The organism is Pseudomonas sp. SORGH_AS_0199 (genome assembly GCF_031453735.1).
Taxonomy (GTDB): domain Bacteria; phylum Pseudomonadota; class Gammaproteobacteria; order Pseudomonadales; family Pseudomonadaceae; genus Chryseomonas; species Chryseomonas aestiva.
Genome location: NZ_JAVJAE010000001.1, coordinates 3,399,674 through 3,457,057 on the forward strand (window position 1 = coordinate 3,399,674; position 57,384 = coordinate 3,457,057).

The 57,384-nt window shown below is 66.7% G+C and carries 50 protein-coding genes and 1 pseudogene (2 of these 51 only partly in view); 15 read left to right on the plus strand and 36 right to left on the minus strand.

The window, feature by feature from the left end:
* The 11 genes from folC to leuC form a co-directional block, all read right to left on the minus strand.
* Positions 1–479: the 5' end (the start) of a bifunctional tetrahydrofolate synthase/dihydrofolate synthase gene (folC, locus tag QE444_RS15990; protein ID WP_273862136.1), read on the minus strand. Its footprint begins 814 nt before the window's first position; 479 of the gene's 1,293 nt are visible here — the first part of the coding sequence; its start codon is at positions 477–479; the stop codon falls past the left edge of the window.
* The gene (gene accD / locus QE444_RS15995) at positions 479–1,348 is read right to left on the minus strand and encodes an acetyl-CoA carboxylase, carboxyltransferase subunit beta (protein ID WP_133860856.1); all 870 of its coding nucleotides are present in this window, start codon (positions 1,346–1,348) and stop codon (positions 479–481) included. The genes folC and accD overlap by 1 nt, the downstream gene beginning before the upstream one ends.
* Before the next feature lie 211 nt (positions 1,349–1,559).
* Positions 1,560–2,189, minus strand: a complete 630-nt coding sequence (locus QE444_RS16000; protein WP_187979518.1) for a phosphoribosylanthranilate isomerase — start codon at positions 2,187–2,189, stop codon at positions 1,560–1,562.
* 54 nt (positions 2,190–2,243) lie between these two features.
* The gene (truA, locus tag QE444_RS16005; protein WP_187979519.1) at positions 2,244–3,095 is read right to left on the minus strand and encodes a tRNA pseudouridine(38-40) synthase TruA; all 852 of its coding nucleotides are present in this window, start codon (positions 3,093–3,095) and stop codon (positions 2,244–2,246) included.
* Between the two features lie 71 nt (positions 3,096–3,166).
* Positions 3,167–5,842, minus strand: coding sequence for a FimV/HubP family polar landmark protein (locus QE444_RS16010; RefSeq protein ID WP_309739804.1), 2,676 nt, complete (start codon positions 5,840–5,842; stop codon positions 3,167–3,169).
* 123 nt (positions 5,843–5,965) lie between these two features.
* Positions 5,966–6,961, minus strand: coding sequence for an aspartate-semialdehyde dehydrogenase (locus QE444_RS16015; RefSeq protein ID WP_273862138.1), 996 nt, complete (start codon positions 6,959–6,961; stop codon positions 5,966–5,968).
* A gap of 77 nt (positions 6,962–7,038) precedes the next feature.
* Positions 7,039–8,151: an aspartate-semialdehyde dehydrogenase gene (gene asd, locus QE444_RS16020; RefSeq protein WP_133860861.1), complete on the minus strand. Its 1,113-nt coding sequence runs from the start codon at positions 8,149–8,151 to the stop codon at positions 7,039–7,041.
* A gap of 56 nt (positions 8,152–8,207) precedes the next feature.
* Positions 8,208–9,290 (minus strand): 3-isopropylmalate dehydrogenase, encoded by a 1,083-nt coding sequence (leuB, locus tag QE444_RS16025; protein ID WP_273862140.1) that lies wholly within the window; start codon positions 9,288–9,290, stop codon positions 8,208–8,210.
* A 19-nt stretch (positions 9,291–9,309) separates the two neighbouring features.
* Positions 9,310–10,074, minus strand: coding sequence for a class I SAM-dependent methyltransferase (locus tag QE444_RS16030; RefSeq protein ID WP_187979523.1), 765 nt, complete (start codon positions 10,072–10,074; stop codon positions 9,310–9,312).
* Positions 10,075–10,119: 45 nt separating this feature from the next.
* The gene (leuD, locus tag QE444_RS16035) at positions 10,120–10,764 is read right to left on the minus strand and encodes a 3-isopropylmalate dehydratase small subunit (RefSeq protein ID WP_187979524.1); all 645 of its coding nucleotides are present in this window, start codon (positions 10,762–10,764) and stop codon (positions 10,120–10,122) included.
* An 11-nt stretch (positions 10,765–10,775) separates the two neighbouring features.
* Complete coding sequence (gene leuC, locus QE444_RS16040; protein WP_133860865.1) at positions 10,776–12,200, minus strand: 3-isopropylmalate dehydratase large subunit; 1,425 nt, start codon at positions 12,198–12,200, stop codon at positions 10,776–10,778.
* Between the two features lie 141 nt (positions 12,201–12,341).
* Between leuC and QE444_RS16045 the strand changes: the two genes are divergently transcribed.
* Entirely contained in the window at positions 12,342–13,217 is an 876-nt protein-coding gene (locus QE444_RS16045; protein WP_133860866.1) for a LysR family transcriptional regulator, read from the plus strand.
* 260 nt (positions 13,218–13,477) lie between these two features.
* Here the strand turns inward: QE444_RS16045 and QE444_RS16050 are convergent, their stop codons facing one another.
* From QE444_RS16050 to edd, 12 genes are all read right to left on the minus strand, one after another.
* On the minus strand, positions 13,478–13,651 hold the full coding sequence (locus tag QE444_RS16050; RefSeq protein ID WP_082900493.1) for a DUF1289 domain-containing protein: 174 nt from the start codon (positions 13,649–13,651) through the stop codon (positions 13,478–13,480).
* A 92-nt stretch (positions 13,652–13,743) separates the two neighbouring features.
* Entirely contained in the window at positions 13,744–15,144 is a 1,401-nt protein-coding gene (locus QE444_RS16055; RefSeq protein ID WP_133860867.1) for a carbohydrate porin, read from the minus strand.
* Positions 15,145–15,349: 205 nt separating this feature from the next.
* Positions 15,350–16,561, minus strand: coding sequence for an AGE family epimerase/isomerase (locus tag QE444_RS16060; protein ID WP_309739822.1), 1,212 nt, complete (start codon positions 16,559–16,561; stop codon positions 15,350–15,352).
* A 40-nt stretch (positions 16,562–16,601) separates the two neighbouring features.
* Positions 16,602–17,507, minus strand: coding sequence for a carbohydrate kinase (locus QE444_RS16065; RefSeq protein ID WP_309739824.1), 906 nt, complete (start codon positions 17,505–17,507; stop codon positions 16,602–16,604).
* Between the two features lie 128 nt (positions 17,508–17,635).
* The gene (locus tag QE444_RS16070; protein ID WP_187979528.1) at positions 17,636–18,736 is read right to left on the minus strand and encodes an ABC transporter ATP-binding protein; all 1,101 of its coding nucleotides are present in this window, start codon (positions 18,734–18,736) and stop codon (positions 17,636–17,638) included.
* A gap of 11 nt (positions 18,737–18,747) precedes the next feature.
* Positions 18,748–19,578 (minus strand): carbohydrate ABC transporter permease, encoded by an 831-nt coding sequence (locus QE444_RS16075; protein ID WP_309739827.1) that lies wholly within the window; start codon positions 19,576–19,578, stop codon positions 18,748–18,750.
* The gene (locus tag QE444_RS16080; protein WP_058792075.1) at positions 19,571–20,488 is read right to left on the minus strand and encodes a carbohydrate ABC transporter permease; all 918 of its coding nucleotides are present in this window, start codon (positions 20,486–20,488) and stop codon (positions 19,571–19,573) included. The genes QE444_RS16075 and QE444_RS16080 overlap by 8 nt, the downstream gene beginning before the upstream one ends.
* A 133-nt stretch (positions 20,489–20,621) precedes the next feature.
* The gene (locus QE444_RS16085) at positions 20,622–21,884 is read right to left on the minus strand and encodes an ABC transporter substrate-binding protein (protein ID WP_208691501.1); all 1,263 of its coding nucleotides are present in this window, start codon (positions 21,882–21,884) and stop codon (positions 20,622–20,624) included.
* Positions 21,885–22,008: 124 nt separating this feature from the next.
* Positions 22,009–23,457: an ATP-binding protein gene (locus tag QE444_RS16090; protein WP_285389776.1), complete on the minus strand. Its 1,449-nt coding sequence runs from the start codon at positions 23,455–23,457 to the stop codon at positions 22,009–22,011.
* Positions 23,447–24,187, minus strand: coding sequence for a response regulator (locus QE444_RS16095; RefSeq protein WP_007158678.1), 741 nt, complete (start codon positions 24,185–24,187; stop codon positions 23,447–23,449). The genes QE444_RS16090 and QE444_RS16095 overlap by 11 nt, the downstream gene beginning before the upstream one ends.
* 102 nt (positions 24,188–24,289) lie before the next feature.
* A complete protein-coding gene (locus tag QE444_RS16100) occupies positions 24,290–25,267 on the minus strand; it encodes a glucokinase (protein ID WP_133860875.1) in 978 nt (325 codons plus the stop codon).
* The gene (gene edd / locus QE444_RS16105) at positions 25,264–27,093 is read right to left on the minus strand and encodes a phosphogluconate dehydratase (protein ID WP_309739843.1); all 1,830 of its coding nucleotides are present in this window, start codon (positions 27,091–27,093) and stop codon (positions 25,264–25,266) included. The genes QE444_RS16100 and edd overlap by 4 nt, the downstream gene beginning before the upstream one ends.
* A 136-nt stretch (positions 27,094–27,229) precedes the next feature.
* On the opposite strand from edd, the gene gap reads away from it, so the two are divergent.
* Positions 27,230–28,234 (plus strand): type I glyceraldehyde-3-phosphate dehydrogenase, encoded by a 1,005-nt coding sequence (gene gap, locus QE444_RS16110; RefSeq protein WP_017641313.1) that lies wholly within the window; start codon positions 27,230–27,232, stop codon positions 28,232–28,234.
* Positions 28,235–29,289: 1,055 nt separating this feature from the next.
* Here gap and scpB read toward each other — a convergent pair.
* On the minus strand, positions 29,290–30,033 hold the full coding sequence (gene scpB / locus QE444_RS16115) for an SMC-Scp complex subunit ScpB (RefSeq protein WP_309739848.1): 744 nt from the start codon (positions 30,031–30,033) through the stop codon (positions 29,290–29,292).
* 137 nt (positions 30,034–30,170) lie between these two features.
* Between scpB and QE444_RS16120 the strand changes: the two genes are divergently transcribed.
* Complete coding sequence (locus QE444_RS16120) at positions 30,171–31,157, plus strand: DJ-1/PfpI family protein (RefSeq protein ID WP_309739851.1); 987 nt, start codon at positions 30,171–30,173, stop codon at positions 31,155–31,157.
* Positions 31,158–31,182: 25 nt separating this feature from the next.
* The gene (locus QE444_RS16125; RefSeq protein ID WP_280306772.1) at positions 31,183–31,368 is read left to right on the plus strand and encodes a DUF1272 domain-containing protein; all 186 of its coding nucleotides are present in this window, start codon (positions 31,183–31,185) and stop codon (positions 31,366–31,368) included.
* A 436-nt stretch (positions 31,369–31,804) separates the two neighbouring features.
* Here the strand turns inward: QE444_RS16125 and QE444_RS16130 are convergent, their stop codons facing one another.
* The 4 genes and pseudogenes from QE444_RS16130 to QE444_RS16145 all read right to left on the minus strand — a co-directional run.
* Positions 31,805–32,716: a bestrophin family protein gene (locus QE444_RS16130; RefSeq protein WP_309739854.1), complete on the minus strand. Its 912-nt coding sequence runs from the start codon at positions 32,714–32,716 to the stop codon at positions 31,805–31,807.
* Positions 32,717–32,788: 72 nt separating this feature from the next.
* Entirely contained in the window at positions 32,789–33,313 is a 525-nt protein-coding gene (locus tag QE444_RS16135; RefSeq protein ID WP_309739857.1) for a chromate transporter, read from the minus strand.
* Positions 33,310–33,861 (minus strand): chromate transporter, encoded by a 552-nt coding sequence (locus QE444_RS16140; protein WP_133860883.1) that lies wholly within the window; start codon positions 33,859–33,861, stop codon positions 33,310–33,312. Before QE444_RS16140 ends, QE444_RS16135 begins: the two co-directional genes overlap by 4 nt.
* A gap of 127 nt (positions 33,862–33,988) precedes the next feature.
* Positions 33,989–34,312 (minus strand): annotated as a pseudogene (locus tag QE444_RS16145) (gluconate transporter); the annotation flags it as partial.
* Positions 34,313–34,522: 210 nt separating this feature from the next.
* On the opposite strand from QE444_RS16145, the gene QE444_RS16150 reads away from it, so the two are divergent.
* Both QE444_RS16150 and QE444_RS16155 read left to right on the plus strand, forming a co-directional pair.
* A complete protein-coding gene (locus QE444_RS16150) occupies positions 34,523–35,155 on the plus strand; it encodes a cyclodeaminase/cyclohydrolase family protein (protein WP_133860885.1) in 633 nt (210 codons plus the stop codon).
* A 6-nt stretch (positions 35,156–35,161) separates the two neighbouring features.
* Positions 35,162–36,415 carry a DUF2254 domain-containing protein gene (locus tag QE444_RS16155; protein ID WP_133860886.1) on the plus strand — a complete coding sequence of 418 codons (1,254 nt, stop codon included), beginning with the start codon at positions 35,162–35,164 and terminating at the stop codon, positions 36,413–36,415.
* A 10-nt stretch (positions 36,416–36,425) separates the two neighbouring features.
* On the opposite strand, the gene QE444_RS16160 is transcribed toward QE444_RS16155, so the two are convergent.
* Positions 36,426–37,364 (minus strand): cation diffusion facilitator family transporter, encoded by a 939-nt coding sequence (locus QE444_RS16160; protein WP_133860887.1) that lies wholly within the window; start codon positions 37,362–37,364, stop codon positions 36,426–36,428.
* 228 nt (positions 37,365–37,592) lie between these two features.
* On the opposite strand from QE444_RS16160, the gene QE444_RS16165 reads away from it, so the two are divergent.
* On the plus strand, positions 37,593–39,299 hold the full coding sequence (locus tag QE444_RS16165) for an amidase (RefSeq protein ID WP_309739868.1): 1,707 nt from the start codon (positions 37,593–37,595) through the stop codon (positions 39,297–39,299).
* Between the two features lie 205 nt (positions 39,300–39,504).
* Here the strand turns inward: QE444_RS16165 and QE444_RS16170 are convergent, their stop codons facing one another.
* Positions 39,505–40,134 carry a TetR/AcrR family transcriptional regulator gene (locus tag QE444_RS16170; protein WP_309742011.1) on the minus strand — a complete coding sequence of 210 codons (630 nt, stop codon included), beginning with the start codon at positions 40,132–40,134 and terminating at the stop codon, positions 39,505–39,507.
* A 173-nt stretch (positions 40,135–40,307) separates the two neighbouring features.
* Here QE444_RS16170 and QE444_RS16175 point away from each other — a divergent pair, with 173 nt between their 5' ends.
* Entirely contained in the window at positions 40,308–41,453 is a 1,146-nt protein-coding gene (locus QE444_RS16175) for an MFS transporter (RefSeq protein ID WP_309742013.1), read from the plus strand.
* A 29-nt stretch (positions 41,454–41,482) separates the two neighbouring features.
* Here QE444_RS16175 and QE444_RS16180 read toward each other — a convergent pair whose 3' ends face one another.
* From QE444_RS16180 to QE444_RS16200, 5 genes are read right to left on the minus strand one after another with little or no spacing between them, the layout of a single operon-like run.
* Entirely contained in the window at positions 41,483–43,024 is a 1,542-nt protein-coding gene (locus QE444_RS16180; RefSeq protein ID WP_309739870.1) for an APC family permease, read from the minus strand.
* A 58-nt stretch (positions 43,025–43,082) separates the two neighbouring features.
* Positions 43,083–43,829, minus strand: a complete 747-nt coding sequence (locus QE444_RS16185; RefSeq protein ID WP_133860892.1) for a gamma-glutamyl-gamma-aminobutyrate hydrolase family protein — start codon at positions 43,827–43,829, stop codon at positions 43,083–43,085.
* A gap of 45 nt (positions 43,830–43,874) precedes the next feature.
* Positions 43,875–45,152: an FAD-binding oxidoreductase gene (locus tag QE444_RS16190; protein WP_187979536.1), complete on the minus strand. Its 1,278-nt coding sequence runs from the start codon at positions 45,150–45,152 to the stop codon at positions 43,875–43,877.
* A 55-nt stretch (positions 45,153–45,207) separates the two neighbouring features.
* Positions 45,208–46,701 carry an aldehyde dehydrogenase gene (locus tag QE444_RS16195; protein ID WP_309739875.1) on the minus strand — a complete coding sequence of 498 codons (1,494 nt, stop codon included), beginning with the start codon at positions 46,699–46,701 and terminating at the stop codon, positions 45,208–45,210.
* Positions 46,702–46,712: 11 nt separating this feature from the next.
* Positions 46,713–48,095: a glutamine synthetase family protein gene (locus QE444_RS16200; RefSeq protein ID WP_273862153.1), complete on the minus strand. Its 1,383-nt coding sequence runs from the start codon at positions 48,093–48,095 to the stop codon at positions 46,713–46,715.
* Positions 48,096–48,298: 203 nt separating this feature from the next.
* Here QE444_RS16200 and QE444_RS16205 point away from each other — a divergent pair, with 203 nt between their 5' ends.
* Together QE444_RS16205 and QE444_RS16210 are read left to right on the plus strand one after the other, a co-directional pair.
* Entirely contained in the window at positions 48,299–49,186 is an 888-nt protein-coding gene (locus tag QE444_RS16205) for a LysR family transcriptional regulator (protein ID WP_133860896.1), read from the plus strand.
* Positions 49,187–49,469: 283 nt separating this feature from the next.
* Positions 49,470–49,682: a hypothetical protein gene (locus tag QE444_RS16210; RefSeq protein WP_133860897.1), complete on the plus strand. Its 213-nt coding sequence runs from the start codon at positions 49,470–49,472 to the stop codon at positions 49,680–49,682.
* 93 nt (positions 49,683–49,775) lie between these two features.
* Here the strand turns inward: QE444_RS16210 and QE444_RS16215 are convergent, their stop codons facing one another.
* A complete protein-coding gene (locus tag QE444_RS16215; protein WP_309739881.1) occupies positions 49,776–50,771 on the minus strand; it encodes a LacI family DNA-binding transcriptional regulator in 996 nt (331 codons plus the stop codon).
* A gap of 162 nt (positions 50,772–50,933) precedes the next feature.
* Between QE444_RS16215 and QE444_RS16220 the strand changes: the two genes are divergently transcribed.
* The 5 genes from QE444_RS16220 to QE444_RS16240 all read left to right on the plus strand — a co-directional run.
* Positions 50,934–52,106, plus strand: a complete 1,173-nt coding sequence (locus QE444_RS16220; protein WP_309739882.1) for a Gfo/Idh/MocA family oxidoreductase — start codon at positions 50,934–50,936, stop codon at positions 52,104–52,106.
* Between the two features lie 2 nt (positions 52,107–52,108).
* Positions 52,109–53,179: a sugar phosphate isomerase/epimerase family protein gene (locus QE444_RS16225; protein ID WP_309739885.1), complete on the plus strand. Its 1,071-nt coding sequence runs from the start codon at positions 52,109–52,111 to the stop codon at positions 53,177–53,179.
* Positions 53,180–53,226: 47 nt separating this feature from the next.
* Positions 53,227–54,462, plus strand: a complete 1,236-nt coding sequence (locus QE444_RS16230) for an MFS transporter (RefSeq protein WP_309739887.1) — start codon at positions 53,227–53,229, stop codon at positions 54,460–54,462.
* 351 nt (positions 54,463–54,813) lie between these two features.
* Positions 54,814–56,364: an ATP-binding cassette domain-containing protein gene (locus QE444_RS16235; RefSeq protein WP_309739890.1), complete on the plus strand. Its 1,551-nt coding sequence runs from the start codon at positions 54,814–54,816 to the stop codon at positions 56,362–56,364.
* A 36-nt stretch (positions 56,365–56,400) separates the two neighbouring features.
* Positions 56,401–57,384 carry the 5' portion of an ABC transporter permease gene (locus tag QE444_RS16240; protein ID WP_027602020.1) on the plus strand. The gene runs 3 nt beyond the window's last position, so only the first 984 of its 987 coding nucleotides appear in the window; the start codon lies at positions 56,401–56,403; its stop codon lies beyond the right edge, outside the window.

A 57,384-nucleotide genomic window follows, 5' to 3' on the forward strand; every position in this document is an offset into this window, starting at 1 on the left:
GTGACCAGCGCCAGATCGGCATCGATCAGGTTGACCGCATCCAGGCGTCCGCCCAGACCGACCTCGAGGACGGCGACATCCAGCCGGGCACGCTCGAACAGCCAGAAGGCGGCCAGGGTACCCACTTCGAAATAGGTCAGGCTGATCTCGCCGCGGGCGGCTTCCACCGCGGCGAAGGCGGTGCAGAGATCGCTATCGCTGGCGAGGGTACCGTCCACGTCGACGCGCTCGTTGTAGCGCACCAGGTGCGGCGAGGCATAGACGCCCACCCGTTGCCCGCTGGCACGCAGCAGGCTGGCGAGAAAGGCGCAGGTGGAGCCCTTGCCGTTGGTACCGGTCACGGTCACCACCCGCGGCGCCGGCCGGGTCAGGCCCAGCCGCTGCGCGACCTCGCGCACCCGGTCCAGGCCCATGTCGATCGCCGACGGATGCAGCTGCTCGAGATAGGCCAGCCATTGCGCGAGGCTGCGCGAAGCCATCAGGCCGCCGGGACCGGCTGGTGCTGGAAGGTCGCCAGCAGGCGCGCCAGGCGATCACGCAATTCCTTGCGCGAGACGATGAGGTCGACGGCGCCGTGATCCAGCAGGAACTCGCTGCGCTGGAAGCCTTCCGGCAGCTTTTCACGCACGGTCTGCTCGATCACGCGCGGACCGGCGAAGCCGATCAGCGCCTTGGGCTCGGCGACGATGACGTCGCCCAGCATCGCCAGACTGGCGGAGACGCCACCATAGACGGGATCGGTCAGCACCGAGATGAAGGGAATGCCCTCTTCGCGCAGACGCGCCAGCACTGCGGAGGTCTTGGCCATCTGCATCAGGGAGATCAGGGCTTCCTGCATCCGCGCACCGCCCGAGGCGGAGAAGCAGATCAACGGGCAGCGCTCTTCCAGGGCCACGTTGGCCGCGCGGACGAAACGCTCGCCGACCACGGCACCCATGGAGCCGCCCATGAAGGAAAATTCGAAGGCGCAGACCGCCACCGGCATCCCCTTGAGGGTGCCGCGCATGGAAATCAGCGCGTCTTTTTCGCCGGTTTCCTTTTGCGCCGCGGTGAAACGGTCCTTGTACTTCTTGCTGTCGCGGAATTTCAGGCGATCCACCGGCTCCAGCTCGGTACCCAGCTCTTCACGACCCTCGGCGTCGAGGAAGATGTCCAGGCGGCGTCGCGCGTTGATGCGCATGTGGTGACCGCACTTGAGGCACACGTCCAGATTCTTTTCCAGCTCCGGACGGTAGAGGACCGCTTCGCAGGCCGGACACTTGTGCCAAAGACCTTCCGGCACCGAACTGCGCTTCACCTCGGACCGCATGATGGAAGGAATCAGTTTGTCGACCAGCCAATTGCTCATGCATCTCTCTCCACTTGCATGGGCTCCCAGCGTGGCCTGGGCCACGCCTTCCTTGAGCATCTGTAATAGGTTCGGCAGCGCCCGCTGTATCCCGGGCCGCTACCCTCTTGTCGCATGCCGGCTCCCGGGGAGCCGGACGTCAGACCCACCCGGGGCGGGTCTGCTTGAATATGTCGCAGGTGTGGACGGCAACCACCCGACGAGGGTCACATCAGGCGGTGGGCGCACCCCGCACGGCCGCCACGAATCGGGCGATCTCGGCGGCATCCTTGATGCCCTTGGCCTGCTCCACGCCGCCACTCACGTCCACCCCAAAGGGCCGGGACGCGGCGATGGCCGTGGCGACGTTATCCGCGTCCAGCCCACCCGCCACGATCAGTGGCAGCGACAGGTCCTGCGGCACCCGGGCCCAGTCGAAGGCCTGACCGGTGCCCCCGGGCACGCCGGCGACATAGGTGTCGAGCAACAGCCCGCGGGCGCCGGCATAGTCGCGCGCGACGGCGGCGAGGTCGATGTCCTCGCGCATGCGCAGGGCCTTGATGTAGGGACGGCGATACCGGGCGCACTGCGCCGGCGACTCGTCGCCATGGAATTGCAGGAGGTCCAGGGGCACGGCGTCGAGCGTCTCCTCGATCTCGCAGGGCGAGGCATCGACGAACAGCCCGACACTGGTCACGAAGGGTGGCAGCGCCGCCACGATCTGGCGGGCCTGGGCAGCGCTGACCGCCCGCGGGCTGCGCGCATAGAACACCAGGCCGATGGCATCGGCGCCGGCAGCCGCCGCGGCCCGTGCATCCTCGACCCGGGTGATCCCGCAGATCTTCACTCGAACGTTAGCCAAACCGGAATGACCTCGTTCCAAATCGGTGGATGTTAGCAGACCACCCGCGAAGCGTCAGCCTTGGGGGTCATCCAGCTCGGGGATATGCCCCAGGAACAGCGGACCCAGCGGCCGCTTCGGCACGGGCGTGCTCTCGGGATACTCGGCGTCCACCAGGTAGAGGCCATAGGGATGGGCGGTGACGCCACCCAGCCGCCGCTCGCGCGCGGCCAGGACCTCGCTCACCCACGCCACCGGCCGCTCGCCACAGCCCACCGCCATCAGCACCCCGGCGATGTTGCGCACCATGTGGTGCAGGAAGGCATTGGCGCGGATGTCGAGGACGATCAGCCGTCCGCTCTGCCAGAGACGCAGGTGGTGGATGGTCTTGATCGCCGACTTGGCCTGGCAGGCCTTGGCCCGGAAGGAAGTGAAATCATGGGTGCCGAGCAGTACCTGGGCCGCCTCGCGCATCGGTTCGATCCGCAGCGGACGGTGATTCCAGGTGACCTCCTCCGCCAGGTGCGCAGGTCGGATGGGATCGTTGTAGATCACATAGCGATAGCGCCGGGCCATGGCACTGAAGCGGGCATGGAATTCGTTGCTGACCGGCTTGACCCAGGTCACGCTGATATCCGACGGCAGATTGGCATTGGTGCCCATCACCCAGGCCTTGAGCGGCCGGGCGACGGGTGATTCGAAATGCACCACCTGGCCGGTGGCATGCACCCCGCAATCGGTACGCCCGGCGCAGTGCAGCGCGATGGGCGCCGCAGCGACCTCGGAAAGGGCGTCTTCCAGGGTCTCCTGCACGGAGCGCACACCCGGCTGCTGGCGCTGCCAGCCGCGATAGCGGGCGCCCTTGTATTCGACGCCCAGGGCGATGCGCTGCGGCGGAACGATGATCGTGGGGTCTAGAAAATCCAAGACGACGGCCAGGCAAAAAAAAGGGGAGGCAGCTTATAGCGCCTCCCCTCCTCTGCCAAGTCCGGCCAGCCTTAGCTGAGCTGGGCGATGATCTCCCGGGCTTCCTGCTGCTGCCCGGCATTCCCCTCAGCAATCACCTCGTCGAGGATGTCCCGGGCACCTTCCGGATCGCCCATGTCGATGTAGGCGCGCGCCAGATCCAGCTTGGTGGCGGTTTCGTCTTCGCCGGACAGGAAGTCGAAGTCGTCCAGACCGTCGCTACCCGCCGTGCCACTGGTGGTCTCCGCATCGAACTGGCGCGAGGCCTCCTGCAGGCGGGCGGCGAATTCCTCGTCGCTTTCGCGCTTGGGCGCCGGTTGCTCGTCGTCGAAGTCGGAGAGGTCGAAACTTGCGGGCAGCTCGGCGTCGGCCGCCGGCGGCGTGGGCGCATCCAGTGGCTCGTCGAAGGCCGAAGCCGCACTGGAACCCGCGGTCGGCTCGTCATGCGCCAGGTCGCCCTGCCGCTCGAATTCGCTGAAGTCCAGGGCGAAGTCATCGTCCTTGGCAGCTGGAGTCGCCGCAGGTGTGGCAGCGGGTTCGGCATCGAAATTGAGATCGAAGTCAAAATCGTCGCGCGGGTCGGCCGCCTTGGCCTGGGCATCGGCGAAGGCTTCGCCGAACAGGGGTTCCTCCGCCGGACCGGCAGGCTGATGACCCTGGATATCCTCGCTGCCGAAGTCATCCAGGGACAGATCGAAGTCCTGGCTGTCCTCGGTGGCCGTGAAGCCCTGGTTGCGCGATTGCTCCTCGCTCAGTTCGTGGGCGGCGGCCAGCGCGGCGGCCCCGACCGCAGCCGAGGCGACCGCGACGGTGGCCATGGCCGGATAGCGCGACTTCAGGTGCTCCACCGCCGGCTGGGCGCCGCCGATCTCCTTGAGTTCGCGCTCTTCGCGCTGGAAGCCGTCCTTGTCGCCCATCTCGGCATAGACTTCCATGAGCTTGAGGCGCAGATCGGCGCGATGAGGTTCCTGGTCGCTGGCCTTCTTGAGCACCTCGGCCGCCTGGCTGAAGCGGCCATAGGCCATGTAGATGTCGGCCTGACCCAGGGCATCGTCCTGGGCGTCGGCGTCACGCGCCGCGTCCTGGCTGCCCTGGTTCAGCTCCAGCCCGGCGAGGGCATGGTGATCGCCCAATTCGGGATCGGCGTCGAACACGGTGTCGGTGCGCGCAGCTTCGGCGTCACGCTCGCGCTCGGCCTCCTTCACCGCGTTGCGGCGCGAGTTGATCATCAGCAGGACCAGCAGGGCCAGCAAGGCGCTGCCGCCGATGATGCCGAGCCAGAGCGGATTGCTGAGGATCTCGTCGAGGAAACTGTTGGTGGCCTCGGTCGGCTCGGTCGCCGGGGTGCTGGGCGTGACCGGGATGACCTTGGGCTCGCTGGCCGCAGGCGGCGCCGCGCCGGTACCCGCCTCGCTGGCCGGCGGCGAGGTGGTGGGTGCAGAGGCGTCGACCGGAGCGACCGGCGCGGCGGCGGTCGCTTCCTGGGGCGTGGGTGCGGGGGTGTTCTCGGCCGGCGCAGGCGTCACCGGAGCCGCCGCTTCGGGCGTCGCCGGCGGCTGGGCCGGCTGACCCGCGGCCTGGGGATTGGCCATGTTGGCCTGCATCCGCGCCAGCTGGGCGTCCTTGAGCTGCATGATCTTCTGCAGCTTGTCGAGCTGCGACTGCAGATCGCCCAGACGACTCTTGAGTTCTTCGTTCTCGCGGCGGGTGGTGTCCAGGCTTTCCTGGGTCACCGCCAGGCGATCGGCCAGGGACTGATCACCACCCTTGCCACCGGCGGATTCGCCCGCGCGGCCGGCAGGCTGACCGGAGAGTAGCTTGAGATTGTCCTTGGGGGCGGCAGGCGTCGAGGCCTCGTTGCCACTCGGCTGGGCGGAAGCATCCACCTGCCGGCGCGGCGTCCCGGCAGGCGCGCCGTCGCCGCCCTGCTTCCAGGCACGGGTCTGGCGGGCGATCTCGGCCACCGCCTCGCGCTGGGGACGCGTTCCGGCCTGGGCCTGATCGGGCAGGCGCAGCACCTGGCCGCTCTTCATCAGGTTGATGTTGCGATCAATGAAGGCGTCGGGATTCAGATCCTGGATCGCCAGCATGGTCTGGTCGACGGTGACGCTGGCGGCCGGGCGATTGCGCGCCGCCACTTCCCAGAGGGTATCGCGCCGCTCGGTGGTATAGGTGCCCGGTGTCTGGGTCGCGCTCGGTGCTGGCGCGGCAGGCGGCGTGGCCGGACGCGGTGCGCTCGGCGTGTTGGCGCGCGCTCGCGGCGTGGCCGGCACCTGGGGCGCGAACGGCGCTGCCGCAGCCTGGGGGGTATAGAGCGGCGGATCCAGCAGCACGGTGTACTCGCGCAGGATCCGGCCACTCGGCCAGTTCACTTCCAGCAGGAAGTTGAGATAGGGCTCGCGCACCGGACGCGCCGAGGTTACGCGGATGACGGTGCGCCCGTTGCGCACCTCCGGGGTGAACTTGAGATCGTTGAGAAAGAAGGCACGGTCGACACCGGCCTTGCCGAAATCCTCGACGGACGCCAGATTGGGGCGCAACTCGGCGGTACCGAGGTCACGCAGGTCCGACAGATCGATGGTGGCATCGAAGGGCTGATTGAGGGCCGAATTGAGGTGGATCTCCCCCAGGCTGAGGGCCTGGGCCGCGCCAGACATCAAGGCGCTCGCCGCTGCAATTGCCCGCACCAGTTTCTGAACTCGAACCATGACCGTCCCTTTTTAGAAGCTGTCGATCGCGCCACCGTGCGGGCGCCTGTGTCCATCGCTGCGTGCCACGTCCACTGCCCTTTTGCTCAAGCCAAAAGAGCGAAGCATTTCACGAAGTATCTTTTAGGCCGACTGTTTAAGCAACAATTCGGCCAGCTGAACGGCCGTCAGTGCCGATAATCTGACATTGTCCGCCACCAGCCAGCATTCCAGCCGCCGGGCATCCCGCGGATGCAGCCTCACCCGTCCCACCAGCACCTCTTCCCGGCCCAGGGCATCGCCCACGGCAGACGGGCAATCGAGTTCTTCGTCGAGCGCCAGGCCCGGCTCGTCACCCAGGGCCTCCAGCACCTGCTCCAGCTGCCAGGGCGCCTGGGCCCTCAAGCTGAGCGCCAGGCTGTCGCCAAAGAACACCGGCGCCTGCACGGCAGTGACGTCCAGCACCGGCAAGCGCGCTCCCAGCACCTGCTGACATTCGTCCAGCAAACGATGTTCCTGGGCAGTATAGCCATCCGCTGTCGCTGCGCCGGTGCGACCGAGCAGATTGAAGGCCAGCTGTCCTTCGAACAGCCGCGCCTCGACCGGTCGACCGTTGAGCAATTCAGTGGCCTGCCGCGCCAATTCCTCGACGCCACCACGGCCGGCGCCGGAGGCGGCCAGGCACGCCGTCAGGGAAGCATCATGGAGTGTATTCAAGCGAGCGAGCACGGCTGCCACGCTGGCGGCCGCCTGGGCGGCTGCCAGGGGAACACCGAGCCAGGCGGCGGCCGGGAGCTGGTCGAGGCGGTCGCCATTGATGCGTGGCAGCACGGACAGCGCGGCCGAGGCGCCGCTGAGATCAAGCACGGCGCAACCGGCAGCGACCAGTTGCGGCCGCAGGGTTTCGACCACGGCGGCCGGCGCGGCCAGGATCACGATGCCGACCTGGGCGAAATCGAAGCCGTCGAGGCCGGTGACGCGCAGATTGCTGCCTCGGAAGGGCAGATTCTGCCCCGCCGACTCACCGCTGGCGAGCAGGTGCAGGCGCCCGAGGGGCACGTCGCGTTCGTCGAGGAGTTCGCGAATGGCTTCGCCGTAGGCACTGGTGGCACCGACGAGGGCGATATCTCTGGCAGTCATGATGGGACGGTCCGCAACGAAAGAGGGCCGCACTTTACTGGCGGCCCTCCTCTATAAGCAAACGTTTAGCCGTCGGCTCACTGCTCCAGCAGGATGCGCAGCATCCGCCGCAGCGGCTCCGCGGCGCCCCACAGCAGCTGGTCGCCCACGGTGAAGGCGCCCAGGTACTGGGAACCCATGTTCAGCTTGCGCAGCCGGCCGACCGGTACGCTCAGGGTGCCGGTGACGGCTGCTGGCGTGAGGTCGCGCATGCTGACCTCGCGGTTGTTCGGCACCAGCTTGACCCAGGGATTGTGCTGACTGATCAGACCGTGGATGTCGGACAGCGGCACATCCTTGTTCAGCTTGATGGTCAGCGCCTGGCTGTGGCAGCGCATGGCGCCGATGCGCACGCAGATACCGTCCACCGGGATGGGATTCTTGAAGCGACCGAGGATCTTGTTGGTCTCGGCCTGGGCCTTCCATTCCTCGCGGCTCTGGCCGTTGGGCAGTTCCTTGTCGATCCAGGGGATCAGGCTGCCGGCCAGGGGGACGCCGAATTGCTCGGTGGGGAAGGCTTCGCTGCGCAGGGTCTCGGCGACCTGGCGGTCGATATCGAGGATGGCGCTGGCGGGATCGGCCAGGCTGTCGGCCACGGCGGCGTGGGTCGCGCCCATCTGGCGGATCAGCTCGCGCATGTTCTGCGCACCGGCGCCAGAGGCGGCCTGGTAGGTCATGGCGCTCATCCAGTCCACCAGACCGGCTTCGAACAGCCCGCCCAGGGCCATCAGCATCAGGCTGACGGTGCAGTTGCCGCCGATGAAGTCCTTGCGGCCATCGGCCAGGGCCTGGTCGATGACGCGGCGATTGACCGGGTCCAGCACGATGACGGCGTCATCCTGCATGCGCAGGCTGGAGGCCGCGTCGATCCAGTAGCCTTTCCAGCCGGCCTGGCGCAGCTTGGGGAACACCTCGCTGGTGTAGTCGCCGCCCTGGCAGGTGAGGATGACGTCGAGGGTCTTGAGCTCGTCGATGCTGTAGGCATCCTTGAGCGGCGCCACGCCCTTGCCAATGGCCGGGCCTTCGCCGCCAACGTTGGAGGTGGTGAAGAACACGGGCTCGATCAAGTCGAAATCCCGTTCTTCGAGCATGCGCTGCATGAGCACGGAGCCCACCATGCCACGCCAACCGATCAGACCTACACGTTTCATCGCTACTGCACCTTTATTGTCTTGAGGACGGCCGCCTCCCCCGGCGGCCGATCAGATTAACGCCTTGCGAGGGCGGCGACCACTGCTTCGCCCATCTCGCGGGTACCGACCCGCTGCTTGCCTTCCGACCAGATGTCACCGGTCCGCAGCCCCTGGTCCAGCACCTGGCCCACCGCCGCCTCGATGGCCTCGGCCGCCGCGGCGGCGCCAAAGGTGTACCTGAGCATCATGGCCACCGAGAGGATGGTCGCGAGGGGGTTGGCCACGCCCTGGCCGGCAATGTCGGGTGCCGAGCCGTGGCAGGGTTCGTACATGCCCTTGTTGTGGGCATCCAGGGACGCCGAGGGCAGCATGCCGATGGAACCGGTCAGCATCGAGGCTTCGTCGGAGAGGATGTCGCCGAACATGTTGTCGGTAACGATGACATCGAACTGCTTGGGTGCGCGGACCAGCTGCATGGCGGCGTTGTCGACGTACATGTGGCTGAGTTCGATGTCCGGATAGTCCTTGGCCACCTCCTCCACCACTTCGCGCCACAGGCGGCTGGACTCGAGGACATTGGCCTTGTCCACCGAACACAGCTTGCCGCCACGCAGACGGGCCATGTCGAAGCCGACGCGAGCGATGCGACGGATCTCGCCTTCGCTGTACGGCAGGGTATCGAAGGCCAGGCGCTCGCCGTTCTCCAGCACCCGGGTCTCGCGCGGCGAGCCGAAGTAGATGCCGCCGGTCAGCTCGCGGACGATGAGGATGTCCAGACCGGAGACCACTTCCGGCTTGAGGGTCGAGGCCTCGGCCAGTTGCGGATATAGGATGGCCGGGCGCAGGTTGCCGAACAGGCCCAGCGCGGAACGGATCTTCAGCAGACCACGCTCGGGACGGATATCGCGTTCGAGCTTGTCCCACTTGGGACCGCCCACGGCGCCCAGCAGCACGGCATCGGCGGCGCGCGCGCGCGCCAGGGTCTCATCGGCCAGGGGCACGCCGTACCGGTCGATGGCGGCGCCGCCCAGGTCGTCATGGACCAGTACGAAGCCGAGGTCATGGTCGCGGTTGACCACTTCCAGCACCTTGACCGCCTCGGCCATGATTTCCGGACCGATGCCGTCGCCCGGCAGGATGAGGATCTGCTTGCTCATTGTCTTTTCCTGTCTCACATCAGATGGGCTGAGCCCAGAGAACCATGACGTCGACGGTGAAGGAGCCGTCGCGGTCGATTTCGAAATACTGGCGCACTTCCTGGCCGATCTTGCTTTGCAGGCTGCGAATGGCCTGGCACTGCGGCTCGGGGGTACGCATGCGCGCGGTCCAGCTGGCGAAGTCCAGGCGCAGGCGCTGGCGACGGCAGCGGGTCACGCCCAGCCGGGCCATATCCAGCAGGCGGTGCCACTCGGCGAAGGAATAGTTACGCACGTGGCTGATGTCGCGCAGGATTTCCACCGTCTGCAGATAGGTATCCAGGCGCGGATTGGCCGGCGAGATCACGTCGATGATGGCCATCTCGCCACCATGGCGCAGCACCCGGCGCACTTCGCGCAGGGCCGCGCCGATGTCGCGCCAGTGGTGCGCCGAATAGCGGCTGAAGACGAAGTCGAAGCTGGCATCACCGAAAGGCAGGTGCTCGGCCATGCCGGGCTGGACGCTGATGTTGTCCAGGCCCTGCTCGGCCGCGCTGCGCTTGACCACCGAGAGCATTTCCTCGGCCAGATCCAGGGCGATCACCTGCCCGGCCACCGGCGCCACGTTGTAGCTGACGTGACCGCCACCGCACCCGAGATCCAGCACCTTGGCGCCTTCCCGCTGAGCCACGGCGTCGCGCAGCTCGAGGAGCTCGGCGCCCTGGGCATGGACGGCACTGGTCAGATAGGCCTCGGCGGTGGCGCCGAATTGCTGCTGTACGTGTTGCTCGTGGTCACCGCTCATGGAGCCTCCGGAAAGAGCGCCGGCCGCGCGGGCCGGCGACTGGGTTCAGGCGCTGGGGAACATCCAGGGACTGCTCTGGCGATAGCGGGCTTCGAAACTCCCGATGGCGTCGGCATCCTGCAGGGTCAGGCCGATGTCGTCCAGGCCATTGAGCAGGCAGTGCTTGCGGAAGGCGTCGATCTCGAAGGACAGCGCCACGCCATCGGGACGGCGCACGGTCTGGCTTTCGAGATCGACCACCAGCTGGTAGCCCTCGTTGGCTTCGACCTGGCGGAACAGCTCGTCGACGTCCGCATCGCTGAGGATGATCGGCAACAGACCGTTCTTGAAGCTGTTGTTGAAGAAGATGTCGGCGAAGCTCGGCGCGATCACCGAACGGAAGCCGTAGCCATCCAGGGCCCAGGGCGCGTGTTCGCGGCTGGAACCGCAGCCGAAGTTCTCACGGGCCAGCAGGATGCTGGCGCCCTGGTAGCGCGGCTGGTTGAGCACGAATTCGGGATTCAGCGGCCGCCTGCTGTGGTCCTGGCCGGGCTGGCCGACGTCCAGGTAGCGCCACTCGTCGAACAGGTTGGGGCCGAAGCCGGTGCGCTTGATCGACTTGAGAAATTGCTTGGGAATGATCTGGTCGGTGTCGACGTTGGCGCGATCCAGGGGTGCGACCAAACCGGTGTGCTGGGTAAAGGCTTGCATGGTCAGGCTCCTCAGGCGTTGGCGAAGTCGCGGACGTCGACGAAACGACCGGCGATGGCGGCAGCGGCGGCCATCGCCGGGCTCACCAGGTGGGTACGGCCACCGGCGCCCTGGCGGCCCTCGAAGTTGCGATTGGAGGTGGAGGCGCAATGCTCGCCACTCTCCAGGCGGTCGGCGTTCATCGCCAGGCACATGGAGCAGCCCGGCTCACGCCATTCGAAACCGGCTTCGATGAACACCTTGTCCAGGCCTTCGCGCTCGGCTTGCGCCTTGACCAGGCCGGAGCCGGGTACCACCAGCGCCTGCTTGAGGGTGGCGGCCACCTTGCGGCCCTTGGCCACGGCGGCGGCGGCGCGCAGGTCCTCGATGCGAGAATTGGTGCAGGAGCCGATGAAGACGCGATCCAGCACGATGTCGGTGATCGGCTGGTTGGCCTTGAGGCCCATGTACTTCAGGGCGCGCTCGATGGAGCCGCGCTTGACCGGATCGGCTTCGCGAGCCGGGTCCGGCACCTGCTGGTCGACGGCCAGAACCATCTCCGGCGAGGTGCCCCAGCTGACCTGCGGCTTGAGCTGAGTGGCGTCGAGTTCGACCACGGTGTCGAAGTGGGCGTCGGCATCGGACACCAGGCCACGCCACTGGGCAACGGCGGCCTCCCAGACGGCACCGGTGGGCGCGAAGGGACGGCCCTCGACGTAGTCGATGGTGGTCTGGTCCACCGCCACCATGCCGACCCGGGCACCGGCCTCGATGGACATGTTGCAGATGGTCATGCGGCCTTCCATGGACAGGGCGCGGATGGCGCTGCCGGCGAATTCGATGGCATGGCCGTTACCGCCGGCGGTGCCGATCTTGCCGATGACCGCGAGGACGATGTCCTTGGCGGTGACGCCAAAGGGCAACTCACCCTCCACCTTCACCAACATGTTCTTCATCTTCTTGGCCACCAGGCACTGGGTGGCGAGCACGTGCTCGACCTCGGAGGTGCCGATGCCATGGGCCAGGGCTCCGAAGGCGCCGTTGGTGGAGGTGTGGGAGTCACCGCAGACCACGGTCATGCCGGGCAGCACGGCGCCCTGCTCCGGGCCGATCACATGGACGATGCCCTGGCGGACGTCGTTCATCTTGAACTGGGTGACGCCGAAGTCGTCGCAGTTCTCGTCAAGGGTGCGGACCTGAATGCGCGAGATCTCGTCCTTGATGGAATCGAGGCCTTCCTTGCGATCGGGGGTGGTCGGCACGTTGTGATCGGGGGTCGCCAGGTTGGCGTCCAGACGCCAGGGCTTGCGGCCGGCCAGACGCAGGCCTTCGAAGGCCTGGGGCGAGGTCACTTCGTGGATGATGTGGCGGTCGATGTAGAGCAGCGCGGAACCGTCGTCGCGCTGCTTGACCAAGTGCATATCCCAGAGTTTGTCGTAGAGCGTCTTGCCAGCCATGGGTGGATTCCTCATCGGGCGTGGAACGGCACGGGCCTTTGCATGCCCTTGGTGCTTGTGGGGTCAAAGATACCGCGTTAGGCTCGCATGAAACAAATTCATCTTTTTCATGAAGCGCATAACCAATAGGAATTCGACGTCTTGGACCTCGCCAATCTGAACGCCTTTGTCGCGGTGGCCGAAACCGGCGGTTTCTCCGACGCTGGCGAGCGCCTGCACCTGACCCAGCCGGCGGTGAGCAAGCGCATCGCGGCCCTGGAGCTGCAGCTGGGGCTGCGACTGTTCGATCGCATCGGCCGCGAGGTCAGCCTGACCGAGGCCGGACGCGCCCTGCTCCCCCGCGCCTATCAGATTCTAGACGTGATCGATGACACCCGGCGGGCGCTGACCAATCTCAATGGTGCCATTGGTGGCCGGCTGACGCTGGCGACCAGTCACCACATCGGCCTGCACCGGTTGCCGCCGATCCTCAGGCGCTTCACCCGGGACTATCCCGACGTCGCCCTGGATATCCGCTTTCTCGATTCGGAAGCCGCCTACGACGAAATCCTGCATGGGCGGGTGGAGCTGGCGATCATCACCCTGGCGCCTCAGACCGCGGCGCCGATCAAGGCGGTGCCGGTATGGAGCGATCCGCTGGATTTCGTGGCAGCGCCCGAACATCCGCTGGCGAACCAGGCGGAGGTCACCCTGGCCGATGTGGCGCGGCATCCGGCGGTGTTTCCCGGCGGCAATACCTTTACCCGGCTGATCGTGCATGGATTGTTCGATGCCCAGGGGCTGATACCCAATATCGCCATGAGCACCAACTACCTGGAGACCATCAAGATGCTGGTGTCCATCGGCCTGGCCTGGAGCGTGCTGCCGCGGACCCTGCTGGACGATCAGGTACGCCGGCTGCCGCTGCCGGGGATTCAGTTGGAGCGGCGCCTGGGGTACATCCTGCATACCGAGCGCACCCATTCGAATGCGGCGCAGGCGTTCATGGGATTGTTGGATGAGGTGGAGCGAGCATAGTGAGCCGCGTTTGATGGCCCGGTTAACCGTAGCGTGGAAAACGGCGCAGCCTTTTCCACCCGGGTGTTCGTTGGCGAAAAGCGCCCTCACCCCAACCCTCTCCCGCAGGGAGAGGGGGCTGGCCGAGCGGGCGCTCGACTCCATCAGGCGCAGGTTGGGCTGAGGAGGCTTTATCCTCGAGGTCCAACAGTGGGGGGGTTGGCTTGGCCTTGTTGGGCTTCGCTTCGCTCAACCCAACCTAGGGTGCCGACAGGAACGTATCAGCCCTTCTTGAGCTTTTTCAGGCGCTTCTTCGACTTGTCGATGACTTCCTTGCGCTCGCGGTCCTTCAACTCCTTCCAGCCCTTGATCTCTGAGCGTTTGCGGCCACATCCCTGGCAGACGTCGTCTTTGATCTTGCACTGGCTGATGCAGGGACTTTCGACCTTACCCACGGCAACCTCGGAAATGAAAAAGGCCCTGCAGTATAACCACCGCAGGACCCTGTCCAGCGCCATCCGGCAGGATGGCGGGCTATGGGGGCGATTTAGAAAACCGCTTGAACCTTCAGGCCGCCCACCACGGCATTGTCGACTTCACGCACGCCACCCGGGCTCTTGATGTACTGGAGGTTGGGGCGCACGGTCAGCCAGTTGGTCACGTGCACGCCGTAGTAGATCTCGGCGTCGTACTCGTTGTGCTGCAGGGGCGTGTAGGCCGGATCATCGTAGTCGGTGGCACCGGCGGCCTGGTTGAGGGCGCGCTGGTTGTCGCGGAAGTCGCTGTTGGTGCTGATGCGCGCGACGCCGAAGCCGATGTCATCCTTGGGACGACCGTCGAAGGGGCCCTTGTACACCAGACCGGCCTGGACGTAGTTGCTGACCTTGTTGACGTCCTTGGCATGGGCGGTGAAGTTGGCGAACACCGACAGGCCGCGGCTCGGATCATCGTTGTGCGCGGTGATCTGCTGACGCGCCACGACCCAGTAGCCGTGCTTGCTGGAGTGCTCCTTGTAATCCAGCCCGGTAAGGGCCGCGGAGTTGCCGTTGACGTCTTCGTAGACGTCGTTGGCATCGGCGGTGCTGTAGTAGTAGCCGACGCGGTATTCGCCCGGCAGGCCGTTGACCTTGGGCGACCAGACCATTTCCACCGGCAGGACCGCACCCTTGGTGCCGCTGCCGTTGAGCTTGAAGCCGTTGCCGGTTTCCAGCAGCGACGGATTCTGCTCGTAGGCACCGACCTGGACGAACAGCTCGGGGGTCAGGCTGTACTTGACGCGCAGGGCCCACTGGCTGACCGGCCAGTTGTACCAGACGCCTTCCCAGTTGCCGACCTGGGAACCGCAGAACGCCAGGTTCTGGAAGTCGCACTCGAAGGAGTTGAAGTCCTCGCCTTCGCCGAAGCGACCGGCCTTGATGTCCAGACGGCCATCGAAGAAGCCCTTGGACAGCCACAGCTGGGTCAGACGCCAGGTCTGGCCACGGCCATAGACTTCCTGCACCGAGGAGTAGCCGCCCACGCGCGGATCGGTGATGCGGTCATCGGTCAGGTTGCGGCCGTCACGGGAGGTGATGGCCAGCTTGAACACCGAGTTTTCCCAACCCGCGATCTTGTTCATGTCGCCCCAGAGGCCGAACATGTACTGGGAGCTCCAGCGCCCGGTGCGATCGTCGTCGTAGCCGCCACGCAGGTTGGTCGCGCCCTCGCCGACGTATTCGAGCTTGATGTCCCAGCCCTTGTCGCGCAGGTCCTTGCGCACGCCACCCCAGTCACCGGTCATGGTGTTGCCCAGCGGCTCGAAGGCGGCCTCGGTGTTGTTGACGCCACTGAAGTTGCCACCCGGATTGGCCTGGGGCGCCGCCTGGGCACCCGCGGCGACCGCCAGGGCCAGCAGCGACACCAGGGGCAGTGCGCGCCCCGGACGATTCTTGTGGTTTTGCTTGTTCATTACTGAGATCCCTTTTTATTGAAGTGATGACACCTTGGGCCCGAAACCCGCGTCTCTAATACTTAGAAGCTGTAAACGATCTGCTGTGCGTCGGCCAAACGGCGTTGAAAAGGCCTTCGAAATGCTCATTTAGCATTCGTAAACTGCGCTTTCTCAGGCCTTTTCGCCTGGTTTGGCTCTAGCTCGCGAGATCGTGTACAGCTTCTTACGGCAGGACGTTGAGGACTTCGTAACAGGCACCCATGGTGTGGTAGTCGACCTTGCCGGCCGGACTCTTGTCGTCGGAGTACTTGTGGTTCCGACGGTCGAGCAGGCGCCACCACGCACCGTGCTCGTGATCGATGAAATGCGTCCAGCTATAGCGCCAGAGCGCCTCATAGTGTTCCCAGTAGCGGGCCTCGCCACTGCGCTCGGCGAGCAACGCGGCGGCGGCCAGGGCCTCGGCCTGCACCCAGAAGTACTTGTCCGGATCGCAGGGTGAGCCATCCGGGGCGAAGCCGTAGTAGAGACCGCCGTGCTCGCCATCCCAGCTCAGGCGCCAGGAGATATCGAACAGCGCCTGGGCCCGTGGCAACAGCCAGGGCTGGGGGCGATGGCGTTCGAGGATCAGCAGCAGCTTGGCCCATTCGATCTGGTGCCCCGGCTGGAAACCCCAGGGCCGGAACAGGTTGGCCGGATCGTCGCGGTTGTAGTCCCAGTCGATGGACCAGTCGCTGTGGTAGTGCTCCCAGACCAGGCCACCGGGGACCTCGTCGGCCACCCCGCCCTGGCCCAAGGTCAGCGCGGCCTGGCGCTGGGTCATGTTGCGCGCCAGGGTCTCGGCGCGATCCAGGTAGCGCACCTCGCCGCTGGCTTCGAAGGCGGCCAGCAGGGCTTCGCAGGCGTGCATGTTGGCGTTCTGGCCGCGATACGGCGCCACGGTCTGCCAGTCGGCGCTGATCTCGTCGACATAGAGGCCATCGGCTTCACGCCAGAAGTGGGTCTCCAGGGATTCCCAGGCTTCGCTCAGCCAGTTGCGCGCTTCCTGGATGCCCGCCTGCAGGCCGTGGGCGTAGGCCAGCACCACGAAGGCCAGGCCATAGCAGTGATTGGTGCCATCCACCACGGTGTCGCCGTCGAGCAGCCAGGCATAGCCGCCGTTGGCCTGGCGATGCCGCTCGCGCAGGTATCTCAGGCCGTGGCGGGTCGCGTCCAGAAAGGCCGGATCGCCATAGTGCCGGTAGGCCATGGCGAAATCGAAGACGAAGCGGGTGCTGGAGACCAGGTGGCGGGTCTGGCGATCGTAGACCGTGCCGTCGTCCTTGAAGAAGTGATAGAAGCCGCCCTGCGGATCGACACAGCGGGGATGGTAGAACGCCAGGGTGTGGCGGACGTGCTCCAGCAGGGTGTCGCGACGACGAAAATCGGGGAAGTCCATCGGGTTTCCTTGGCGGCTATTGTTGTTGTGGAAAAACGGTCTAGTGAGGGCTCACCTGCAGCAGGGCTTCGACATCGGCACGGGTCGGCGCATAGGCGCCGGCATGGCGGCAGGACACCGAGGCACTGGCCGCGGCGAATCTCAGGCGCTGCTGCAGGTCGGTCAGGCCCAGCAGGCCGGAGGCCAGCCAGCCGGCCATGCAGGCATCCCCGGCACCCACGGTGTCGGCCACGTCCACGGCGATGGCGGCCTGTTGCCACTCGCCTTCCGGCGTATAGAGCACCAGGCCGTGCTCGCCGCGGGTGAAGAGGATGCGCGCATGGGGATTGAGGGCGCGCAATTCGTCCAGCGCGGCGCGCTCGTCCAGGCCCGGATAGATCTGGCGGATGTCTTCGTCGGATAGCTTGATGTCGTCGGCCAGGCGCACCAGCTCGGGGAAGGTCTGCTGGCGATAGCGATCGTCCATCAGGTTGCGCCAGTTGGGATCGTAGCTCAGGCGCTTGCCGGCAGCCTTGGCCTGGCGGGCCAGGTCCAGCAGAGTATCGGCCAGCGGATAGCGGGCCAGGCTGATGCAGCTGAAATGGCAGACCTCGGCGGCCTCCAGCCAGCCTTCGGGCAGCAGCGCCGGGTCGAACTGGAGATCGGCTTCGCCGGCGAAGAAATAGCGCGGCGGACGGCTCGACGGCACGATGGCCACCAGCGGATCGGCGGCGACGCGCTGCAGGAAGCGGGTATCGAGGCCGGCGGTTTCCGACTGCCAGGCGATCTCGTCACCCAGACCGTCCTGGCTGATGGCGCCACCGAAGGCGCTTGCCACGCCCAGCCGGGCCAGGTCACGCGCCACGTTCCAGGGGGCACCGCCCGGATAACCCCGCCATTCGCCAGGATTACCCTGGACGATGTCGGTGAGGGCTTCGCCAAAGACCACGACGCGGGGTAGTGCCATTGTTGTTCTCCTGTCTGTCACGGCGGCCGGAGGTGCACTCCTGGCCTCTGGTAGGGCCGCAACCCGACGTCAGGCGCGGCGGCGGGCGGACCTTACCATTGCTGTAACGTTTCAGCCATGAGCTACGTTCAAGAAAGTCGGCGACCGCTCGCAGGATCGAACAGCACCGCCCGTCGCGAATCGATCCGCCAGAGCACCTGGTCGCCGGCCCGCGGCGCTTCGCCCGGAGCGACCCGGCAGCAGACCTTGGTGCCGTTCCATTCGGCATACAGCAGGGTGTCGGGACCGGTCGGCTCGACCACCTGGATCCGCGTCAGGATGCCTGGCACCGCGTTGTCCGCCGGATGCGCCGACTGGATCTGCTCCGGACGCACCCCAAGGATAGCCTCTCGGCCCGCGAGCGCCGGATCCAGATCGGGCAAATCCACCTGGCTGTCGCCGGTATCGCCGGTGACGCGGGCGACCACCCTGCCCTCGCGCGCTTCCAGGCGCACCGGCACGAAGTTCATCGGCGGCGAGCCGATGAAGCTGGCGACGAAGAGATTGGCCGGATCGTTGTAGATCTCCTCCGGAGTACCGAACTGCTGCACCTCGCCATCCTTCATCACCGCGACCCGATCGCCCAGGGTCATGGCTTCGATCTGGTCGTGGGTGACGTAGACGGTGGTGGTCTGCAGGCGCTGGTGCATCAGCTTGATCTCGGTGCGCATCTCCACCCGCAGCTTGGCGTCGAGGTTGGACAACGGCTCGTCGAACAGATAGAGCTTGGGCCGGCGCGCCAGGGCGCGACCCATGGCCACCCGCTGCTGCTGGCCACCGGAGAGCTGCGCCGGCTTGCGCTCGAGCAGGTGCTCGATCTGCAGCAGCTTGCTGACCCGCGCCACCTCGGCGTCGATCTGCTCCCTGGGGGTCTTGCGGATCTTCAGGCCGAAGGCGATGTTCTCGCGCACGGTCATGGTCGGATACAGGGCGTAGGACTGGAACACCATGGCGATGTCCCTGTCCTTGGGCTCGACCTGGGTGACGTCCTCGCCGTCCAGGCAGATGGCGCCGCTGCTGATGTCTTCCAGGCCGGCGATGGCGTTCATCAGGGTGGATTTGCCACAGCCGGAGGGGCCCACCAGGATGAGGAACTGACCCGCGTCGATGCGGATGTCGATGCCCTTGAGGGCTTCCTGGGCGGCGTTGCCGTAGGTCTTGCGTACGCTTTTGAGTTCGAGAGCTGCCATGGTGGCCTTCCTTATCCTTTGACCACGCCCGAGGTCAGGCCCCGGACGAAATACTTGCCAGCGAAGATGTAGACCAGCAGCGTCGGCAGCGCGGCGATCATGGCGGCGGCCATGTCGACGTTGTATTCCTTCGCGCCGGTGCTGGTGTTGACCAGGTTGTTCAGGGCCACGGTGATGGGCTGCGACGAGCCGCTGGCGAACACCACGCCGAACAGGAAGTCGTTCCATACCTGGGTGAACTGCCAGATCAGGCTGACCATCACGATCGGCGTGGACAGCGGCAGCAGGATCTTGAAGAAGATAGTGAAGAAGCCCGCCCCGTCCAGCCGCGCCGCCTTGATCAGGGCATCGGGGATGCCCACGTAGTAGTTGCGGAAGAACAGCGTGGTGAAGGCCAGGCCGTAGATCACGTGCACCAGCACCAGGCCGGCGGTGGTGTTGGCCAGGCCCAGCTGGCCGAGGGTGAAGGACATCGGCAGCAGGATCACCTGGAAGGGAATGAAGCAGCCGAACAGCAGCAGGCTGAACAGCAGATTCGAACCGCGGAACTGCCACTTCGACAGGGCGTAGCCGTTGAGCGCGCCGATGAAGGTGGAGATGATCACCGCCGGGACGGTGATCATGAAGGAGTTCCAGAAGTAGCTGTGGACCACGTCCCAGGCCTTGAGCCAGCCGATGATCGTCCAGTCCAGGGGCAGGCTCAGCAGGTTGCCGGTGCGAACGTCGTCCGGGGTCTTGAAGCTGGTCAGCAGCATCACCAGCAGCGGCACCAGATAGACCGCGCAGGCGATAATCAGGGTGGCGTGGATGGCCACGCGATTGACGTTTAGAGCCTTAGCCATTTCGCTTGCTCCGCAATTCCGAGTAGAGGTAGGGCACCAGCACCGCCAGCACCGCGCCGAGCATCAGCACCGCACTGGCGGACCCCAGGCCCATCTGGCCGCGGGTGAAGGTGTGCTGGTACATGAACACCGCCGGCAGGTCCGAGGCGTAGCCGGGACCGCCCGCGGTCATGGCCATGACCAGGTCGAAGCTCTTGATGGCGATGTGGGCGAGGATCATCACCGCACTGAAGAACACCGGCCGTAGGCTGGGCAGGACGATGCGCAGATAGATGGTCGGCAGCCCTGCCCCGTCGACCTGGGCGGCTCTCAGGATGGAGGAATCCACGCCGCGCAGACCGGCGAGGAACATGGCCATGACGAAGCCCGAGGCCTGCCAGAGTGCGGCGATCAGCAGGCAGTAGATGACCCGGTCGGGATCCACCAGCCAGTCGAAGCGAAAGCCTTCCCAGCCCCAGTCGCGCAACAGCTTGTCCAGCCCCATGCCGGGGTTGAGCAGCCACTTCCAGGCAGTGCCGGTGACGATCATCGATAGCGCCATGGGATAGAGGTAGATGGTGCGGATGAAGCCTTCGCGGCGGATGCGCTGGTCCAGCAGGATGGCGAAGAAGACGCCAATGGCCAGGCTCAGCAGGATGAACAGGCCACCGAAGATCGCCAGGTTCTTGCAGGCCACCAGCCAGCGATCGTTTTCCATGAGTCGCGCGTACTGGGCGAAGCCGGCGAAGTTGTAGCTGGGCAGGAAGCGCGAGTTGGTAAAGGAGATCACCGCCGTCCACAGCATGTAGCCATAGAGACAGACGACCATGGCGATGGCCGTGGGCGCCAGCACCAGCTTGGGCAGCAGGCGCTGCAGCCGGTCCGGGCGTCGACTGACGGTCGCGACGGGAAGGGTTTCGGTAAGAGCCATGGGGCGCTCCCAAGGGGTGGTATTATCTGGGTGTCAGGTAGCTAGATGATCGCGGCCATGGGCCGCTCCTACAGGTCGATCAGGCGTCTGCAGGAGCGGCCGCAGCGGCGGACCGCCATGGCCGCGATTGACCTTACTTGGCGGCCTGGATGGCAGCGACCAGTTGCTCGGTGGCCTTCTTCGGATCGGCGTTGGCGTCGTTGAAGAAGTTGGTCACCACGTCGAAGATCGCACCCTGCACATAGCTGGTATTGGCCATGCTGTGCGCCATGCTCGGCTCGGCCTTGCCATCGGCATTGGCCGCCTGGAAGTCCTTGGCGGACTGCTGGGCGCAGCTGTCGAACTTGGCCAGGTCGATGTCGTTGCGCACCGGGATGGAGCCCTTGTTGAGGTTGAACACCTCCTGGAAGGGCTTGTCGATGACGGTGCGCACCAGGTCGTCCTGGGCCTTCTGGTTGTCCTTGTTCTTGATCTTGAACATGGCCAGGGAGTCGATGTTGTAGATGAAGTCGCCCTGGGTGCCCGGCATCACCACGCACTCGTAGTCGACGCCCGGCTTCTTGCCGGCCGCGGTGAATTCGGCCTTGGCCCAGTCACCCATGATCTGCATGCCCGCCTTGCCCTCGATAACCATGGCGGTGGCCAGGTTCCAGTCGCGACCGGCGGCATTGGGATCGACATAGCCCTTGACGCGCTTGAAGGTCTTGAACACCTCGACCATCTTGTCGCTGCGAATGGTGTCGGCATCGGTCTGCACGAAGACCTTGTCGTAGCCTTCCGGACCCATGATGGCCATGACCAGGGATTCGAAGATGGTGCCGTCCTGCCAGTTCTGACCGCCATGGGCCAGGGGTACGACGCCGGCGGCCTTGAGCTTGTCGGCGGCCTCGAAGAATTCGTCCAGGGTGGTGGGGACCTTGGCGCCGGCCTTCTTGAAGACGGCGGGGTTGATCCACAGCCAGTTGATGCGGTGGATGCCGGCCGGCACCGCGACGTACTCGCCATCGTGCTGCATGGTCTGGGCCACGCGCTTGGGCAGGATGGTGTCCCAGTTGCCCTGCTTGGCGATGTCACTGATGTCCGCCAGGAAGCCCATGCTGGCCCATTCCTGGATGTCGGGGCCCTTGAGCTGGGCGGCGGACGGCGGATTGCCGGACACGGCGCGGGTCTTGAGCACGGTCATGGCGGCCTCGCCGGCGCCACCGGCCACGGCGAAGTCCTTCCAGGTATCGCCCTGCTTCTGCATCAGCTGCTTGAGGACATCGACGGCGCGAGCCTCGCCACCGGAGGTCCACCAGTGCAGCACCTCGACCTCACCGGCATGGGCGGTCAGGGGGGCGGCGAGCGCGGCGCAGGATAGGGAAACGGCGAGAGCGAGACGATTCAACGCATTCATGAGGGGGTCGTTCCTTGTTGTTTTTTTATTGGAGCTGGGCGGAGTCTAGTCAGACGCCTGCGGCCGTGGGTAACGAAGGGAAGGAGTTTTGTCACGAGCTGGTGACATAACGTCACACCAATGCTCAGGTGCGCGGGAGAGTAAGGGTGACCCGCAGACCGCCCTCGCGGCGATTGCGCAGCTCCACTTCGCCACCATGGGCGTGAGCCAGGTTGCGGGCGATGCCCAGGCCCAGGCCATAGCCATGGCGGTCGGTGGCCAGGCGGACATGGGGCTGGAACACCTGCTCCAGTTCCTGCTCCGGCACCCCCGGTCCTTCGTCGTCGACATGCAGGACGAAGGCATGACCGTCGTCTTCCACCTGCAGGTGGGCGCGGTAGCCATACTTGAGGGCGTTGTCCAGCAGATTGCCGATGCAGCGCTTGAGCGCCAGCGGCTTGCCCAGCAGAGTGCCCCGGGCTTCCCCGGTGAGGCGCACCCGCGGCGGTTGCTCCTGGGTAAAGGGCTCCACCAGCTGTTCCAGCAGCGCCTGCAGGTCGACCGGTTCCAGGTTCTCGTGGATGTCGGTGTCCTTGACGCACTGCAGGGCCCCCTTGACCAGCAGATCCAGCTCGTCCAGATCGCGCACCAGCTTGGCTTGCATCACCTCGTCGTCCAGCAGCTCGGCGCGCAGACGCAGCCGGGTGATGGGGGTACGCAGATCATGGGAGATGGCGCTGAACAGCTGGGCGCGCTCGTCCAGGTAGCGGGCGATGCGTTCGCGCATGGCGTTGAAGGCGCGGGTAACCTCGCGGATCTCCTGGGCGCCCTCCTCGCGCACCGGCGGCGTATGGACTTCCAGCGACAGCTCCCGCGCGGCACGCGACAGCCGCTTGAGCGGGCGACTCTGCCAGCGGATCAGCAGGCCGATGAACAGCAGCAGGAAGGCGCTGCTGAAGACCATGAACAGCAGCTGCTGCAACGGCAGCCAGGACTCGTCCAGGCTGTAGTAGGGCGCTGGCATCAGGGTGGCGAGATAGACCCACTCCCCTTCGCCGATGCGGATCTGGGTCACCAGTACCGGCGGCTCTAGCGGCTCCAGACTCAGGGCATAGTGCGCCCAGGAGCGCGGCAGTTCGTCGAGGGCCACGGCGCCGTTGAACAGCCGCAGCTGCTGCGGACCGATGAATTCCACGTACATGGGCATGGCCGCGCCCAGGCGCTCGCGCAGCACCGCCTCGACGCCCTGGAGCACCGCCCGGCGGCCGGGCGTATCCGGCAGCGCCTGCATGGTCAGCGGCTTTTCGTTGAGCGAGACGAAGAAGCGCGTGCCGCCCATGTTGCGCAACTGCTCCAGCACCAGCGGCCGATAGGCCGGTGGCAGCAGGCTGAAATAGCGCACGCTGGCGGCGATGGAATAGCCCAGGCTGCGGGCGGCGGTCTGCAGGCCCTGGTTGCGGTCGCTGCGCAGGGAAGCCGACCAGAACAGCGCCGAGGCGCCCTGGGCCAGCAGTACCGCCAGCAGGGTCAGCAGCAGCATCCGCGCCAGCAGGGAGCGCGGCACCAGCCGCGCGAGGGGACCGCTACACCGCATCGGCGACCAGTCCGCTGACCTCGGCGGCGAGCAGGTAGCCGGAACCGCGCACGGTGCGGATCAGTCGCGGCGACTTGCCGGTGTCTCTCAGCCGCTGACGCAGGCGGCTGACCGCCATGTCGACGATGCGCTCCAGGGGCAGCACCTCGCGCCCGCGGGTGGCATTGGCGATGGTGTCGCGATCGAGGATCTGCTGGGGATGGTCGAGAAACAGCTTGAGCAGGGTGAAATCGGCGCCGGAGAGGATGACCTCCTCGCCATCGCGATGGAACAGTCGGTGACTGACCGGATCCAGCCGCCAGTCGTCGAAGGTCAGCAGACCGGTGGCCGCCGGGCGTGTCTCGCCGAAGCCGGCACGGCGCAGCAGCGCCTTGATGCGGGCCAGCAATTCGCGCGGACTGAAGGGTTTGCCCAGGTAGTCGTCGGCGCCCAGTTCCAGGCCGATGACCCGATCCGCTTCGTCGGAACTGGCGGTGAGCATGATGATGGGGACCTGTCGGCAACTGGACTGCTCGCGCATCCAGCGGCAGAGGGCGAAGCCGTCTTCGCCGGGGAGCATGACATCGAGGATCAGCAGATCGGGGACGAAGTCGCCCAGCGCCCGGCGCAATTCGCGGCCATCGCCGACAGCGCGCACCAGATAGCCGGCACGGGTGAGGTAGGCGTCGAGCAGCTCACGGATTTCCCCGTCGTCGTCGACGACCAGGAGGGATTTGCCCAGGGTGGACATGGCGATGTTCGCTCTTGTTGTTCTGGCCCGAGGCCAGCTACCGGTAGTGCCGGCAGCATACCGGGGCCGGGCGACCTTGAGTAGTCGCCCGGCCCCAGCGGATCAGACCTGGCGCGCTTCGGCGATGGTCTGGTCCAGGGCGACGCCGGCACCGAACAGCCCCGGGTACTCGGCGGTCACCAGCCAGGCCGGGATGTCCTTGAGGTAGGCGCTGCTGGTCTTGCCCTTGTCGGCGAAGGCATGGGCGAAGGCCCCGCTCTGGAAACGCTCGACGAAGCGCGGCAGGATGCCGCCGGCGATGTAGACGCCCCCCAGGGCGCCCAGGGTGAGGGCCGCGTTGCCGGCGACCCGCGCCAGCCAGATGAAGAACTGCTCCAGCACGGCGTCGGCATAGGGGTCACCCTTGAGCGCCAGCTCGCAGATGTCCGCCGCGCTGTGCAGGGCGGCGGTGCGGCCGTCCAGTTCGCAACTCGCGTGATAGAGGTTGACCAGGCCGCTGCCGGATACCACGCGCTCGGCGGAGACGTGGTTGCCGAACTGGCGCTTGAGGATCTTCCAGATATCGAATTCGCGCTGGGTGTTGATCGGCAGGTCGACGTGACCACCCTCGCTCGGCAGCACGATCCAGCGATCCTTCCCACTGGGTACCAGGCTGGCGAGACCCAGGCCGGTGCCTGGCCCGATCACCAGGCGCGGACGGGTCGGCAAGGCGATGCCGTCGCGCACCTGGACGGAGTCCGCCGGGTCCAGGCGGGCGATGGCCCATGCCATGGAGGTGAAGTCGTTGATCAGCAGCAGATGGGTCAGCCCCAGCTCGCGACAGAATTGCTCGCGCTTGATCACCCAGTGATTGTTGGTGAAGCGGAAGTCACCCTCTCCCACCGGGCCCGCACAGGCGAGGCACACGGCAGTGATGTCATCCAGCGCCACGCCGCTCTGCGCCAGGTACTTGCGCACGGCGTCTTCCGGACAGGCGTAATCCGCACAGGCGAAGACCTCGATGGCCTCCAGGCGACCGTCGCGCCACAGGGCGAAGCGGGCATTGGTGCCCCCGATGTCGCCAACCAAAGCCAAACTCATTTCAGCGCCTCCAGACTGGAAGTGAATGCACTGGCACCCGATTCAGCGGTGCTCATGGCGCCGCGCATGAAGGCGAACAACTCACGACCACAGCCTACCCCGGTGCCCTGGGGCGCTTCGACCGCCTCGCGGGCCATCCATTCGTCCGCCGGGACCAGAATCTTCAGCTCTCCGGTACGCCCATCTACGCGGATGAGATCGCCGTCACAGACCTTGGCCAGCGGACCGCCGTCGATGGCTTCCGGACAGAGGTGGATCGCCGCCGGGACCTTGCCCGAGGCACCGGACATGCGGCCGTCGGTGACCAGCGCAACCTTGAAACCGCGATCCTGCAACACGCCGAGGTACGGCGTGAGCTTGTGCAGCTCGGGCATGCCCAGGGCCTTGGGTCCCTGGAAACGTACCACCGCGACGAAATCGCGCTCCAGCTCGCCGGCCTTGAAGGCGGCCGCCAGTTCGCTCTGGTCATGGAAGACCCGCGCCGGGGCTTCCACCACCTGATGGTTGGGCGCCACGGCCGACACCTTCATCACGCCACGCCCGAGATTGCCCTGCATGACGCGCAGGCCGCCCTCCTCGTTGAACGGCCGGCTGGCCGGACGCAGGATGTCTTCGTCCAGGCTTTCGGCCCGGCCGGTGCGCCATTCCAGCTTGCCGTCCACCAGGAAGGGTTCCTGCAGGTAGCGCGACAGGCCACGGCCCATGATGGTGTTGACGTCTTCATGCAGCAGCCCGGCTTCGAGCAGGGTGTGCACCATGAAATTGACGCCACCGGCGGCGTGGAAGTGGTTCACGTCGGCCTTGCCGTTGGGATAGACCTGGGCCAGGGTTGGGGTGACCGCCGAGATCTCGGCCATGTCGTCCCAAGTCAGCTGGATACCGGCGGCCTGGGCGATGGCCGGGATGTGCAGGGTGTGGTTGGTCGAGCCACCGGTGGCGCTCAGGGCTACCACCGAGTTGACTATGGACTTCTCGTCGACGATCTCGCCCAGCGGCATGAAGTTGCCGCCCTGGTGGGTGATGCGGGTCACCTGGCGCGCCGCCTCGCGGGTGAGTTCGTCACGTAGCGGGGTGTAGGGATTGACGAAGGAGGAGCCCGGCAGGTGCAGGCCCATGACCTCCATCACCACCTGATTGGTGTTGGCGGTGCCATAGAAGGTGCAGGTGCCAGGGCTGTGGTAAGACTTCATCTCCGATTCCAGCAACTCCTCGCGGGTCGCCTTGCCCTCGGCGAAGGCCTGGCGCACGCGCGCCTTCTCCTTGTTGGAGATGCCCGATGGCATGGGGCCGCCCGGGACGAAGATCATCGGCAGATGGCCGAAGCGCAGCGCGCCGATCATCAGGCCGGGGATGATCTTGTCGCAGATGCCCAGCAGCAGCGCAGCGTCGAACATGTTGTGCGACAGGGCCACGGCGGTGGACATGGCGATGACTTCACGACTCGCCAGGCTGAGCTCCATGCCGGCCTCGCCCTGGGTCACGCCGTCGCACATGGCCGGCACGCCACCGGCGAACTGACCGACGGAGCCGATCTCGCGCAGGGCCTGTTTGATCAGCTCCGGATAGTGCTCATAGGGCTGGTGAGCCGACAACATGTCGTTGTAGCTGGAAACGATGGCGACGTTGGCCTGGTCCATCAAACGGAGGCGCTGCTTATCCGTCGAGGATCCACACCCGGCGACCCCATGGGCGAAATTGGCGCATTGCAGCTTGCCGCGCTGCGGACCGTCGCTGGCGGCGGCCCGGATCATGGCGAGGTAACGCTCACGGGTCGGACGACTGCGTTCCACCAACCGCTGTGTGACTTCGAGGACGCGAGGATGCATGGTTTCGATTCTCCACCGGGCTAAATTTGTTGTTATTTCAAACATTCACAGCCAAATTGGCGCTATTATTCCGCTTAGCACGCGTCATGTGTAATGTTTTTTACAACAAAACCCAGCTATCGCGAGGTTTCTCTCAATGAGTATTCGTATTGCCATCAATGGTTTTGGACGCATCGGCCGCAACGTGCTGCGGGCGCTGTACACCGAGGGCTATCGCCAGGACCTGGAGGTCGTCGCGATCAACGACCTGGGCGACGCCGCCATCAATGCGCATCTCCTACAGTATGACAGCGTTCATGACCGCTTCCCTGCCGAGGTGTCCGTCGAGGGCGACAAGCTGGTGGTCAATGGCGACCGCATCGCCGTGACGGCCATCCGCAACCCGGCCGAGCTGCCGTGGAAGGATCTGAAGGTCGACGTGGTGTTCGAATGCACCGGCCTCTTCACCAGCCGCGACAAGGCCGCTGCCCACCTGGAAGCCGGCGCCTCCAAGGTAATCATCTCGGCACCGGGCAAGGACGTGGACGCCACCATCGTCTATGGCGTCAATGACAACATCCTGCGCCAGTCGCACCAGATCATCTCCAACGCCTCCTGCACCACCAACTGCCTGGCGCCGGTCGCCCAGGTGCTGCAGCGCGAACTGGGTATCGAGAACGGTCTGATGACCACCATCCATGCCTACACCAACGACCAGAACCTGTCGGATGTCTACCACTCCGACCCCTTCCGGGCGCGTTCGGCCACCCAGTCGATGATTCCGACCAAGACCGGTGCCGCCGAGGCCGTGGGCCTGGTTCTGCCGGAGTTGCAAGGCAAGTTTAGCGGCATGGCGGTGCGGGTGCCGACCATCAACGTGTCGCTGGTCGATTTGACCATCCTGACCGCCAAGGAAACCGACGCCAAGACCATCAACGCCTTCATGAAGGCGGCGGCCGAAGCCTCGCCGGTCCTGGGCTACAACGACAAGCCGCTGGTCTCCATCGACTTCAACCATAACCGCCTGTCGTCGATCTTCGACGCCAACCACACCAAGGTGAGCGGCAAGCTGGTGAAGATCATGGCGTGGTACGACAACGAGTGGGGCTTCTCCAACCGCATGCTCGATACCTGCAAGGCGCTGGTCAACGCGCCGGCCTGAGGTCTGTAAGACCCGATGGAAAAAAGCGCCTTCGGGCGCTTTTTTCATTTTCAGTTGCGGCAAGGTCGGTCCACAGATGCGGTAGCTCCTACGGGGGAGTGCCGAAGATAGGAGCAACTGTCTTTATCGCGGCCATGGGCCGCTCCTACAGAAGATCCAGCTGCTGTAGGAGCGGTCGCTACGACGCACCACCATGGCCGCGATACGTATCAGATAACTGGGACCGTAGCGTGGAAAACGGCGCAGCCTTTTCCGCTTGGGCATGCCCCGTAAGCCCTGCCCTCACCCCAGCCCTCTCCCACAGGGAGAGGGGGTTGATCGAGCGAGGGGTGATCTTCCGCAGTCAGGGGAGCACCGTAGCGTGGAAAACGGCGCAGCCTTTTCCGCTCGGGCATACCCCGTAAGCCCTGCCCTCACCCCAGCGCTCTCCCACAGGGAGAGGGGGTTGATCGAGCGAGGTATGATCTTCCGCAGCCAGGAGAGCACCGTAGCGTGGAAAACGGCGCAGCCTTTTCCGCTTGGGCATGCCCCGTAAGCCCTGCCCTCACCCCAGCCCTCTCCCACAGAGAGAGGGTTACTCGAGCGAGGGGTGATCTTCCGCAGTCAGGGGAGCACCGTAGCGTGGAAAACGGCGCAGCCTTTTTCGCTTGGGCATGCCCCGTAAGAGCTGCCCTCACCCCAGCCCTCTCCCACAGGGAGAGGGGGTTATTCGCGCGAGGGGTGATCTTCCGCAGTCAGGGGAGCACCGTAGCGTGGAAAACGGCGCAACCTTTTCCGCTTGGGCATGCCCCGTAAGAGCTGCCCTCACCCCAGCCCTCTCCCACAGGGAGAGGGGGTTATTCGCGCGAGGGGTGATCTTCCGCAGTCAGGGGAGCACCGTAGCGTGGAAAACGGCGCAACCTTTTCCGCTTGGGCATACCCCGTAAGCCCTGCCCTCACCCCAGCCCTCTCCCACAGGGAGAGGGGGTTGATCGAGCGAGGGGTCGTCTTCCGGCTGGAGAGGGTGGTTCAGCGGGTAGGTTGGGTTGAGCAGCGCGAAGCCCAACAGGCCTGACTCAACCCTCGTCTTCCTCGTCCGCCGCCTGGCGCAGGTCATCGAAATCGGTCTTGAGGCCGGTCTCCATGGCGTCCAGCTCGGTGAGCAGGGTACGGAAACTGGTGCGCTCGGGGATCACCAGGGTGTCCTCCTCGTCCTTCGGCTCCCCTCCCCCCAGCGCCGCCAGGCTCAGCTCGGGGTCTTCCAGCACCGAGGCCGGTTCGGGTTCCAGCTGGCGCACCTCGGCAAGGGGCGGCAGCTGGTCGAGGCTGCGCAGGTCGAAGTAGTCGAGAAAGGTTTTGGTGGTGGCGAACATCGCCGGGCGGCCGGGCACGTCGCGATAGCCGACCACGCGGATCCAGTCGCGCTCCAGCAGCGTCTTGACGATCTGGGTGTTGACCGCCACCCCGCGCACCTCCTCGATCTCGCCACGGGTAATGGGCTGCCGATAGGCGATCAGCGCCAGGGTCTCCAGCATGGCGCGGGAATAGCGTGGCGGACGCTCTTCCCAGAGGCGTCCGACCCAGGGCGCGTATTGCTCGCGTACCTGCAGGCGGTAGCCGGACGCCACTTCCTTGAGTTCGAAGCCGCGTTTGCGACAGGAGCCGCCGAGTACGGCGAGGCCGGCGCGCAGATGCGCGGGCTCGGGGCGTTCGTACTCTTCGAAGAGCTCGGCCAGGCGTTCCAGGGTCAAGGGTCGGCCGGCGGCGAGCAGGATGGCTTCCAGCAGGGGCGCCAGTTGCTTGGGATCGGTGTAGTTCATGGGCGGCGATGATAAGGCCGGGCGCGGGTCACGCCAAATCCAACCGGCCACCGGATGGCGAGATCCGTGGGGTCTTTGACCTTGTCGCCTACATGGACGCCGAGGCATGCTCGCCAAATCGCTACGGAGAGCCATCCATGCCGCTGATCGCTGCGCTGCTCTACCCTGACGTCATGAGCCTGGACGTCACCGGCCCGCTGCAGGTCTTCGCCTCGGCCAATCTGGAACGGGAACGCCAGGGACTGCCCGCCTATTACCAGCTGCGCCTGCTGGGCGCCGCCGAGGGGCTGGTCAGGACTTCGGCCGGTATCGGTATCCAGGCCGAACAGAGCTGGTACGACCTCGACGTGGGCAAGGTGGATACCCTGTTGATTCCCGGCGGCATAGGCATCGAGACGCTACGCCAGGATGCCGGCTTGCAGGCCTGGCTGCGCGATCTGGAACCCCGGGTGCGACGGCTCGGCTCGGTGTGTTCCGGCGCCCTGCTGCTGGCCAGCGCCGGGCTGCTGAACGGTCGCCGCGCCACCACCCACTGGGCCTATGTCGACGAACTCGCTACCTTTGCGGCCATCGAGGTTCAGGGCGATCGCCTGCATACCTACGACCCCCTGGGGCGCGATGGCGATCCCCATGTCTTTACCTCGGCCGGCGTCACCGCCGGCATCGATCTGGCCCTGGCGCTGGTGGAAGCCGATCTCGGACGTCCGCTGGCGCTGGCGGTGGCGCGCCGGCTGGTGATGTTCCTGCGCCGTCCCGGCGGCCAGGCGCAATTCAGCGCCTGTCTGGCGCCCGATCCGGGACGGACGCCACGGCTGGCCGCCCTGCTCGACTGGATTCCCGGTCACCTGGGGGAAGACCTGGGACTGGAGCGCCTGGCCGAGCGTGCCCATATGGCACCACGCACCCTGTCGCGGCTGTTCAGCCGCGAGGTCGGCATGGGCCCGGGCCGCTATGTCGAGCAGGTCCGCCTGGAGACGGCGCGGGTGCTCTTGCAGGATGGCCAGGCGTCCATCGGTACGGTCTCGCGCCTGTGCGGCTTCGGCCATCCGGAAAATCTCCGGCGCACCTTTCACAAACACCTGGCGGTCAGCCCCCAGGACTATGCGGCGCGCTTTGGCGCCTGATCAGGGAGAGACAGCCATGCTGGAAATGCGGACCTCGTGTGAACACTGCGCCAAGGCCTTGCCGATGGGCAGCGAAGAGGCGGTGATCTGCTCCTATGAGTGCACCTTTTGCACGGAATGCGCCGCCGGGCCGATGCAGGAGCGCTGTCCGAATTGTCGCGGGGAGCTGGTGAGGCGTCCTCGGCGAGTACCCAAGGACGCGGACGACTGAATCGCCAGCGGGCATATCGACAGGCGTAGCGTGGAAAACGGCGCAGCCTTTTCCACTGGGTGTCCGCAGCGAGGCGCGCCCTCACCCCAGCCCTCTCCCAGGGGGAGAGGAGGCGAATCGTGCTGGCGTTCGTCTCTGGCGGAACCGGCGAGCTCCTGATCAATCATCAGGCTACCATCCTGGGTGTACCGTCATGCCCAGTGTCCGCAGCGAGGCGTGCCCTCACCCCAGCCCTCTCCCAGGGGGAGAGGGGGCGATCTGCGCAGGCGTTCGTCTCTGGCGGACCCGGCAAGCTCCTGCTCAATGATCAGGCTACCATCCTGGGCGTACCGTCATGCCCAGCGTCCGCTTTGAGGCATGCCCTCACCCCAGCCCTCTCCCAGGGGGAGAGGGGGCTATTCGTGCAGGCGTTCGGCGCCAGAGCCGCGGTCCACCCTTATCTCAGCAACCCCGCCTCCGCGCGGATCGGCTCCGGCGTAGGCTCGCCCAGCAGATCCAGCACGGCGATCTCCAGACCGCGGCTGAGGGCGTCCAGCGGCAGGTGGTTGGGCTGGGTGCCGAAAGGGTCGGCGATCTGGTCGCCCAGGGCGTCCAGGCCGAAGAAGGTGTAGGCCAGCACCAGAACCGCCAGCGGCGTGAACCAACCCAGGCTGTCCACCAGGCAGAACGGCAGCAGAAAGCAATAGACGTGCACCACCCGGTGCAGCATCAGGATGTAGGGATAGGGAATGGGCGTCTGGCGAATGCGTTCGCAGCCGCTGAGCACCGCGGTCAGCCGGTCCAGCTGGTTGTCGACATTGGCGATCAGTGGATCACCAAGCCCTTCCTGTTGTGCCCGGGCAACCAGCATGGTGCCAAGCCGGCGGATCAGCGCACTGGGTCGGTGAGGGACGGCGAGCAGGCTCTCCTCCCCCGCCAGCACCCGTTGCAGATCGGCAGACGGCGCTTCGCGGCGCAGGTGGTCACGCAAGGCATAACCGAAGGCCAGCAGCGGGGTCAGCAACTGGCGGCGCTCGGCCGCGTTCAGCCCGGGTAACAGGGTCTCGACCTGGCGCGCCAGGTTGCGTCCGGCGATCAGCAGCTCGCCCCACAGACCGCGCGCCTCCCAGAAGCGCTGGTAGGCCGTGGTGTTGCGAAAGCCGAGGAAGATCGCCAGGGTCAGGCCCCAGAGGGTCAGGGGCGTGGTGGTGAGGCCGAAGTCGAAGCGCAGGATGACGCCATGGCTCAGGGTCACCGCCAGGCTCAGCAGTATCACATAGAGCAGCTTGGGCCAGATCGCCTGGACGATGGAGCCGCGCACCGTGAACAGCAGTTCGCGCAGCGAGGGATTCTGGGGACGGGTGATCACTAAGGGTGCTCTCGCGTGAAGTTCTGGCTTCGACGCCGCCCGAGCGCGACAGTGCCTGGGACCCCTGGCGGGTCAGGGGCCGAACAGCACCCCGACCAGGGCCCCGCCGGCCAGCAGCCACAACGGGTGCCAGCGGGTGAACAGCGAGCCCAGGGCGCCCGCCGCCAGGATCAGCACCCACAGCGGCGCGGTGGCCACGCTGCTGCCCACCAGCCAGGCGCTGGCCGCCACCAGGCCGACGGTGACCGGCACCAGCCCGGCCTGCAGATGACGGCGCCAGGGCCGGTCGGCGAAGCGCCGCCAGAGGTGCAGCACGCCCAGGGTCAGCAGCGAGGACGGCACGAACTTGGCCAGGGAGGTCACCAGCAGCCCCGGCCAGCCGGCCACGTGCCAGCCGATCAGCGGCACGATCATCAGATTGGGACCGGGCGCGGCCTGGGCCAGGGCGAACAGCGCGGCGAAGTCGGCGGCGCTCATCCAGCCATGCACCGTCACCACCTGGCGCTGCATCTCCGGCAACACCGAGTTGCCACCGCCGAAGGCCAGCAGCGACAGCTGGGTAAAGATCAGCGCCAGCGCCAGCAGCGTCGTACTCATAGGCCCTGCCGATAGCTGAGCAGCACGCTGATGGGGGTGAGCACCAGCATGGTCCAGAGCAGTGGCAGCTTGAGCAGCGCCAGGGCGAGAAAGGCCAGGCAGGCGATGCCCAACGCCAGCCAGCGCCCGCGCAGGGGCTGGACGAGCTTGACCGCCATGGCCACCAGCAGCCCGGCCGCCGCTGCGGCGAGCCCGGCGAAGGCGCGACCCACCAGGGGATCGTCGTGGTAGCGGTCGTAGAGCACGCCCAGGCCGACCACCACCAGGGTCGGGCCCACCAGCAGCCCGGCGGCAGCGGCCAGAGCGCCGCTCCAGCCGGCGAATCTCATGCCCACCGCCACCGAGAGATTGATGATGTTGCCGCCCGGCAGGAACTGGCAGAGGCCGAGCAATTCGGTGAACTCCTCCGCCGACAGCCAGCGCCGCTTCTCCACCAGGTAGCGCCGCGCCAGCGGCAGCACCCCGCCGAAGGCCGTGATGCCCAGGCCGAAGAAGCCGAGAAAGAGATCGCGGCGCCGTGGCCGGTTCGAGGTGGAGTCATTATCCATGGGCAGGTGTTCGTCAGATCCAGAGCGACAACAATAGCGTACCTGCAAGGCCGGTGATGGAAACCAGCGTCTGCGGCACCGGCCAGACCCCCAGGGTCTGCTTGAGCTCCAGGCCGAAGGACGCGCGCACCTTGGTCACCCGCGCCATGCCCCACGGCAGGCTGCGGCCCTTGCCCAGTCCCAGCAAAGTACTGGCGATGCGGTCGGCGGCGCCGGATTCGGCCATCAGCGCACCAAGCCTGGAACCCGGCGCGATGATGATGCCGGCCTCGCCGAGGATGCCACCTTCCCCCTTGCTGAACCTCTTGGCCACGGTCTCGGCGGGTCGCCCAGCGATGAAGCTACCATTGAGGATGGACAGCAAGGTTGGCAGACGGGTGACGCCAATGAGCAGGACGACGACCAGAATGACGGCCACACAGCGGAAGATCAGGCAGGTGTCGCGGGTGATCCAGGCGAGCGCAGCAGCATCCGCAGGAGGCTCCTTGTAACTTCCCGTTTCAGGATTACCCTAACTGAAACGCCTCCCAAGGTACGACGCAAATCGAAATAAAGCCTGTCCCTTATTGCACTTAGCGTGCGAACCTCAGCCGTTTCCCACGATCCAAACTGCGGTCGGTCGTGACCGAATCCCCTTCCCTTTTGCTCGCAGGCGGTTGGCATGAACGAAACCTCTACTCTCTGGCAGCAGACCCTCGCCCAGTTCCGCGACGGGACCGGCTCCACCCTGCCCACGCCGGGCAGTGGCGCGGCGGCCACCGTAGCGGCCTGCCTGGGTGTCGCGCTGATCCTCAAGGGCCTGAAGCTCAGCCAGCAGCGCCAGCCGGTGACCCGCCATGCCGACCTGATCGCCGTGGGCGAGCGCCTGCAGGAAGCGCTGAGCACCTGCGCCGATGCCGACGTCCAGGCATTCGCCAACTACCTCGAAGCCGATCGTCAGGCCAGCGGCGCCACCGCGGAGGGCGAACGCCGCCAGCAGGCGCTCAACCTGGCCGCGGCCAACGCCGTGCAGATCCCCATCGCCACCGCTCAGCTGTGCTTGGAAGCCCTGGATCTCGCCGTCATCGCCACGCCGCTCACCGTCGAACCGCTGCGCAGCGACACCCTGGCCGGCGGCCGCCTGGTGCATGGCGCCCTGGGTGCAGTGCTCACCACCGTGGACGCCGACCGCAACGGCCTGAAATCCGGCGATGCCCGCGAAGCCGCCCGGCAGATGCGCGACAAGCTCAGGCAACAGGCCGACCAGCGTCTCGCCCAGCTGAGCGCCACCCCCGTCCCGCCGGCCATGGGCTGACGGCCGGTGCTGGCCCGCCTGGGCTGGGTCCTGCGCGGATTCCAGCGACGCCTGTGGTTTCGCGCCACGCTGTTCTCGGTCGCCGGCGTGGCCACCGCCCTCCTCGCCCTGCTCCTGCGGGACCATATCCCGGCGACGCTGCCGGCCAAGGTCGGCGCCGATGCCGTCGACAAGATCCTCACCATCATCGCCAGCAGCATGCTGGCGGTGACCACCTTTTCGCTGAGCACCATGGTGACGGCCTACAACGCCGCCGCCAGTAGCGTGACGCCCCGTGCCTATCCGCTGCTGCTGGAAGACAGCACCACGCAGAACGCCCTGGCCACCTTTCTCGGCTCCTTCCTGTTCAGCCTGGTCGGCATCATCGCCTTGAGCACCGGCCTCTACGGCGACAACGGCCGGGTGGTGCTCTTTGCCGTGACCCTGGTGGTGATCCTGCTGATCGTCTTCACCCTGCTGCGCTGGATCGACCATCTGTCGCGACTGGGCCAACTGGATGCCACCAGCGACAGCATCGAAGACGCCGCCACACACAGTCTGCAGCGCTGGCTGACCCACCCCTACCTGGGCGGGGTGGCGGCGCCCGTCGATGAGCCCGCCAGTGGCCGCCCGGTCATGGCCGACCGCACCGGTTATCTGCAACGGGTGGACATGCCGCTGCTGGCGGACCTCTGCGGCGACCAGGGTCGCCTGCGCCTGGCCGCCCTGCCCGGGGCCTTCCTCGATCCGGCGCAGCCGTTGCTCTGGGTCGAGGGCTTGCCTGCGGAAAAGGACGAGCGCCTGCGCGCCGCCTTCACCCTGGATGCCCGCCGGGTACACGACCAGGATCCGCGCTTCGGCCTGACGGTACTGGGCGAGATCGCCACCGGGGCACTGGTGCCCTCCCGCAGCGACTCGGGTACCGCCATCGCCATCCTCGGTCGCGCGCAACGCCTGCTGACCGCCCTCACCGAAAGACGCGAGCCGGTCGAGCCCCGCTATCCGCGGATCGAAGTGCCGGACCTGTCGCTGGACGATCTGTTCGACGACTTCTTCCTGCCGGTGGGGCGCGATGCGGCGCCGCTGGTGGAAGTGGGCATGCGCCTGCAGAAAGCCCTCGCGCGCCTGGCGGTCCAGGGTGATGCGCGGATCAGGCGCGAGTGCCTGCGGCATTCACGCCTGGCATTGGCCCGGGCCGAGGCCACACTCGGGCAGGCCGAAGACCGCGTCATCCTTCAGCAACTGGCCGCGGACGTCGAACGCCTCTGCACAGCGCGCTAGCAGTACATGGCTAGCGCGACCAAGCCGGATCGGTGGTGAAGGCGATGGTCAGCCAGCGGTCCGGCCCCTCGCCGCCGATGGCCTCGCCGATCTGGTCACGGATGGCGTCCCATTCGTCCAGGGTCTTGGCCGGCCACCCCAGGGGCACGATGAAGTACAGCTCGATCTGCCGCGCCCGTCCGACCTTGGCCACATAGGCGCGATAGTCGAGAAAGCCGAAGCGCGTGACCATGCCCCGGGCGACTTCATCGACCTGCTGCTTGAGCGCCGGCGGGGTCACCATGAGGATCTCGCTGAAGGCCTGCCAGACCAGCTTCAGCGGTATCGGAATGATCAGCACGCAGATGATCGACAGCACCAGGGGATCGATGTAGGGCGTGATCCAGGCATAGGCCGTCCCCTGGGCCAGGGCGCCGACCAGGAAGGCCACCACCAGGGCGGCCGAGATGCTGCCCGACATGATCCAGCTCTTGATGTCGAGCCTGAGGAAGTCCGACTGGATGTCGCGGTTCAGCCGGTGCACGAGGGCGGCGAAACCGAAGCAGCTCAGGGCCGCGACCAGCGCATAGAGCAGCGCCATGCCGAACGCCAGGGCCTTGCCGCCACTCATCAGGCTGATGATCGAGTTGACCAGCGCATAACAGGCCACGATGCACAGCACGCTGCCGTTCAGGGCCAGGACCATGGGTTCGAGGTGCCAGAAACCCATGTTGAAGCGCTCGGCCAGCCGCCGATCGCCCTCCGGTTCCTGCGCATGCCGGTGGATCAGCATGGCCACCAGCAGCGCCACGCCGCTCATGAAGGCGTCGGTCAGTGAATAGAAGCCGTCGAAGACGATGGCATAGGAGCCGGACAGCACTCCGAAGGCGATACCCACGACCGCCAGCAGCACCGTGACGGCAATGGAAAAGCGCAGCACCGTGCGCTCGTTGCTCAGGCGTTTCAACATGCTCGACTCCGGTTGCCGATCGCCGCCAGGCATGGCGAAGAGGTTCAATTCAGGCCAAGGATAGAGGTCGCCAGGCCAACCTGCATGGGCGATCCGGCAAGGCCTCCATGCGCGGGCGCAATCAGAAGCCGGCAGGCTTCGGGTGTACACTGCACCGGTGCTTTTTTTCTCCCGGGAGCTCTGGCAGCCGCCGCCCCCGGACCGCGGAATCCTCAACGGCGACCCACCATGATCGAAGTTACCGAACGCTCCATCGCCGAGTTGCGTCGCGCACTCGAAACCGGCCAGACCACTGCGGTGCAACTGGTCGAGGCCTACCTGGCCCGGATCGACGCCTACGACCCGCCCGCCAGCGCCACGGCGCTCAACGCCGTGGTGGTGCGCAACCCCGAGGCCCTGGCCGAAGCCGCCGCGTCCGACCGTCGCCGCGCCCGCGGCGAGACCCTGGGACCGCTGGACGGCATCCCCTACACCGCCAAGGACAGCTACCTGGTCAAGGGCCTCACTGCCGCCTCCGGCAGTCCGGCCTTCAAGGACCTGGTCGCCCAGCGCGACGCCTTCACCGTCGAACGGCTGCGCGCCGCCGGCGCCATCTGCCTGGGCAAGACCAACATGCCGCCCATGGCCAACGGCGGCATGCAGCGCGGCGTCTATGGCCGCGCGGAAAGTCCTTACAACGCCGGCTACCTGACCGCACCCTTCGCCTCCGGCTCCTCCAATGGCGCCGGCACCGCCACCGCGGCCAGCTTCGCCGCCTTCGGCCTGGCCGAGGAAACCTGGTCCAGCGGGCGCGGCCCCGCGTCCAACAACGGCCTGTGCGCCTATACCCCCTCCCGCGGGATCATTTCGGTACGCGGCAACTGGCCGCTGACACCGACCATGGACGTGGTGGTGCCCTATGCCCGCACCATGGCCGATCTGCTGGAGGTGCTCGACGTGGTGGTGGCGGACGATCCCGACACCTCCGGCGACCTCTGGCGCCTGCAGCCCTGGGTGCCGCTGCCGCTGGCATCGGCGGTACGCCCGGCGTCCTATCCGGCCCTGGCCACCGGTCCCAATGCCCTGGCCGGCAAGCGCCTGGGCGTGCCGCGCATGTTCATCAACCAGGACCCGGACGCCGGCACCAGCGAAAATCCCGGCATCGGCGGCCCCACCGGTCAGCGCATCAAGACCCGCGACTCGGTCATCGCCCTCTGGGAACAGGCCCGCGCGGCGCTGGAAGCCGCCGGCGCCAGCGTGATCGAGGTGGACTTCCCGCTGGTCTCCAATTGCGAAGGCGACCGCCCCGGCGCGCCCACGGTGTTCATCCGCGGGATCGTCTCCAGCGAGTTTCTCCATGACGAGCTCTGGGACCTGTCCGCCTGGGGCTTCGACACCTTCCTGCGCGACAACAACGATCCCAGGCTCAATCGCCTGGTGGACGTCGAAGGCGAGCTGATCTTTCCCCACGAGCCCGGCACCCTGCCCAATCGGGAAGGCGACCTGGCCGCCGGCATGGCCGAATACGTGCGCATGGCCGAACGGGGGCTCAAGACCCTGGAGCAGATCACCAGCCTCCCCGACGGCCTGCGCGGCCTGGAACGGACACGCCAGCTGGACCTGGAAGACTGGCTGCAGGCCCAGGGCCTGGACGCCGTGCTCTTTCCCACCGTGGCCGACGTGGCGCCGGCGGATGCCGAGATCAATCCGGCCTCGGCCGACATCGCCTGGAGCAATGGCGTCTGGGTCGCCAACGGCAACCTCGCCATCCGCCATCTGGGCGTGCCGACCGTGACCGTGCCGATGGGGGTGATGGCCGACATCGGCATGCCGGTGGGCCTGACCTTCGCCGGTCGCGCCTATGACGACACCAACCTGCTCCGCCTGGCCGCCGCCTATGAGGCAACCGGCTCCAAGCGTCAAATACCACCGCGGACGCCACCGCTGGTGGGGTGAGCGGAGATGGCGTGGACGCTGACCGCCCGGCTTCATCCGGGGGCCGGAACCGGCTCGTGACCTCTGGCGTCTAGGCGCGCTAACCGGAGTGTCCAGTCGCGCGCCGGTTATGCGGCCGCTGGCAGACCTCTCGCCCGCCACGCCCACCGGTGAACGACAGGCCCCCTGATGCCACCCTGTGCGATCACGGCGCAAGACGCCTGGCTCAGGCGACGCCTCGGCCAGGCGGCCGCTGGCCGTCCCACAGCGTCATCGCCATTGCGATGGCGCCCTCGATGACCGGCAATGCCACGCCATCCCGCGCCATGGGTGAGATGCCCAGCAGAAAGCCTTCGAACAGCGTCGCCAGGGAATGAGCGTCGGTGCCTTGCGCAAGGTCGCCGCGGGCGATGCCGCGCCCGACGCAGGCCAGCAGACCGGCGCGGATCCGGGCGCGGGCCTCGCGCAGGGGTAGCGGCAGGCTGGAGTCCTCCTCCGCATAGGAGCCCAGGGTGCCGAGCGCCACCAGGCAGCCCTTGGGCAGGCGCTCATCGCATTGCATCCGCGCGGAGCGCGACAGGGCCGCGGCGATCGCCTCCCGCGGGACCAGGGTCTCGTCGAACAGCGGATCGTTCACCCGGCCATGGGTTTCCATGTAGCGGGCGACCACCTCCTTGAACAGCGCCTCCTTCGAACCGAAGGCCGCATAGAAGCTGGGTGCGGTGATGCCACCGCCGATTGCCGCCTTGAGCCGACTCAGGGACGTCGCCTCATAGCCATAGCGCCAGAACAGCAGCAGTGCATCATCGATTGCCTGGGTGCGGTCGAAGGACCGCGGACGCCCCACCTGAGCCACAGCCATACTCCTCGTCAGATTCGATTTTTATACTAGACGATACAGAATTCATTGACCAGCCAGCGCAACTACTGCTTAGATATATACTGATCGATACATATCTAAGGAGCCTACCCGTGACCGCGACCCCCGATCCTGAACGCCTGCCAGTCGCCGCGCTGCTGGCGCTGGCCATGACCGGCTTCATCTGCATCATGACCGAGACCCTGCCCGCCGGCCTGCTCCCCGAGATCGCCCAGGGGCTCCAGGTTTCCCCTGCCCTGGCCGGGCAGACGGTGACCGCCTATGCCGCCGGCTCGCTGACCGCCGCCATCCCCCTCACCCTGGCAACGGCGCACTGGCGGCGGCGCCGGGTGCTGCTGGCGACCATCCTGGGCTTTCTGCTGTTCAACACCCTCACCGCGCTCTCCTCCAGCTATGCGCTGACCCTGGTCGCCCGCTTCGCCGCCGGGGCCGCGGCCGGCCTGGCCTGGAGTCTGCTGGCCGGCTATGCCCGGCGTCTGGTAGTGCCGCGCCTGCAAGGGCAGGCGATGGCCATCGCCATGATCGGCACACCGGTCGCCCTGTCCCTGGGCGTGCCCCTGGGGACCTGGCTCGGTGGTCTGCTGGGCTGGCGGCTGGCCTTCGCCTGCATGTCCGCCCTAACCCTGGGCCTGATCGTCTGGGTCCTGGCCAAGGTGCCCGACTATCCGGGGCAGACCGAAGGCCAGCGCCTGCCACTGCGCGAGGTGTTCGCCACGCCCGGCATTCGCGCCATCCTCGGCGTGGTCTTTACCTGGATGCTGGCCCACAACCTGCTCTACACCTATATCGCGCCCTTCGTCGCCCAGGCCGGCCTGGGCGATCAGGTCGACCGGGTGCTGCTGACCTTCGGGGTGGCCTCGCTGGCGGGGATCTGGATCACCGGACGCATCGTCGATCACAGCCTGCGGCGGGCCGTGCTGGTGAGTCTTGCCGGCTTCGCCGCGATCGCGCTGCTGCTGGGGTTCAATCGTGACTCGGCACTGCTGCAGTACCTGGGCGTCTTCGGTTGGGGCCTGACCTTTGGCGGCGCGGCCACCCTGCTGCAAACCGCCTTGGCGGATACCGCCGGGAGTGGTGCCGATGCGGCCCTGGCGATGAACGTGGTGACCTGGAACAGTGCCATCGCCGGGGGCGGCATCCTCGGCGGGCTGTTGCTGGAAGGCATCGGCCCCCAGGCCCTGAGCTGGGCCGTGGTGGCGCTGGCCCTGGGCGCCCTGGCCATCGCCACCAGTGCCCGACGCCACGGCTTTCCCGCCGGCACCCGAGCGAGCGGTTCAGCGGTTATGGGTCACTGACCCTGGGGGCGGGCGCCCTGCCCGCCTCCTCAACCCTGGTGCGGCTGTGCCTCCAGGGTTTCGCCCTGGAAGAACGCCGGCGCACGCCAGCGGGCGAACAGCATCAGCGCCAGACCCAGCCCCAGGATCACCACGGCGATGATGAACACCAGGCCGATGCCGCCGAGGTGGGAGCCGCTGCCGAAGTCCGGCGACAGGCTGGCGAGGGCGGTCTGCCAGAAGATCACCGAAAGGATGAGGGCGCCGAGCAGCGGACAGAGGCCGCGCAGCAGCGCATGGCGCAGGCTGGCGAACAGGCTGCGGCGGAAATACCAGACGCAGGCGTAGGCGGTCAGCGAGTAGTAGAAGCAGATCATCATGCCCAGGGCGGTGATGGTGTCGGCCAGGACGTTGTCGCTGAGGATGCGCATGACCACATAGAAGCCGCCGGTGGCGATGCCGGCGGCAACGGTGGCATAGCGCGGCGTGCGCGATCTCGGGCAGATGTGGGCGAAGCGCCGCGACACCGCGCCGTAGTACCCCATCGCCAGCAGGGTGCGGGCCGGGGAGATGAAGGTGGACTGCAGCGAGGCGGCGGTACTGGCCAGCACCGCGATGGACATCAGGATCGCCAGCGGCCCCATCACCGGTCCGGCCAGGTGGGCGAAGACGTTTTCCTGGATCTCCGGATTGCCCAGGCCCAGGCCGGCTTCGCTGATGCCGGCGAATTGCAGGGTAGCCGCGGCGGTGAAGAGGTACAGCAGCAGGATCAGGAGCACCGTGACCGTGGCCGCCCGCCCTGGCACCTTCTGGCTGCCCACCGACTCTTCGCTGACCGTGAGGCAGACATCCCAGCCCCAGAAGATGAAGATCGACAGCGACAGCCCGGCGGCGAAGGCGGAAAAGGATTCGACGTTGAAGGGGTTGAACCACTCCGGGTGGAAGACCACCGGCGCCGCCGCGGGCGCGGCGTTGAAGGCCGCCAGGGAAAAGCCGATCAGCACCAGCAGCTGCAGGGCCACCAGGCCGTACTGGACGCTCATGGTCATGCCGATGCCGCGGCAGCTGATCCAGACCGCGATGGCGATGAACACGCAGCAGGTGACGATGTTCACCAGCAGGTGCTGCGACAGCGTGGCCAACTCCGCCCGCCCGCTGAGCTGGGCGAGGAACAGGTAGAAGAAGTCCACCGCCACGCCAGCGAGGTTGGAGAGGACGATGGTGGTGGCCGTCACCAGCCCCCAGCCACCGATCCAGCCGATCATGGGTCCGAAGGCGCGGGTGGACCAGGTAAAGGAGGTGCCGCTGTCCGGATCGACGGCGTTCAGCTCGCGATACCCCAGGGCCACCAGCAGCATCGGCAGGAAACCGACGATGAAGACGGCGGGCAGATAGACGCCCACCTCGCGCACGGTGGGCCCCAGGGCACCGGTCAGGGTGTAGACGGGGGCAATGGTGGAAATGCCCAGCACCACGCAGGCGAGCAAACCCAGGGAGCCGGCAGCCAGGCCCTTGGCGGACGGATCGGCCAGGGCTGCCGGCCCGGCGGTATCCGAGCCGCCGGCCGGCGTGCCCTTGCGCTGTTCAGTCATAGGTCTCTGCCCTGCGGTTGGAATTGTTATTCAGAGTCCGGCGTAGGCGGCAAGGTGCCTAGCGCGCGGCGGCATGGCGCTGGCAGGCGTCGCGAAAGGCGTCCAACAGCGCCAGGGATTCGGGGTTGTCGCGGAAATTCCACTCGGGATGCCACTGCACGCCGACGACGAAGCCCGGGGCGTCGGCCAGGGAGACCCCTTCCACCAGGCCATCCGGCGCCTGGGCCTCGATACGCAGCCCGGGCGCCAGGCGCGCGATGCCCTGGCTGTGCAGCGAATTCACCTGGAAGCTGGCCGGCAGGCCGAGGCGTTCGAACACCCCACCGGGCGGCACCGCGACCGGATGGGTGGGCGCGTACTGCTCGGCGAGCAGCTCGCTCTGGGGCTCGCGATGGTCGTCATGCCCGGGCAGGTCCTGCACCCGCTGGTGCAGGCTGCCGCCGAGGGCCACGTTCAGCTCCTGGAAGCCGCGGCAGATGCAGAACACCGGGATGCCGCGGTCGATGGCCAGGCGCAGCAGCGGCAGGGTGTAGGCGTCGCGGGCGGCATCGTGCTGGGTGCCGGCGAGACTCGCCGGTCCCTGGTAGTGATGGGGCTCGACGTTGGAAGGCGAGCCGGTGAACAGCAGGCCGTCCAGGTGCGCCAGCAGCGCCTGCGGGTCGCTCGGCACGCTGCGCGCCGGCAGCACCACCGGCACACCGGCATGACCCGCCGCCTCGACGTACTTGTCGCCAACGGTATGGGAATCGTATTTGCCGAGCGTCTGCCGGCACGCCGTCACGCCGATCAGGGGCATAGGGGACATGGCTTATCTCCAGAGAACCCGCCGGTACGCGGCGGGCGGACAGGGTCAGATACCGAGGCGATCGCGCAGCTGGTAGTAGGTCGCGCCCAGTGCGGTGAAGGGCACGCGCAGGAGCTGCCCGCCCGGGAAAGGATAGTGCGGCAGGCCGGCGAAGGCATCGAAGCGCTCGGCCTGGCCGCGCAGGGCCTCGGCCAGCACCTTGCCCGCCAGGTGGGTATAGGTGACGCCGTGACCGCTGCAGCCCTGGGAGTAGTAGATGTTGTCGCCGAGGCGGCCCACCTGGGGCAGGCGCGACAGCGTCAGCAGGAAGTTGCCGGTCCAGGTGAAGTCGATCTTCACGCCCTTGAGCTGCGGGAAGGTCTGCAGCATCTTCGGCCGGATGATCGCCTCGATGTCCGCCGGATCTCGCGCGCCATAGACCACGCCACCGCCGTAGATCAGCCGGCGATCGGCGCTGAGGCGGAAGTAGTCGAGCAGGTAGTTGCAGTCCTCCACGCAATAGTCCTGGGGCAGCAGGCTACGCGCCATGTCCTCGGACAGCGGCTCGGTGGTGAGCACCTGGGTGCCGCAGGGCATGGACTTGGCGGCCAGCTCCGGCACCAGTCCGCCCAGGTAGGCGTTGCCGGCCACCACCACGAAGCGCGCCTTCACCTGGCCATTGGCGGTATGCACCACCGGATTGGCGCCACGGTCGATACGGACTGCCGCGCTCTGCTCGTAAATCTTGCCGCCCAGGGACGCCACGGCCGCCGCCTCGCCCAGGGCCAGGTTGAGCGGATGGATATGGCCGCCGCTCATGTCCAGCAAGCCGCCCAGATAGCGATCGGTTCCGACCACCTTGCCGATGGCGGCCTTGTCGAGCAGTTGCAACTGGGTATGGCCGTAGCGCTCCCAGAGCTTCTGCTGGGCTTCCAGGTGACCGAGCTGCTTGCCGGTCAGGGCGGCGAACACGCCGCCGTCCTTGAGATCGCACTGGATGTCGTAGCGGGCGATGCGCTCGCGAATGATGCGCCCGCCTTCGAAGGCCATCTCGCCCAGCAGTTGCGCCTGCCTGGGCGGCAACTGGCGCTCGATGGTATCGATGTCGCGGCTGTAGCTGTTGACGATCTGGCCGCCATTGCGCCCGGAGGCGCCGAAGCCGACCCGCGCCGCTTCCAGCACCGTCACGCTGAAGCCGTGCTCCAGCAGGAACAGCGCGGTGGAAAGCCCGGTGTAACCGGCGCCGATGACGCAGACGTCGCTGTCGACACTGTCTTGCAGCGCCGGGTATTCGGTGTGGAGGTTGCGCGAAGCCGCGTAGTAACTGTCGACGTGTTGTTGCATGGTGAGAGTCCTCTGCCTGCGGCTCCGGCGCGAACTCCCGGGCCGCCGCGCCTGTTCAGAGCTTGATCCAGGTCGCCTTGAGTTCGGTGTATTTGTCGAAGGCGTGCAGCGACTTGTCGCGTCCGTTGCCGGATTGCTTGAAGCCACCGAAGGGCGCCGTCATGTCGCCGCCATCATACTGGTTGACCCAGACACTGCCCGCACGCAAGGCGCGGGCCACGCGATGGGCGCGGGAAAGGTCACTGGTCCAGACGGCGGCGGCCAGCCCATAGGGGGTGTCGTTGGCAATGCGCACGGCCTCTTCTTCGTCATCGAAGTCGATCACCGCGAGCACCGGGCCGAAGATCTCTTCCCGGGCGATGCGCATGGCATTGTCCACCCCGTCGAAGATGGTCGGGGTCACGTAGCTGCCGCCGGTTTCGCTCAGGGCCGGCGCGCCGCCGCTCACCAGTCGCGCACCCTCGGCGCGGCCGGCTTCGATGAAGCCCAGCACGGTGCGCAGATGGCCCTCGTCCACCAGGGCGCCGACGCGGGTGTCGGGATTCAGGGCATGACCCGGCGCCCACGCCTGCAGCGCCTCCGCTACCAGTGCCAGGAAGCGCGCCTTAATCGAGCGCTCGACCAGCAGCCGCGACCCGGCGATGCACACCTCGCCCTGATTGAAGGCGATGGCTGCCGCGGCCGCTTCGGCCGCTGCCCTCAGGTCCGGGGCGTCGGCAAAGACGATGTTGGGACTCTTGCCGCCCGCCTCCAGCCAGACGCGCTTCATGTTCGACTCGCCGGCATAGACCAGCAGCTGCTTGGCGATGCGGGTGGAACCGGTAAAGACCAGGGTGTCGACGTCCGGATGCAGCGCCAGCGCCTGGCCGACGGTGTGACCGTAGCCGGGCAGCACGTTGAACACCCCCGCCGGGATGCCGGCCTCCAGCGCCAGGGCGGCGATACGGATGGCGGTCAGCGGCGATTTCTCGGACGGCTTGAGGATCACCGAATTGCCGGTGGCCAGCGCCGGCCCGAGCTTCCAGCAAGCCATCATCAGGGGGAAATTCCAGGGCACGATGGCCGCGACCACGCCTACCGGTTCGCGGGTCACCAGGCCCAGCTGGTCGCGCGGGGTGGGCGCCACCTCGTCATAGACCTTGTCAATGGCCTCGGCGCTCCAGCGCAGGGCGTTGGCTGCCGCCGGCACGTCGATGGCAAGCGAGTCGCTGATCGGCTTGCCCATGTCGAGGGTTTCCAGCAGGGCCAGCTCCTCGGCATGGGCCAGCAGTAGCTCGGCGAAGGCGATCAGCACCCGCTTGCGCTGCGCCGGCGCCTGATGTGCCCAGTCGCCCCGGGCGAAACTCGCCCGGGCGGCTCGTACAGCCAGTTCGGCATCCTCGGCCATGCAACTGGCCACCCGCGCCAGGTGGCGACCATCCACCGGACTCAGGTCGTCGAAGGTCGCACCGCCCAGGGCGGCCTGGTAGCGGCCGTCAATGAAGGCACGGGCTTCGACGGTCAATGCCTGGGTGCGTTGCTCCCAGTCCTGTTGCGTCAGCACGGTCATGATCACGCCTCCTAGACGGTATGCAGATACCAGTTGTATTCGAGATCGGAGATGGTGGTCTCGAACTCCTCCAGCTCGGCCTCCTTGCAGGCGACGAAGATGTCGATGTACTCGGGGCTGATGTACTGATTCATCACCGCGCTGTCGTCCAGCCGGCGCAAGGCATCGCGCAGGTTGTTCGGCAGGCTCTGTTCGAGCTGTTCGTAGGAGTTGCCGCTGACCGGAGCGCAGGGCTCCAGGCCCTGGGTCATGCCGTGATGAATGCCGGCGAGGATCGAGGCCATCATAAGATAGGGATTGGCATCGGCCCCGGCGACGCGGTGTTCGATGCGGATCGCCTCGCTACTGCCAGTGGGCACACGCACCGCCACGGTACGGTTGTCCAGGCCCCAGCTCGGGGCGTTGGGCACATAGAACTGGGCACCGAAGCGGCGGTAGGAATTGACGTTCGGACAGAGGAAGGCCATCGACGCCGGCAGGGTTTCCAGGATGCCGGCGATGGCATGGCGCAGCGGCGCATGGCGCTCGGGATCATCGGTGGCGAAAATATTCTGCCCGGTCTGCTTGTCCAGCAGCGAGATGTGTACGTGCAGACCGTTGCCGGCCTGGCCGGGATAGGGCTTGGCCATGAAGGTGGAATCCATCTCATGGTCGTAGGCGATGTTCTTGATCAGCCGCTTCAGCAGCACCGCATGGTCGCAGGCCTTGATGGCGTCCTCGACGTGATGCAGGTTGACCTCGAATTGCGCCGGCGCGGATTCCTTGACGATGGCATCGGCCGGCAGCCCCTGCTCCTTGGCGCCTTCGAGCATGTCCTGCAGGCAATCCACATACTCGTCCAGGTCATCGATCAGATAGACCTGGGTGGAGACCGGTCGCTTGCCGGAGATCGGCGAGCGCGGCGGCTGCGGCCGGCCGTTCACGTTCTCCTGGTCGATCAGGTAGAACTCCAGTTCGAAGGCGGCGCAGATGGTCAGGCCCAGGTCGTCGAACTTCTTCACCACCCGCCGCAGCACCTCGCGCGGATCGGCGAAGAACGGCGAGCCGTCCTGCTCGTGCATGGTCATCAGCAGTTGCGCGGTCGGGCGCTTCTGCCAGGGCTCATAGCTCAGGGTGCCGGGGATGGGAAAGCAGGTGCGATCGGCATCGCCGATGTGCAGGCCCAGGCCGGTGCTTTCCACCGTGGAGCCGTTGATGTCCAGGGCGAACAGCGAGGCCGGCAGATTGATGCCGCGCTCATAGACCTTGGAGAGACTGGCCCGCTCGACGCGCTTGCCCCGGATGACGCCGTTCATGTCGGTGATCAACAGATCGACGTACTGGATTTCCGGGTGCTCCTTGAGAAAGCCGTTGGCTTCGGTGAGCTGGACGACGCGGGGGGATATCGAATTCATGGGAGGCATCCTTGACGCTGGCCCGCTTGGTTGTGCTTGCTCGTGCGGGTCTGGCAGCGTGGCTGTGGGCGGTGGTTGCTGCAGGCGCCGACCCTCTTTGCCAAGGTCCGCCCTTCCACCTGATTGCCCTCGACGGGCTGGGCCAGTATAAATTGGCATGAGCGCAACCCATATCGGCGAATCGGCAAAGGAAGAATGCACGGATGCAATATCAGATAGGCCATGCCGATCTCAAGCTGATCCTCGCCCTGGTGCGCGGCCGGACCCTGGCCAGGGCTGCCGAGCAGCTGCAGGTGGACGTCTCCACGGTCTTTCGCGCCATCCGCAAGCTCGAAGCCAATCTGCAGGTGGCGCTGTTCGACAAGACCCGCCGCGGCTATACCCCGACCCAGAGCGCCAAGGCCCTCGCCGAACAGGCCGAGCGCGCCGAACAGGCGCTGGAGGCGGCACGCATCGCCCTCACCCAGGGCGAGAACGTCATCAGCGGCACGGTCCGCCTGACCTGCACCGATGCCGTGCTGCGCAGCCTGCTCCTGCCGGGGCTCGCCGAGCTCATGCCGCGCTATCCGGCGGTCGCCCTGGAAGTCGCCACCTCCAACACCTTCGCCAGCCTGAGCCGGCGGGATGCGGACATCGCCCTGCGCCTGTCCAACGCCCCGCCGGAACACCTGATCGGCCGGCGGCTCGGTCGCAGCTCCTACTTCGTCTGCGGTCACGAGCGCTATCGCGCCGGTTACGGCCAGCTGGCCACCGAACTGCCCTGGATCGCCCCGGATGATTCCCTGGCCGATCACGTCTCGGTCACCTGGCTGCGCCAGGCCTACCCCAGCCTCACTCCGCGCTATCGCTGCAGCAGCATGTCCTCGGTCGGCAGCCTGGTCGGCGCCGGTCTCGGGGTGGCCGCCCTCCCCGACTTCATGATCAGCAGTCTGGACGGCGTCGAACGCCTGGGTCCGGCGCTGCCCGGTTGCGATACCGATATCTGGCTGCTGACCCGCCCGGACAATCTGTCGCTGCGCTCGGTGCAGATCCTCTTCGATGAGCTGGCGAATCTGTTGAAAGCCCGGATAGCGGATGTTTGCCAGGCCTGACGCGAAGCGCTGGTTCGTCGATCGAAGAAGTCCTGCCCCTGAACCCTTCACCGTCTGGGTGCTATCAACGTCGAGCCTGGCTTGGGGTTTCGCCGAATCATTCACGATGGTTCCGCAGAAAGGGTGACTAGCACCCACCACCCTGTTCGCTGGCTATCCGCGGTGCTGCGTCAACCCCTGGAAGCAGCATTCTGACGCACGTCGTCGGCGACGAACCACCTCAACAAACCCGCTTGCCAGACGATATCGAGGGTCATGGTGGTCAGTTAACACGGAGACAAGGATGAGCAACCGCCTCGCCATACCCGACAATCCCGACCGCGATTGCCTGTTGAACATTCACCGGTTGCTGACGCGGAGAATCGATCAGCTCCGCGAAGTGGATATGGGCAGCCCGGAATTGCAGGACATCCTCTTTCAATTTGAAGCCCTGACGGCAGAAACCATCCAGCTGGTCGAGGAAGTCGCCGTAAGACTGGCGACCGAGCCGCATTAGCGGGCAGCGGCCGCAGTGTTCCAGGGCGACGAACTGTCCGGCGCGATCCCGGACAACCCGAGCGACGATAGCCGGCTCTGCCGCGCCCGAGTGTCAGCGGCCGCGGCAGACCCCGGTACTCCCCCGCACCACCAGTTCGAAGGGCAGCACCACCTCCCGGGTGGTGGGCGCCGCGCCGCTGAGGATCTCCAGCAGCAGGGCGACGGCACGCTGGCCGAAGGCCTCCGCCGGTTGGGCGATGGTGGTCAGCGGGGGATCGCTGTAGGCGGCGAAGGCGATGTCGTCGAAGCCCGCCAGCGACAGGTCCTCGGGCACTCGCAGGCCCGCGCCGCGAAGGCTTTGCAGGGCGCCGATCGCCATCTCGTCGCTGCAGCAGAACAGCGCGGTGGGCCGCTCCGGTAGCGCCAGCAGCGTCCTGGTCGCGGCGGCGCCGGCGGCCAGGGTGAAATCGCCCGGGTGCAGCAGATCCGGGTCCGGCGGGATGCCGGCCCGGGTGAGCGCCTCCTGGTAACCGGCCAGGCGCTCCAGGGTCAGCGGGCTGTCTTCCGGCCCCTTGATCAGGGCGATGCGTCTGTGACCGAGCGCCAGCAGGTGCTCGGTCAGGCTGCGGGCGGCGGCGCGATTGTCCAGCCGCACCTTGGGCCAGGTGTGCTCGGCGAGCACCTCGCAGGCATTCACCACCGGCGGTGCGTCAGGGTCACCGGCGAAGGGATCGAAGGCGCGCAACTGGATCACCCCATCCGCCTGCCTCGCATAGACCAGTTCGGCGTACTCGCGCTCGCGGGCCTCGTCCCCCGCGGTATCGCACAGCAGCACCCGGTACCCCGCCGCCTGGGCCGCCTGCTGGATCCCGGCGATAACGCGGGCGAAGAAGCTGTTGGCGATCAGCGGCACCAGCACCACCAGGTTGCCAGTGCGGCGCGAGCGAAACTGCACCGCCATCCCGTTGGGCCGGTAGTTGGCCGCGGTCACGGCGGCCTGCACCCGTTCGCGGGTCGCTGGCGCCACCACCTCGGGATTCTTCAGGGTGCGCGACACGGTAGCGACCGATACCCCGGCCAGTTCGGCGACCCGGCGGATGTTGGACATGCGGCCTCGGTGAGCGTGGGAAAGGTTGTCACTGTGCGCAAAGCCCTGCGTGCGGGCAAGCCGTACGTCCGCCGGGCGCTTGACTAACGACCGCCACGGGCTCCAAATAACCGCAGATGTAACCGGTTACACTCAACACAACAATAAACCGAGGGTAAGAGGATGCAGGCGGAAACCGGCGGCAAGGTCCGCTACGGCATGATCGGGGGCGGCCAGGGCGCCTTCATCGGCGCGGCCCACCGGTGCGCAGCCGCCCTGGATGGCGCGCTCGAACTGGTCTGCGGCACCTTCAGTCGTGATCCCGCCAACAACGGCGCGACTGGACGGGAACTCGGTCTGGCGCCCGCGCGGGTCCATGCCTCCTGGCAGACCCTGCTGGCCGATGAAGCCCGGCTACCCCCCGAGCAGCGGGTCGAGTTGCTGGTGATCGTCACGCCCAACGACCTCCATGTGCCCATCGCCCAGGCAGCCCTGACCGCCGGCTTCCACGTCTTCTCGGAAAAACCCGCAGGCATCTCGCTGGCCGAGGTACAGCGCCTGGCGGACACGCTGGCCGCCCTGCCCCTGCCCCTGCGCTACGCCCTGGCCCACAGCTACCTCGGCTATCCGCTGGTATGGGAGGCCCGCGAGCGGGTCGCCCGCGGAGAGCTGGGCGCCCTGCGCAAGATCCATGTGGAATACCCCCAGGGCTGGCTCGCCCAGGACCTGGCCGCCACCGGCAATCGGCAGGCGGCCTGGCGCGACGATCCGGCCGCCTCCGGCCCGGGCGGTTGCCTGGGCGACATCGGCACCCATGCCTTCAGCCTCGCCGAATTCATCGGCGGCCAGCCCATCACCCGTCTCAGTGCCCAGCTGCGCAGCCACCTGCCCGGTCGGCGGCTGGACGACGATGTCATGGTGCTGTTCGAAACCGCCGCGGGCGCCAGCGGCAGCCTGTTGGCCAGTCAGGTCTGCATCGGCGAGGAAAATGGCCTGCGCATCCGCCTCTACGGTGAGCGCGGCAGTCTGGAATGGCGGCAGCAGGAACCCAACAGCCTGCTGCAGCGCAGCCTCGACCAACCGCCGCAGGACCTGCGCGCCGGCCTCGGTCTGCCCTGGCTGAGTGCCGGCACCCAGCAGCGCCTGCGCCTGCCCGCCGGGCACCCGGAGGGCTATCTCGAAGCCCTGGCCAATCTCTATCGCCAGCTGGCCGCGGCCATTCGCGATCCCGCCGATCCCGCGGCAGGCCTGCCTGGCATCCATACGGGCTGGCGCGGGCTGGCCTTTATCGAAACCGCCCTGGCCAGCCATCGGCGCCAGGGCGCCTGGACCCCCTTACCGACCCCAGGAGCCTGAACATGGCCGCCAACGCTCGTCCCGGCCTCAAGGGCCCGGCGATCTTTCTCGCCCAGTTTCTCGATGACCAGCCGCCTTTCGACACCCTGCCCAACCTGGCGCGCTGGGCGGCGGACCTCGGCTACCGGGGCATCCAGCTGCCGACGCTGGGGCCCCAGTGCCCGAATCTGGAGCGCGCCGCCGCCAGCCAGGACTACTGCGACGAACTGCTCGGCCAGTGCGCCGCCGCCGGAGTGGCCATCAGCGAACTCTCCACCCACCTGCAGGGACAACTGGTAGCCGTGCATCCAGCCTTCGGCGAGGCCTTCGACGCCTTTGCCCCGCCGGCACTGCGCGGCCGCCCGGAAGAGCGCCAGGCCTGGGCGGTCAAGCAGCTCAAGCTGGCCGCCAAGGCCAGCCGCCGCCTCGGTCTCAAGGCGGTGGCGAGCTTTTCCGGCGCCCTGCTCTGGCCCTATGTCTATCCCTGGCCGCAGCGTCCGGCGGGCCTGGTGGACGAAGGCTTCGCCGAGCTGGCCCGTCGCTGGCGCCCCATCCTCGACGTCTACGGCGAAGAAGGCATCGACCTCTGCTTCGAATTGCATCCCGGCGAGGACCTGCACGATGGCGCCACCTTCGAGCGCTTCCTGGCGGCGGTCGACGACCATCCCCGGGCGCGGATCCTCTATGACCCCAGCCATTTCGTCCTGCAGCAGCTGGACTACCTGGGCTTCATCGACCGCTATCACGCACGCATCGGCATGTTCCACGTCAAGGACGCGGAATTCCGTCCCGATGCGCGCAGCGGCGTCTATGGCGGCTACCAGGACTGGGCCGAGCGGCCGGGGCGCTTCCGCTCCCTGGGCGACGGCCAGGTCGATTTCGGCGCCATCTTCAGCAAGCTCACCCAGTACGGCTTCGACGGCTGGGCGGTGCTGGAATGGGAGTGCTGCCTCAAGGACGCGGCCCAGGGCGCGGCCGAAGGAGCGCCCTTCATCCAGCGTCACCTGATCCAGCCGGCCACCCGCGCCTTCGACGACTTCGCCGGCAGCGAGGCCGATCCGGCGCGCAATCGGCGAATGCTCGGCCTGGAGTAAGGACCCCCTCGTTTTTTCGTCACATAACCCACAACAAGGAAACGACGATGAACGCACTTTCGCTACGCCTGAGCACCCTGATGTTCCTGCAGTTCTTCATCTGGGGCAGCTGGTTCGTCACCCTGGCGACCTTTCTCGGCAACACCCTGGGCGCCAATGGCGGCCAGATCGGCCAGGCCTTCGCCACCCAGTCCTGGGGCGCGATCCTGGCGCCCTTCGTGATCGGCCTGATCGCCGATCGCTACTTCAACGCCGAGCGCATCCTCGGCCTGCTGCACCTGGCCGGTGCGGTGCTGCTCTACCAGCTCTATGCGGCGGCCGATTTCACCACCTTCTATCCGCTGGTGCTGGCCTACATGCTCTGCTACATGCCGACCCTGGCGCTGGCCAATTCCGTGGCCTTCCGCCACCTAGCCGATCCGGCCCGGCAATTCGCCAGGATCCGCGTCTGGGGCACCCTGGGCTGGATCGCCGCCGGCCTGGCGATCAGCTTCGTCTTCGCCTGGGACAGCCGCAGCGGCATCGCCGCCGGCGCCCTGCGCAACACCTTCCTGCTCGGCGCCGCGGCCTCCCTCCTCCTCGGTTTCTACAGCTTCAGCCTGCCGCGCACCGCGCCGCTGCCGGCCACCCGCGGCGGACTGGGCGCGATGCTCGGCCTGGACGCCCTGCGCCTGCTCAAGGACCGCAGCTTCGCGGTGTTCTTTGCCGCCTCGGTGCTGATCTGCATTCCGCTGGCCTTCTACTACCAGAACGCCAACCTCTTTCTCGCCGAACTGGGGGTGGCCAATCCCACCGGGATGATGACCCTCGGCCAGGTGTCCGAGGTGGGCTTCATGCTGCTCCTGCCGCTGTTCATCCGCCGCTTCGGCCTCAAGCGCACCCTGCTGGTGGGGATGCTGGCCTGGGCGGTGCGCTATGGCTGCTTCGCCCTGGGTGCCCAGGGTGACGCCCTCGCCTACCTGCTGCTGGGCATCGCCCTGCATGGGGTCTGCTACGACTTCTTCTTCGTCTCCGGGCAGATCTATACCGACGCCAAGGCGGGCGCAGCAGACAAGAGTGCGGCCCAGGGCCTGATCACCCTGGCCACCTACGGCGTGGGCATGCTGGTCGGCTTCCGGGTGGCCGGGATGGTCTCGGATCACTATGCCAGCGCCGCCGGCCATGACTGGCAGGGCATCTGGCTGTTCCCGGCGGTGTTCTCCCTGGGCGTGCTGCTGGCCTTTCTGGTCAGCTTCCGCGACGCCCGCCCGGCGCGTGCCGGCGCGGCTGCGCCCGTGCGCTAGGACCTCTCGGTCGGTGGCCCGGCCTGAATAGCGTCGGGCCACCCAAAGCGCCTTTCCCCAGATACTTCAGATGGACCCATGGACCAGACGTTGCGCCTGTTGGTCTGCCCTTTCCGTTTCCCTCCCGCACCAGTCTGTCCACCAAGCCACGCCCTGCTGAACGCCTGGTCCGTCCGTCACCCATCACCGACCTTGCGCACTGACGTCTTCACCAACCCGTTCGGATATCTGGCAAGACCAATTCTAAAAAATCAAATTGGTCTTGCCAGATATCCGAACGGGGGTGTAGCTTTCCCTGCCATGGATCTCACATAGGGCAATGACCCTAGAACAACAAAAAGAGAGAGCACCATGCTGGATACCCCATCGCCCCGCGGCGAAGGTGGCGGCCCCGTACCGGCCGCGCCCGCGCCCTGCCTGACGCTCGAAAACATTTCCAAGCGCTTTCCCGGCGTCGTGGCCCTCGACGACGTCAGCCTCAGCCTCTACCCGGGTGAAGTCCACGCCATCTGCGGCGAGAACGGTGCCGGCAAGTCCACCCTGATGAAGATCGTCAGCGGCCAGCAGCCGCCGGACGAGGGGCGGATCCGCTACCTCGGCGAAGAGCGGCACTTCAAATCCGTGTCGGAAGCCGAGCATGTCGGCATCGCCATCATTCACCAGGAACTCAATCTGGTGCCCCACCTCACGGTGGCGGAAAACATCTTCCTGGCCCGCGAGCCGGCGCGCTTCGGCCTGATCGACAGACGCAAGATGCAGGCGGACACCGAAGCCTGCCTGGCGCGCCTGGGCGTGGCCATCAGCCCCCGCGCCCCGGTGGCCAAGCTGTCGGTGGCCCAGCAGCAGATGGTGGAGATCGCCAAGGCGCTGTCGCTGGACGCCCGGGTGCTCATCCTCGACGAACCGACCTCCTCGCTGACCGAAAGCGAGACCCAGGCGCTGTTCAAGGTCATCCAGGACCTCAAGGCGCGTGGCGTCGGCATGCTCTACATCTCCCACCGGCTGGACGAGATGCGCCACATCGTCGACCGGGTGACCATCCTGCGCGACGGTCGCTACGTCTCCACCCAACGCTTTGCCGACACCAGTGTCGACGCCATAGTGGCGGGCATGGTCGGGCGCTCCCTCGACGAGAAATTTCCGCCGCGCATCTCGGTGCCCACCGGCGAGGTGCTGCTGCGGGCGCAAGGCCTGAGCCGCAAGGGCGTCTTCCAGGACATCAGCTTCGAATTGCGCCGCGGCGAGATCCTCGGCTTCGCCGGCCTCATGGGCGCCGGGCGCACCGAGATCGCCCGGGCGATCTTTGGCGCCGATCGGCTGGATGCCGGCGAGGTGGAGATCAACGGCCGCGCGGTCACTATCCGCAGTCCGCGCGACGGCATCGACCAGGGCATCGCCTACCTGTCCGAAGACCGCAAGAAGGACGGCCTGGCGGTCAAGATGACCCTGGCGCACAACCTGACCCTGGCCAATCTGGATGCCCTCTGCGGGCCGCTGGGCTTCATCCGCTTCAAAGAGGAGGCGCGGGTCGCCCAGGACTACGTGCGGCGGCTGGACATCCGCACGCCCTCGATCGACAAGGTCACCCGCTACCTCTCGGGCGGCAACCAGCAAAAGATCATCATCGGCAAATGGCTGTTCCGGGACGCCCGGATCATGTTCTTCGACGAGCCCACCCGGGGCATCGACGTCGGCGCCAAGTACGCCATCTACGAAATGATGGACCAGCTGGCGGCCCAGGGCATCGGCGTCGTCCTGATCAGTTCGGAGCTGCCGGAATTGCTCGGCATGAGCGATCGGATCCTGGTCTTTCACGAAGGTCGCCTGACCGGTGACGTCGAGACCCGGGCCACCTCCCAGGACCAGATCATGCACTACGCCTCCGGCTGCACGTCGCACTGACGGCAGCTCGCCACGCGTGTCGAGCGAGACAGAGAAATGACCGAAAAACAAAAAGAATTTCTGCAGAAGTTTGGCGCCCTGGTCAGCCTGCTGGCCCTGATCGCGGTGTTTTCCTCCATGAGCAGTGCCTTCCTCACCATGGGCAACGGCATGAGCGTGGCTTTGCAGGTCACCTCCATCGCCTTTCTCGGCCTCGGTGCGACGGCGGTGATCATCACCGGCGGCATCGACCTCTCGGTGGGCTCGGTGCTGGCCCTGGCCGGCGTGGCCAACGCCATGGCGGTCAAGGCCGGCGCGTCCATCGAGGTGGGCATCCTGGTCGGGCTGATCGTCGGCGGGATCTGCGGCGCGATCAACGGCCTGTTCGTGACCCTGGTCAAGCTGCCGCCCTTCATCGCCACCCTGGGCATGATGCTGGTGGCCCGCGGCCTGGCGCTGCGACTGACCGATGCCCAGCCCATCTCCGGCCTCGGTGCCGCGTTCGGCGTGCTCGGCAACGGCACCCTGGGCCGCATCGAGCGCATCGGCGACGACGGCTTTCCCAACGTGATCTTTCCGGGCATCCCCTACCCGGTGATCATCATGATCGTCCTGGCCATCGCCCTGTGGCTGGTGCTCAGCCGCACCCGCCTGGGCCGCCACATCTATGCCGTGGGCTCGAACGCCGAAGCGGCCAGGCTCTCCGGGGTCAAGGTGCGCGCGGTCACCCTCTTCACCTATGTGCTGTCCGGCGTGCTGGCCGGCCTGACCGGCGCGGTGCTGATGTCGCGCCTGGTCACCGCCCAGCCGAACGAAGGGGTAATGTACGAACTGGACGCCATCGCCAGCGCGGTGATCGGCGGCACCTCGCTCTCCGGTGGCATCGGCAGCGTGTCGGGCACCCTGATCGGCGCCTTCACCATCGGCGTGCTGCGCAACGGCCTCAACATGCTCGGCGTCTCCAGCTTCACCCAGCAGATCATCATCGGCCTGGTGATCCTGCTGACCGTCTGTATCGACCAGCTCCGCAACCGCAAGAAG

Coding starts and splice junctions, on each gene's coding strand:
- QE444_RS16065 (WP_309739824.1), bottom strand. CDS start 17,507: ATGGCACTACCCCGCGTCGTGGTCTTTGGCGAAGCCCTCACCGACATC.
- QE444_RS16140 (WP_133860883.1), bottom strand. CDS start 33,861: ATGGATAATGACTCCACCTCGAACCGGCCACGGCGCCGCGATCTCTTT.
- QE444_RS16185 (WP_133860892.1), bottom strand. CDS start 43,829: ATGTCCCCTATGCCCCTGATCGGCGTGACGGCGTGCCGGCAGACGCTC.
- QE444_RS16075 (WP_309739827.1), bottom strand. CDS start 19,578: ATGGCTAAGGCTCTAAACGTCAATCGCGTGGCCATCCACGCCACCCTG.
- QE444_RS16180 (WP_309739870.1), bottom strand. CDS start 43,024: ATGACTGAACAGCGCAAGGGCACGCCGGCCGGCGGCTCGGATACCGCC.
- QE444_RS16150 (WP_133860885.1), top strand. CDS start 34,523: ATGAACGAAACCTCTACTCTCTGGCAGCAGACCCTCGCCCAGTTCCGC.
- QE444_RS16205 (WP_133860896.1), top strand. CDS start 48,299: ATGCAATATCAGATAGGCCATGCCGATCTCAAGCTGATCCTCGCCCTG.
- QE444_RS16095 (WP_007158678.1), bottom strand. CDS start 24,187: ATGTCCACCCTGGGCAAATCCCTCCTGGTCGTCGACGACGACGGGGAA.
- QE444_RS16160 (WP_133860887.1), bottom strand. CDS start 37,364: ATGTTGAAACGCCTGAGCAACGAGCGCACGGTGCTGCGCTTTTCCATT.
- QE444_RS16090 (WP_285389776.1), bottom strand. CDS start 23,457: ATGCGGTGTAGCGGTCCCCTCGCGCGGCTGGTGCCGCGCTCCCTGCTG.
- QE444_RS16225 (WP_309739885.1), top strand. CDS start 52,109: ATGGCCGCCAACGCTCGTCCCGGCCTCAAGGGCCCGGCGATCTTTCTC.
- gap (WP_017641313.1), top strand. CDS start 27,230: ATGAGTATTCGTATTGCCATCAATGGTTTTGGACGCATCGGCCGCAAC.
- QE444_RS16215 (WP_309739881.1), bottom strand. CDS start 50,771: ATGTCCAACATCCGCCGGGTCGCCGAACTGGCCGGGGTATCGGTCGCT.
- QE444_RS16010 (WP_309739804.1), bottom strand. CDS start 5,842: ATGGTTCGAGTTCAGAAACTGGTGCGGGCAATTGCAGCGGCGAGCGCC.
- edd (WP_309739843.1), bottom strand. CDS start 27,093: ATGCATCCTCGCGTCCTCGAAGTCACACAGCGGTTGGTGGAACGCAGT.
- QE444_RS16055 (WP_133860867.1), bottom strand. CDS start 15,144: ATGAACAAGCAAAACCACAAGAATCGTCCGGGGCGCGCACTGCCCCTG.
- accD (WP_133860856.1), bottom strand. CDS start 1,348: ATGAGCAATTGGCTGGTCGACAAACTGATTCCTTCCATCATGCGGTCC.
- leuC (WP_133860865.1), bottom strand. CDS start 12,200: ATGGCTGGCAAGACGCTCTACGACAAACTCTGGGATATGCACTTGGTC.
- QE444_RS16135 (WP_309739857.1), bottom strand. CDS start 33,313: ATGAGTACGACGCTGCTGGCGCTGGCGCTGATCTTTACCCAGCTGTCG.
- QE444_RS16200 (WP_273862153.1), bottom strand. CDS start 48,095: ATGAATTCGATATCCCCCCGCGTCGTCCAGCTCACCGAAGCCAACGGC.
- QE444_RS16195 (WP_309739875.1), bottom strand. CDS start 46,701: ATGACCGTGCTGACGCAACAGGACTGGGAGCAACGCACCCAGGCATTG.
- leuD (WP_187979524.1), bottom strand. CDS start 10,764: ATGCAAGCCTTTACCCAGCACACCGGTTTGGTCGCACCCCTGGATCGC.
- QE444_RS16165 (WP_309739868.1), top strand. CDS start 37,593: ATGATCGAAGTTACCGAACGCTCCATCGCCGAGTTGCGTCGCGCACTC.
- QE444_RS16230 (WP_309739887.1), top strand. CDS start 53,227: ATGAACGCACTTTCGCTACGCCTGAGCACCCTGATGTTCCTGCAGTTC.
- QE444_RS16125 (WP_280306772.1), top strand. CDS start 31,183: ATGCGGACCTCGTGTGAACACTGCGCCAAGGCCTTGCCGATGGGCAGC.
- asd (WP_133860861.1), bottom strand. CDS start 8,151: ATGAAACGTGTAGGTCTGATCGGTTGGCGTGGCATGGTGGGCTCCGTG.
- scpB (WP_309739848.1), bottom strand. CDS start 30,033: ATGAACTACACCGATCCCAAGCAACTGGCGCCCCTGCTGGAAGCCATC.
- leuB (WP_273862140.1), bottom strand. CDS start 9,290: ATGAGCAAGCAGATCCTCATCCTGCCGGGCGACGGCATCGGTCCGGAA.
- QE444_RS16030 (WP_187979523.1), bottom strand. CDS start 10,074: ATGAGCGGTGACCACGAGCAACACGTACAGCAGCAATTCGGCGCCACC.
- QE444_RS16175 (WP_309742013.1), top strand. CDS start 40,308: ATGACCGGCTTCATCTGCATCATGACCGAGACCCTGCCCGCCGGCCTG.
- QE444_RS16085 (WP_208691501.1), bottom strand. CDS start 21,884: ATGAATGCGTTGAATCGTCTCGCTCTCGCCGTTTCCCTATCCTGCGCC.
- QE444_RS16080 (WP_058792075.1), bottom strand. CDS start 20,488: ATGGCTCTTACCGAAACCCTTCCCGTCGCGACCGTCAGTCGACGCCCG.
- QE444_RS16235 (WP_309739890.1), top strand. CDS start 54,814: ATGCTGGATACCCCATCGCCCCGCGGCGAAGGTGGCGGCCCCGTACCG.
- QE444_RS16190 (WP_187979536.1), bottom strand. CDS start 45,152: ATGCAACAACACGTCGACAGTTACTACGCGGCTTCGCGCAACCTCCAC.
- QE444_RS16015 (WP_273862138.1), bottom strand. CDS start 6,961: ATGACTGCCAGAGATATCGCCCTCGTCGGTGCCACCAGTGCCTACGGC.
- QE444_RS16070 (WP_187979528.1), bottom strand. CDS start 18,736: ATGGCAGCTCTCGAACTCAAAAGCGTACGCAAGACCTACGGCAACGCC.
- QE444_RS16100 (WP_133860875.1), bottom strand. CDS start 25,267: ATGAGTTTGGCTTTGGTTGGCGACATCGGGGGCACCAATGCCCGCTTC.
- QE444_RS16210 (WP_133860897.1), top strand. CDS start 49,470: ATGAGCAACCGCCTCGCCATACCCGACAATCCCGACCGCGATTGCCTG.
- QE444_RS16220 (WP_309739882.1), top strand. CDS start 50,934: ATGCAGGCGGAAACCGGCGGCAAGGTCCGCTACGGCATGATCGGGGGC.
- QE444_RS16120 (WP_309739851.1), top strand. CDS start 30,171: ATGCCGCTGATCGCTGCGCTGCTCTACCCTGACGTCATGAGCCTGGAC.
- QE444_RS16060 (WP_309739822.1), bottom strand. CDS start 16,561: ATGGACTTCCCCGATTTTCGTCGTCGCGACACCCTGCTGGAGCACGTC.